At 71.9% G+C, this 56,511-nt stretch carries 53 protein-coding genes (2 of these 53 running past the window's edge); 31 read left to right on the forward strand and 22 right to left on the reverse strand.

All coding sequences use genetic code 11. The annotated features are described in order from the left end of the window. Positions 1-1,181 carry the 3' portion of a phosphoenolpyruvate carboxykinase (GTP) gene (locus M8C13_RS27685; protein WP_252483640.1) on the forward strand. The gene continues 640 nt to the left of window position 1, outside the view, so the window shows 1,181 of its 1,821 coding nt (coding positions 641-1,821); its start codon lies off the left edge, out of view; it ends in the stop codon at positions 1,179-1,181. A gap of 101 nt (positions 1,182-1,282) precedes the next feature. Beyond that, positions 1,283-2,143: a helix-turn-helix transcriptional regulator gene (locus M8C13_RS27690; RefSeq protein ID WP_252483641.1), complete on the forward strand. Its 861-nt coding sequence runs from the start codon at positions 1,283-1,285 to the stop codon at positions 2,141-2,143. Here the strand turns inward: M8C13_RS27690 and M8C13_RS27695 are convergent. Both M8C13_RS27695 and M8C13_RS27700 read right to left on the reverse strand, forming a co-directional pair. Continuing rightward, positions 2,136-3,686, reverse strand: a complete 1,551-nt coding sequence (locus M8C13_RS27695; RefSeq protein ID WP_252483642.1) for an alpha/beta hydrolase — start codon at positions 3,684-3,686, stop codon at positions 2,136-2,138. The genes M8C13_RS27690 and M8C13_RS27695 overlap by 8 nt on opposite strands. Beyond that, positions 3,677-5,158 (reverse strand): alpha/beta hydrolase, encoded by a 1,482-nt coding sequence (locus M8C13_RS27700; RefSeq protein ID WP_252483643.1) that lies wholly within the window; start codon positions 5,156-5,158, stop codon positions 3,677-3,679. The genes M8C13_RS27695 and M8C13_RS27700 overlap by 10 nt, the downstream gene beginning before the upstream one ends. 134 nt (positions 5,159-5,292) lie before the next feature. Here M8C13_RS27700 and M8C13_RS44700 point away from each other — a divergent pair, with 134 nt between their 5' ends. Continuing rightward, a complete protein-coding gene (locus M8C13_RS44700) occupies positions 5,293-5,427 on the forward strand; it encodes a hypothetical protein (protein ID WP_256509777.1) in 135 nt (44 codons plus the stop codon). Here the strand turns inward: M8C13_RS44700 and M8C13_RS27705 are convergent. Further along, positions 5,416-6,282, reverse strand: coding sequence for a septum formation family protein (locus M8C13_RS27705; RefSeq protein WP_252483644.1), 867 nt, complete (start codon positions 6,280-6,282; stop codon positions 5,416-5,418). The two genes, M8C13_RS44700 and M8C13_RS27705, sit on opposite strands and share 12 nt — an antisense overlap. Before the next feature lie 210 nt (positions 6,283-6,492). On the opposite strand from M8C13_RS27705, the gene M8C13_RS27710 reads away from it, so the two are divergent. Together M8C13_RS27710 and mctP are read left to right on the forward strand one after the other, a co-directional pair. Next, entirely contained in the window at positions 6,493-6,783 is a 291-nt protein-coding gene (locus tag M8C13_RS27710) for a DUF3311 domain-containing protein (RefSeq protein WP_252483645.1), read from the forward strand. Beyond that, entirely contained in the window at positions 6,780-8,432 is a 1,653-nt protein-coding gene (gene mctP, locus M8C13_RS27715) for a monocarboxylate uptake permease MctP (protein WP_252483646.1), read from the forward strand. Before M8C13_RS27710 ends, mctP begins: the two co-directional genes overlap by 4 nt. On the opposite strand, the gene M8C13_RS27720 is transcribed toward mctP, so the two are convergent. Further along, complete coding sequence (locus M8C13_RS27720) at positions 8,381-9,409, reverse strand: PhoD-like phosphatase N-terminal domain-containing protein (protein ID WP_252483647.1); 1,029 nt, start codon at positions 9,407-9,409, stop codon at positions 8,381-8,383. The two genes, mctP and M8C13_RS27720, sit on opposite strands and share 52 nt — an antisense overlap. An 82-nt stretch (positions 9,410-9,491) precedes the next feature. Here M8C13_RS27720 and M8C13_RS27725 point away from each other — a divergent pair, with 82 nt between their 5' ends. Continuing rightward, on the forward strand, positions 9,492-10,916 hold the full coding sequence (locus M8C13_RS27725) for a M20/M25/M40 family metallo-hydrolase (protein WP_374213170.1): 1,425 nt from the start codon (positions 9,492-9,494) through the stop codon (positions 10,914-10,916). Between the two features lie 224 nt (positions 10,917-11,140). Here the strand turns inward: M8C13_RS27725 and M8C13_RS27730 are convergent, their stop codons facing one another. Further along, a complete protein-coding gene (locus M8C13_RS27730; RefSeq protein WP_252483648.1) occupies positions 11,141-11,401 on the reverse strand; it encodes a hypothetical protein in 261 nt (86 codons plus the stop codon). Between the two features lie 412 nt (positions 11,402-11,813). Between M8C13_RS27730 and M8C13_RS27735 the strand changes: the two genes are divergently transcribed. The 4 genes from M8C13_RS27735 to M8C13_RS27750 all read left to right on the forward strand — a co-directional run bounded on the left by M8C13_RS27735 (position 11,814) and on the right by M8C13_RS27750 (position 15,285). Then, entirely contained in the window at positions 11,814-12,620 is an 807-nt protein-coding gene (locus tag M8C13_RS27735) for a transporter substrate-binding domain-containing protein (RefSeq protein ID WP_252483649.1), read from the forward strand. Between the two features lie 63 nt (positions 12,621-12,683). Then, entirely contained in the window at positions 12,684-13,493 is an 810-nt protein-coding gene (locus M8C13_RS27740) for an amino acid ABC transporter permease (protein WP_252483650.1), read from the forward strand. Next, positions 13,493-14,260: an amino acid ABC transporter ATP-binding protein gene (locus tag M8C13_RS27745; RefSeq protein WP_305884010.1), complete on the forward strand. Its 768-nt coding sequence runs from the start codon at positions 13,493-13,495 to the stop codon at positions 14,258-14,260. Before M8C13_RS27740 ends, M8C13_RS27745 begins: the two co-directional genes overlap by 1 nt. Before the next feature lie 122 nt (positions 14,261-14,382). After that, on the forward strand, positions 14,383-15,285 hold the full coding sequence (locus M8C13_RS27750; RefSeq protein WP_252483651.1) for an ROK family protein: 903 nt from the start codon (positions 14,383-14,385) through the stop codon (positions 15,283-15,285). On the opposite strand, the gene M8C13_RS27755 is transcribed toward M8C13_RS27750, so the two are convergent. Then, entirely contained in the window at positions 15,275-15,961 is a 687-nt protein-coding gene (locus tag M8C13_RS27755) for a TetR/AcrR family transcriptional regulator (protein ID WP_252483652.1), read from the reverse strand. The two genes, M8C13_RS27750 and M8C13_RS27755, sit on opposite strands and share 11 nt — an antisense overlap. A gap of 93 nt (positions 15,962-16,054) precedes the next feature. On the opposite strand from M8C13_RS27755, the gene M8C13_RS27760 reads away from it, so the two are divergent. Together M8C13_RS27760 and M8C13_RS27765 are read left to right on the forward strand one after the other, a co-directional pair. Further along, positions 16,055-16,603: an SCP2 sterol-binding domain-containing protein gene (locus M8C13_RS27760; RefSeq protein WP_252483653.1), complete on the forward strand. Its 549-nt coding sequence runs from the start codon at positions 16,055-16,057 to the stop codon at positions 16,601-16,603. A gap of 13 nt (positions 16,604-16,616) precedes the next feature. Further along, entirely contained in the window at positions 16,617-17,828 is a 1,212-nt protein-coding gene (locus M8C13_RS27765) for an acyl-CoA dehydrogenase family protein (protein ID WP_252483654.1), read from the forward strand. A gap of 81 nt (positions 17,829-17,909) precedes the next feature. On the opposite strand, the gene M8C13_RS27770 is transcribed toward M8C13_RS27765, so the two are convergent. Then, positions 17,910-18,662, reverse strand: coding sequence for a DUF2470 domain-containing protein (locus M8C13_RS27770; RefSeq protein WP_252483695.1), 753 nt, complete (start codon positions 18,660-18,662; stop codon positions 17,910-17,912). 116 nt (positions 18,663-18,778) lie between these two features. On the opposite strand from M8C13_RS27770, the gene M8C13_RS27775 reads away from it, so the two are divergent. After that, positions 18,779-19,870, forward strand: a complete 1,092-nt coding sequence (locus M8C13_RS27775; protein ID WP_252483655.1) for a hypothetical protein — start codon at positions 18,779-18,781, stop codon at positions 19,868-19,870. On the opposite strand, the gene M8C13_RS27780 is transcribed toward M8C13_RS27775, so the two are convergent. From M8C13_RS27780 to M8C13_RS27805, 6 genes are all read right to left on the reverse strand, one after another. Beyond that, the gene (locus tag M8C13_RS27780) at positions 19,867-21,039 is read right to left on the reverse strand and encodes a VWA domain-containing protein (RefSeq protein ID WP_252483656.1); all 1,173 of its coding nucleotides are present in this window, start codon (positions 21,037-21,039) and stop codon (positions 19,867-19,869) included. The genes M8C13_RS27775 and M8C13_RS27780 overlap by 4 nt on opposite strands. Beyond that, a complete protein-coding gene (locus M8C13_RS27785) occupies positions 21,036-23,264 on the reverse strand; it encodes a DUF5682 family protein (RefSeq protein WP_252483657.1) in 2,229 nt (742 codons plus the stop codon). The genes M8C13_RS27780 and M8C13_RS27785 overlap by 4 nt, the downstream gene beginning before the upstream one ends. Next, the gene (locus M8C13_RS27790) at positions 23,264-24,361 is read right to left on the reverse strand and encodes an AAA family ATPase (protein ID WP_252483658.1); all 1,098 of its coding nucleotides are present in this window, start codon (positions 24,359-24,361) and stop codon (positions 23,264-23,266) included. The genes M8C13_RS27785 and M8C13_RS27790 overlap by 1 nt, the downstream gene beginning before the upstream one ends. Further along, a complete protein-coding gene (locus M8C13_RS27795; RefSeq protein WP_252483659.1) occupies positions 24,358-25,773 on the reverse strand; it encodes a DUF5691 domain-containing protein in 1,416 nt (471 codons plus the stop codon). The genes M8C13_RS27790 and M8C13_RS27795 overlap by 4 nt, the downstream gene beginning before the upstream one ends. Next, positions 25,770-27,068 carry an SWIM zinc finger family protein gene (locus tag M8C13_RS27800; RefSeq protein ID WP_252483660.1) on the reverse strand — a complete coding sequence of 433 codons (1,299 nt, stop codon included), beginning with the start codon at positions 27,066-27,068 and terminating at the stop codon, positions 25,770-25,772. The genes M8C13_RS27795 and M8C13_RS27800 overlap by 4 nt, the downstream gene beginning before the upstream one ends. An 82-nt stretch (positions 27,069-27,150) precedes the next feature. After that, entirely contained in the window at positions 27,151-28,338 is a 1,188-nt protein-coding gene (locus tag M8C13_RS27805) for a homogentisate 1,2-dioxygenase (protein ID WP_252483661.1), read from the reverse strand. Positions 28,339-28,407: 69 nt separating this feature from the next. Between M8C13_RS27805 and M8C13_RS27810 the strand changes: the two genes are divergently transcribed. Genes M8C13_RS27810 through M8C13_RS27820 form a run of 3 tightly spaced genes read left to right on the forward strand, consistent with a single transcriptional unit; the run spans position 28,408 to position 31,144 of the window. Continuing rightward, positions 28,408-29,298 carry a hypothetical protein gene (locus tag M8C13_RS27810; RefSeq protein ID WP_308202869.1) on the forward strand — a complete coding sequence of 297 codons (891 nt, stop codon included), beginning with the start codon at positions 28,408-28,410 and terminating at the stop codon, positions 29,296-29,298. After that, positions 29,295-30,488, forward strand: a complete 1,194-nt coding sequence (gene fahA / locus M8C13_RS27815; RefSeq protein ID WP_252483662.1) for a fumarylacetoacetase — start codon at positions 29,295-29,297, stop codon at positions 30,486-30,488. Before M8C13_RS27810 ends, fahA begins: the two co-directional genes overlap by 4 nt. Positions 30,489-30,496: 8 nt before the next feature. Further along, positions 30,497-31,144 (forward strand): IclR family transcriptional regulator, encoded by a 648-nt coding sequence (locus M8C13_RS27820; protein ID WP_252483663.1) that lies wholly within the window; start codon positions 30,497-30,499, stop codon positions 31,142-31,144. A gap of 106 nt (positions 31,145-31,250) precedes the next feature. Here M8C13_RS27820 and M8C13_RS27825 read toward each other — a convergent pair whose 3' ends face one another. Together M8C13_RS27825 and M8C13_RS27830 are read right to left on the reverse strand one after the other, a co-directional pair. After that, positions 31,251-31,820 carry a hypothetical protein gene (locus M8C13_RS27825; RefSeq protein WP_252483664.1) on the reverse strand — a complete coding sequence of 190 codons (570 nt, stop codon included), beginning with the start codon at positions 31,818-31,820 and terminating at the stop codon, positions 31,251-31,253. Between the two features lie 205 nt (positions 31,821-32,025). Next, positions 32,026-32,499 carry a hypothetical protein gene (locus M8C13_RS27830; protein WP_252483665.1) on the reverse strand — a complete coding sequence of 158 codons (474 nt, stop codon included), beginning with the start codon at positions 32,497-32,499 and terminating at the stop codon, positions 32,026-32,028. 193 nt (positions 32,500-32,692) lie between these two features. On the opposite strand from M8C13_RS27830, the gene M8C13_RS27835 reads away from it, so the two are divergent. The 8 genes from M8C13_RS27835 (at position 32,693) to M8C13_RS27870 (ending at position 42,565) form a co-directional block, all read left to right on the forward strand. Further along, positions 32,693-34,180 carry a cytochrome ubiquinol oxidase subunit I gene (locus M8C13_RS27835; RefSeq protein ID WP_252483666.1) on the forward strand — a complete coding sequence of 496 codons (1,488 nt, stop codon included), beginning with the start codon at positions 32,693-32,695 and terminating at the stop codon, positions 34,178-34,180. A gap of 11 nt (positions 34,181-34,191) precedes the next feature. Beyond that, complete coding sequence (cydB, locus tag M8C13_RS27840) at positions 34,192-35,172, forward strand: cytochrome d ubiquinol oxidase subunit II (RefSeq protein ID WP_252483667.1); 981 nt, start codon at positions 34,192-34,194, stop codon at positions 35,170-35,172. Continuing rightward, complete coding sequence (gene cydD / locus M8C13_RS27845) at positions 35,169-38,357, forward strand: thiol reductant ABC exporter subunit CydD (protein ID WP_252483668.1); 3,189 nt, start codon at positions 35,169-35,171, stop codon at positions 38,355-38,357. The genes cydB and cydD overlap by 4 nt, the downstream gene beginning before the upstream one ends. Before the next feature lie 8 nt (positions 38,358-38,365). Further along, the gene (locus tag M8C13_RS27850; protein WP_252483697.1) at positions 38,366-39,499 is read left to right on the forward strand and encodes a GAF domain-containing sensor histidine kinase; all 1,134 of its coding nucleotides are present in this window, start codon (positions 38,366-38,368) and stop codon (positions 39,497-39,499) included. A 255-nt stretch (positions 39,500-39,754) separates the two neighbouring features. Continuing rightward, on the forward strand, positions 39,755-40,186 hold the full coding sequence (locus M8C13_RS27855) for a helix-turn-helix transcriptional regulator (protein WP_252483669.1): 432 nt from the start codon (positions 39,755-39,757) through the stop codon (positions 40,184-40,186). Continuing rightward, entirely contained in the window at positions 40,183-40,773 is a 591-nt protein-coding gene (locus tag M8C13_RS45555; RefSeq protein WP_252483670.1) for an ImmA/IrrE family metallo-endopeptidase, read from the forward strand. Before M8C13_RS27855 ends, M8C13_RS45555 begins: the two co-directional genes overlap by 4 nt. A gap of 3 nt (positions 40,774-40,776) precedes the next feature. After that, on the forward strand, positions 40,777-41,961 hold the full coding sequence (locus M8C13_RS27865) for an MAB_1171c family putative transporter (RefSeq protein WP_252483671.1): 1,185 nt from the start codon (positions 40,777-40,779) through the stop codon (positions 41,959-41,961). After that, the gene (locus M8C13_RS27870) at positions 41,939-42,565 is read left to right on the forward strand and encodes a phosphatase PAP2 family protein (RefSeq protein WP_252483672.1); all 627 of its coding nucleotides are present in this window, start codon (positions 41,939-41,941) and stop codon (positions 42,563-42,565) included. Before M8C13_RS27865 ends, M8C13_RS27870 begins: the two co-directional genes overlap by 23 nt. On the opposite strand, the gene M8C13_RS27875 is transcribed toward M8C13_RS27870, so the two are convergent. From M8C13_RS27875 to pdhA, 3 genes are read right to left on the reverse strand one after another with little or no spacing between them, the layout of a single operon-like run. After that, positions 42,562-43,905 carry a dihydrolipoamide acetyltransferase family protein gene (locus M8C13_RS27875; protein WP_252483673.1) on the reverse strand — a complete coding sequence of 448 codons (1,344 nt, stop codon included), beginning with the start codon at positions 43,903-43,905 and terminating at the stop codon, positions 42,562-42,564. The two genes, M8C13_RS27870 and M8C13_RS27875, sit on opposite strands and share 4 nt — an antisense overlap. Before the next feature lie 9 nt (positions 43,906-43,914). Next, entirely contained in the window at positions 43,915-44,937 is a 1,023-nt protein-coding gene (locus M8C13_RS27880) for an alpha-ketoacid dehydrogenase subunit beta (RefSeq protein WP_252483674.1), read from the reverse strand. Continuing rightward, on the reverse strand, positions 44,937-46,166 hold the full coding sequence (gene pdhA, locus M8C13_RS27885; protein ID WP_252483675.1) for a pyruvate dehydrogenase (acetyl-transferring) E1 component subunit alpha: 1,230 nt from the start codon (positions 46,164-46,166) through the stop codon (positions 44,937-44,939). The genes M8C13_RS27880 and pdhA overlap by 1 nt, the downstream gene beginning before the upstream one ends. A gap of 350 nt (positions 46,167-46,516) precedes the next feature. Between pdhA and M8C13_RS27890 the strand changes: the two genes are divergently transcribed. Continuing rightward, positions 46,517-47,527 carry an extracellular solute-binding protein gene (locus tag M8C13_RS27890; protein WP_252483676.1) on the forward strand — a complete coding sequence of 337 codons (1,011 nt, stop codon included), beginning with the start codon at positions 46,517-46,519 and terminating at the stop codon, positions 47,525-47,527. Between the two features lies 1 nt (position 47,528). Here M8C13_RS27890 and M8C13_RS27895 read toward each other — a convergent pair whose 3' ends face one another. After that, positions 47,529-48,287, reverse strand: a complete 759-nt coding sequence (locus M8C13_RS27895) for a sugar phosphate isomerase/epimerase (RefSeq protein WP_252483677.1) — start codon at positions 48,285-48,287, stop codon at positions 47,529-47,531. A gap of 63 nt (positions 48,288-48,350) precedes the next feature. On the opposite strand from M8C13_RS27895, the gene M8C13_RS27900 reads away from it, so the two are divergent. Next, positions 48,351-49,487, forward strand: coding sequence for a GTP-binding protein (locus M8C13_RS27900; RefSeq protein WP_252483678.1), 1,137 nt, complete (start codon positions 48,351-48,353; stop codon positions 49,485-49,487). Here M8C13_RS27900 and M8C13_RS27905 read toward each other — a convergent pair. After that, entirely contained in the window at positions 49,481-50,482 is a 1,002-nt protein-coding gene (locus tag M8C13_RS27905; RefSeq protein WP_252483679.1) for a LacI family DNA-binding transcriptional regulator, read from the reverse strand. The genes M8C13_RS27900 and M8C13_RS27905 overlap by 7 nt on opposite strands. Positions 50,483-50,628: 146 nt before the next feature. On the opposite strand from M8C13_RS27905, the gene M8C13_RS27910 reads away from it, so the two are divergent. From M8C13_RS27910 to M8C13_RS27925, 4 genes are read left to right on the forward strand one after another with little or no spacing between them, the layout of a single operon-like run. Then, complete coding sequence (locus M8C13_RS27910; RefSeq protein ID WP_252483698.1) at positions 50,629-51,585, forward strand: substrate-binding domain-containing protein; 957 nt, start codon at positions 50,629-50,631, stop codon at positions 51,583-51,585. Positions 51,586-51,587: 2 nt separating this feature from the next. Further along, entirely contained in the window at positions 51,588-52,538 is a 951-nt protein-coding gene (locus M8C13_RS27915) for an ABC transporter permease (RefSeq protein ID WP_252483680.1), read from the forward strand. After that, positions 52,535-53,359 carry an ATP-binding cassette domain-containing protein gene (locus tag M8C13_RS27920; protein WP_252483681.1) on the forward strand — a complete coding sequence of 275 codons (825 nt, stop codon included), beginning with the start codon at positions 52,535-52,537 and terminating at the stop codon, positions 53,357-53,359. The genes M8C13_RS27915 and M8C13_RS27920 overlap by 4 nt, the downstream gene beginning before the upstream one ends. Further along, the gene (locus M8C13_RS27925; RefSeq protein WP_252483699.1) at positions 53,359-54,006 is read left to right on the forward strand and encodes a nucleoside/nucleotide kinase family protein; all 648 of its coding nucleotides are present in this window, start codon (positions 53,359-53,361) and stop codon (positions 54,004-54,006) included. Before M8C13_RS27920 ends, M8C13_RS27925 begins: the two co-directional genes overlap by 1 nt. On the opposite strand, the gene M8C13_RS27930 is transcribed toward M8C13_RS27925, so the two are convergent. Continuing rightward, positions 53,987-54,670 (reverse strand): DedA family protein, encoded by a 684-nt coding sequence (locus tag M8C13_RS27930; RefSeq protein WP_252483682.1) that lies wholly within the window; start codon positions 54,668-54,670, stop codon positions 53,987-53,989. The two genes, M8C13_RS27925 and M8C13_RS27930, sit on opposite strands and share 20 nt — an antisense overlap. A gap of 86 nt (positions 54,671-54,756) precedes the next feature. On the opposite strand from M8C13_RS27930, the gene M8C13_RS27935 reads away from it, so the two are divergent. After that, on the forward strand, positions 54,757-56,160 hold the full coding sequence (locus M8C13_RS27935; protein ID WP_374213172.1) for an FAD-binding oxidoreductase: 1,404 nt from the start codon (positions 54,757-54,759) through the stop codon (positions 56,158-56,160). Here the strand turns inward: M8C13_RS27935 and M8C13_RS27940 are convergent. Beyond that, on the reverse strand, positions 56,129-56,511 hold the 3' portion of the coding sequence (locus M8C13_RS27940) for a TetR/AcrR family transcriptional regulator (protein ID WP_252483683.1). Its footprint extends 223 nt past the window's final position; 383 of the gene's 606 nt are visible here — the last part of the coding sequence; the start codon falls outside the window, past its right edge; it ends in the stop codon at positions 56,129-56,131. The genes M8C13_RS27935 and M8C13_RS27940 overlap by 32 nt on opposite strands.

Below are 56,511 nucleotides of genomic sequence, written 5' to 3' on the forward strand. Positions count from 1 at the left end.
TCGGCTCCGGCTACGGCGGCAACGCGTTGCTGGGCAAGAAGTGCTACTCGCTGCGCATCGCCTCCACGATCGCGCGCGAAGAGGGCTGGCTGGCCGAGCACATGCTGATCCTCAAGCTGACCTCGCCGGAGCAGAAGGTCCACTACATCGCCGCGGCGTTCCCCTCGGCCTGTGGCAAGACCAACCTGGCCATGCTGGAGCCGACCATCCCCGGCTGGAAGGTCGAGACCCTCGGCGACGACATCGCCTGGATGCGCTTCGGTGAGGACGGCCGCCTGTACGCGGTGAACCCGGAGGCCGGCTTCTTCGGCGTCGCGCCCGGCACCAACTGGAAGACCAACCCGAACGCCATGCGCACCATCGAGCGCGGCAACTCGGTGTTCACCAACGTCGCGCTCACCGACGACGGCGACATCTGGTGGGAGGGCATGGAGAACACGCCCGCGCACGCCACCTCGTGGAAGAAGCAGGACTGGACCCCGGCCGACGGTGAGAACGGGGTGCTCAGCTCGCACGCCAACTCCCGTTACTGCACGCCGATGTCGCAGTGCCCGGTGCTCGCGCCGGAGTGGGACGACCCCAACGGCGTGCCGATCTCGGCGATCTTCTTCGGCGGCCGCCGCGGCACCACCATCCCGCTGGTGAACGAGGCCCGCGACTGGCAGCACGGCGTGTTCATGGGCGCCACCCTCTCCAGCGAGAAGACCGCGGCCGCCGCGGGCAAGGTCGGCGACGTGCGCCGCGACCCGATGGCCATGCTGCCCTTCATCGGCTACCACGCCGGTGACTACTTCGCGCACTGGATCTCCGTCGGCAAGAACGCCGACTCGGTGAAGCTGCCGAAGATCTTCTACGTGAACTGGTTCCGCCGGGGCGACGACAAGCGCTTCCTGTGGCCCGGATTCGGCGAGAACGGCCGCATCCTGAAGTGGGCCATCGAGCGCATCGAGGGCAAGGCCGCGGCCCAGGAGACCCCGATCGGCCACGTGCCGACCGCGGACGACCTGGACCTGTCCGGACTGGACGCGCCGAGGGCCGACATCGAGGCCGCGCTGGCCGTGGATGTGGACGAATGGCGGGCCGAACTGCCGCTCATCGAGGAGTGGTTCACTCAGATCGGTGACAAGCTGCCCAGCTCGCTGCGTGACGAGCTGGAGGCGCTCAAGCAGCGTCTTGCCTGATCAGCCTCACGCACCAGAGCTCGGGGCCCGGTGGCCAGCGTCGTCCGCCGGGCCCCGAGCCTGGTTTGTGTGACCCTGTGGCAAGGGACACAGTGAAGTGCATGCCCGAACGTCCTGGTCCCGCCACTCGCGCCCGCAGGGTGTGTGCCGTGCTGCGCACCCTGCGCAAGGCCAACCGCCTCACCCTGCATCAGGTCGCGATCGCCCTCGGCGTCTCGGTGACCAAGGTGCAACGCATGGAGACCGGGCGGCGCGGCCTGCACGTCGACGACGTGAACGCCCTGCTCACCCTGTACCAGGTGCCCGCGCAGCAGCGGGCCGAGCTGCTCGCCCAGGTGGGCGCGGCGGCCAACCCCGGCTGGTGGCAGGCCCCCGGCTCGCGGCTGCCCGCCGACCTGCGCCAGCTGATCGGCCTTGAGGACGAGGCCGCGGTGGTGCGCGACTACGAGCTGGCCATGGTGCCCAGCCTGCTGCAGACCGCCGAGTACGCCAGGTCCGCGCTGGGCGGCATGGACCACCGGCTGCACGAGCCCGATCTGGGCCGCCAGGTCGCGGCCACCATGACCAGGCAGATGGTGCTGGCCAGGCCCACCCCGCCGAACCTGCACTGCGTGGTGGAGGAGAGCGCGTTGCAGCGGCCGATCGGCGGGCCAGGGGTGCTGGCCCGCCAGTTGCAGGCGCTGTGCGTGCTGGCGGAGCGGCCCAACGTCACCCTGCGGGTGCTGCCCGGCAGCCGGGGCGCGCATCCCGGACTGCGCGGGTCGATGACCATCCTGGAGTTCGCCGACGCGCCCACCCTGGTGTGCGTGCCCACGGCGGGCACGCACACCTTCCTGCAGACCGCGGCCGAGGTGGACCGGGCGCGGGAGGCCTGGGCGGTGCTGGAGCACCTGGCCCTGCCACCGGCGGAGTCGGCACACCTGCTGGGCGGGTACGCCGGTGAGCTGGCCCGCGCTAGCTGATCGCCGGGAACGGCGGCCGTGGCTTGGCCGCCGGGTCCGGCATGGGCTCGCCCGCGCAGGTGCTGCCGTTGGCGGGCAGGGCGCCGGTGGTCAGGTAGGCGCTGACCCTGGCGTCCACGCAGGCGTTGCCGCGCAGGTACATCCAGTGGTCGCCCTCGTCGGCGACCACCAGCATCGGCGAGCCCTTGGGCAGCACCCGCTGGGCCCGCTGGGCGCCCTCGATCGGGGTCTGCGGGTCGCGCACGGAGTTCACCAGCAGCATCGGCGGCAGGCCGCGGCCGGTGACCTCGGGCAGGCGGAACTCGGGGCGCTGCCAGGACATGCACTGCTGCACGATCTTCTGCCAGCCCATCAGCGGATACCTGCGGCCCAGTCGCTCGGACTCGGCGATGGTCCCGGCCCGGCCGCCGCGGTAGGGCGTGTCGTTGCAGACGATGGACAACGCGGTGCCGGTCTGGCTGTCCGGGTCCGGGGTGAGGATGTCCTGTCCTGGCGCGGACTCCGCCGCCGGGCCGCCCTCGCTGAGCCGCTTGAGCAGGGCCAGGTTCGCCGCGGCGCCGGGGAAGTAGTCCTGCTGCCCCTGGGCGCCGACGATCACCATGTCGAGGTCCGCGCCGCCCAGCAGTCTTCCTTGCACCTCAACGGGTTTCGCGGCCAGCCGGGCCCGCACGGTCTCGTACGTCGCGCCCGTCTCGGCCGCGGTGCGGCCCCAGCCGTAGCGGTCGTGGTGCCGGGCCAGCCAGGGCAGGAAGTCGGTGCGGAACCGGCGTTCCATGGCACGGGCCTGGTCGTTGAGCAGCTGCTGCCAGGTCGCGGTGACATCGGGGACCGAGTCCAGCACGAACCGGCCCACCCGGTGCGGGAAGTAGGTGGCGTAGAACGGGCCGAGCCAGGCGCCGCCGGACACCCCGTAATAGTTGATCTTGTGTTCGCCGAGCAGGTGGCGCAGCAGGTCGAGGTCGTGCGCGGTCTGCTCGGTGTTGACGTGCTTGCCCAGTTCGCTGTTCTGGCAGTCGCGGGCGATGGCGTCGTTGACCGCCAGGAACTTCGCCAGGTTGGCCGGGCTGCGGTCCCGCCAGTCCGGCAGCGGCGAGGGCGCGGTGGGCCGGCAGCTGACCTGGCTGCTGCCGCCGGTGCCGCGCACGTCGATGCCGTAGACGTCGTGGCTGGCCAGCACCGCCTGCTGGCCGGCGGCCAGGAAGTTCAGCGGGAAGGACCGGCCCGCCTCGCCCGGTCCGCCGGGGTTGGTGAACAGCACACCCTGGCGGAGGCCGGTGGCGCGCAGCCGGGTGATCGCCACGGTGATGTCCTTGCCCTCGCGCGGGCGGCGCCAGTTCGTCGGCGCGGTGTAGCCGGCGCATTCCAGCGCGGTGCCGCCCGGTGGCAGGCCGGGTGGCGGGTTGGCCTGGTCGAAGCAGGGTTTCCAGTCCAGGCGCTGGGTGAGGTAGCGGCTCGGGGTGGACTCGGTGGCGAAGGCGGCCGCGGGCGCGGCGAGCAGCGCGGCGGCCACCGCCAGCACGGTTGCCTTGCGTCTCAAGGACATCTGGCTTCCCCCTCAGGAAGTCTGCCGTGGGCGAGGAAGGCCTCGACCGTGGTGTTCACGCACGGGTTGCCGAGGTAGAGGCCGTGATCGCCACCGGCGACGACCAGCAGCCGGGAGCCGGGCAGGCGCTGTTGCAGGCGGCGCGCGCCCTCGATCGGCGTCTTCGGGTCCTGTTCGGACTGCACGATCAGCATCGGCGGCAGGCCGTGGCCGGTGACCCGGACGACCGGCAGGTCCGGCCGCTGCCAGCCGAGGCAGTCGTTGACCACCTGGGCCCAGCCGTAGAGCGGGTACCGCTGGCCCAGCCGGGCCGAGTCGGTCACCAGCGAGGCCCTGGTGAACCGGGATGGCGTGTCGTTGCAGCGGATCGCGGTGTAGACCGCGCCGTAGCTGGCCGGGTCCGGGTTGAGGATGTCCGAGCCGGGCGGCGCGGCCAGCGGGGCGGCCTGCCCCTTGTCCAGCGCGGCCAGCTGACCGGCCAGGCCGGGGAAGGCGGCGGCGTGGCCGAGGCCGCCGAGAATGATCGCGTCCAGCACGGCCCCGTTGATCCCGTTGACCGGAGCCGTTGCCAGGCGGGCACGCAATCCCTCGTACCGGGCATGTGCGGCGGCCGGGGTCTGGCCCCAGCCGTAGGTCGCGTGCCGTTGCGCCAGCCAGGGCAGGAAGCCCTCGCGGAACCGGCGCTCGTAGGCCATCGGCAGCGTGGCCTGGGTGCTCTCCCAGCTGCCGGTGGCGTCCATCGCCGAGTCCAGCGCGAACCGGCCGGTCCGGTGCGGGAACAGGGTGGCGTAGTGCGTGGCCAGCCAGGTCCCGGCGGAGATGCCGAGGAAGTTGATCTTCCGCTGGCCGAGCAGGTGGCGCAGCAGGTCCAGGTCGCGGGCGGTCTGCGCGGTGGTGGTGGTCGCCGCCCGCTCGCCGAGGAAGACCTGGCAGTCGCGGATGATCCGCTCGGCCTGGTCCTGCAGGGCGGTCAGGTTGGCCGGGGTGCGGTCCCTCGGGTCCAGCGGCAGTTCTGGTGCCGCCGCGGCCGGTGGCCCGCAGCGGACCGGTGAGCTGGCGCCGGTGCCGCGCGGGTCGATGCCGATGAGGTCGAAGCGCTCGGCGAGCTCGGTGCGGCGGGACAGCGACAGCGGCAGCCTGCGGCCGGGCGCGCCCGGTCCGCCGGGGTTGGTGAACAGCACGCCTGCCGCCGGGCCGGTGGCCCTGATCCGGCTCACCGCGATGCTGATCGTCTGGTGCCCCGGGCGGTGCCAGTCCAGCGGGGCCTGGAACTCCGCGCACTCCAGGCGCTCGAAGTTCGCCGGTGGGTTCGGTGGCGGGTTCGCCGGATCGAAGCAGGGACGCCAGGACAGCTGCTGGCGGGTCAGCGGATCGGCCTTGGCGAGGGCCGGAGTTGTTGCCAGGGAAAGGAAAACCGTGCTGAGCAAGACAAGCCCGATGGTGCGGTTCTTGGTGCGGTGCTGGGTGTACACCCGTGCTCCCCTCAGTGCGCCTGTTGGTCACGCTAAGGAAAAACGGTGGAGCGCGCAGTGAACCTGGACCACACTCAGGGCGTCTTCAGGGGAGTACGTAAGGGGAAAATCAGCGAGAAGTAGGGAGGTGTGCCATGGCCGGGCTGGCGATGCTCGTGCTTGCTGTGGCCGCCGTGGTGATGGTTCTGCTGGCGCAGCAGGGGGAACGTCCGGGGGCGGAGCTGGACGCGCGCACCCATGAGCGCCTGCCCACCGGGTCAGGCCGGTAGCTCGGCCTGACCGCCGATGCCGCGGACGGTCTTGGAGACCGGCTTGTTCGTCTCGGCGAAACAGGTGCCGACGGTGTAGCCCTCCGACCAGTCGCGTTCGGAGGGCACCCGCCAGCTGGTCGCCACGTCCGGGCGGCCCTCCGGCGCCAGCAGGTAGTCGATGACCACCTGCTTGCAGTGCTTGTCCATGGTCGAGTGCAGCTGCTCGGCCGACGGGATCTTGTCGCTGCTCTTGCCCAGGTTCTTCACCGAGGGCAGCGCCTCACCCACGTGCGGCTGGTCGCACGGCACGCCGACCAGCGTCTCCGCCTTCGACGGCGAACCGGCCGTGCACAGCTGGTAGGCCCAGAAGTCCTTCTTCAGCGCGTCCTTGAGCGAACCGGTGCGGCTGACCGGCGCGCCGTCCGGGCCGACCTCGACCACGGTGCAGATCACGTAGTGCTGCCCGGTGGCCCACAGCGCCTTGTCCGGCCAGATCGCGCCCACCCGCAGCCTGCTGGCCGGGGCGGCCTCGCTGCCCATGTACTCGGTGAGCTTCTCCGCGCACCGCGGGATCGAGCTGGCCAGCAGGGTCGAGTCGTCGGGGTAGGCCTTGGGCAGGTGCTGCGGCAGCGTCTCCAGCCAGGTCACCTCGGCCTCGTGCGAGCGCGCGCAGGGCACCCGGCCCAGCACCTTGGCGTCGAAGCACTCGCCGACACCGGGCAGCTTCTCCTCCGGCGGCGCGGTCAGCTTCGTGGTCGGCCGCACCGGCACCACCCCGCTCACCGAGGCCGGCTCGCCGGCCACGGTCGCGCCGGTGGTGCAGCCGGCGGCCAGCAACGCGGACAGCGTGAGCGCCAGTGCTGCCCTCCGCATGCTCGCCTCCCTCGCTGACCGTGATCGTGCGGCTACCGTGCCGTACGGCTGGTGCGCTGTTGGTCACGATTCGGGCACTTCGAACACAGGGTTTTCCTGCTGCCCGATGACGACCATTGCCCCACATGCCTAACATCCGCGACACATCCGCGCCCGGCAAGGTCACCGTAGCGGTGGCAGGCCCGCGGGGGAGGACAACGGAGGAGTTCGATGCCGTCTGGTTCGTCACCACCGGTCTCTGCGCGCCCCAGCGGGCTGCGCTGGAACTGGTGGAACCTGCTGCTCGTGGTGCCGCTGCTGATGCTGGTCACCCCGATGATCAACTTTGATGAGCCGCGGCTGCTCGGCCTGCCGTTCTTCTACTGGTCGCAGTTCGCCTTCGTGCCGCTGGGCGTGGTCTGCGTCGGGCTGGTCTACCTCAAGACCAGGGACGAGCCGGTGGTCACGGACGCGCCGGACCGCCTCGACGTGGACCGGCTGGACGAGGGGGACAAGGCGTGAGCGAGATCCAGTGGCCCCAGCTGATCGTCTTCGCGGTGCTGTTCCTGCTGGTGACGGTGCTCGGGTTCGTGGCATCCAAGTGGAAGGCCGGTGACACCCTCGACCACCTCGACGAGTGGGGCCTTGGCGGCCGCAAGTTCGGCTCCTGGATCACCTGGTTCCTGGTCGGCGGCGACCTCTACACCGCCTACACCTTCGTCGCGGTGCCTGCACTGATCTTCGGCGCGGGCGCGATGGGCTTCTTCGCGCTGCCCTACACGGTGATCCTGTACCCGCTGGTGTTCCTGCCGCTGCTGCGCATGTGGTCGGTGTCCAGGGTGCACGGCTACGTGACCCCGGCCGACTTCGTCCGCGGCCGCTACGGCTCGCGCATCCTGGCCCTGCTGATCGCGGTCACCGGCATCATCGCCACCATGCCCTACATCGCGTTGCAGCTGGTGGGGCTGGAAGCGGTGCTGCGCACCATGGGCTTCAACGGCAGCGGCCTGCTCGGGCACCTGCCGCTGTTCATCGGCTTCCTGATCCTGGCCGTCTACACCTACCAGTCCGGCCTGCGCGCCCCGGCGCTGATCGCCTTCGTCAAGGACACGTTGATCTACATCGTGATCCTGGTCGCGGTCATCTACCTGCCCGCCAAGCTGGGCGGCTGGACCACCATCTTCGAGCGCTCCTCCGAGCTGCTGTCCCAGCCGGGGGCCAACGGCCAGCCCAAGGGCTCGCTGCTGCTGAACCCGAACAACCAGCTCCAGTACGCCACCCTGGCGCTGGGCTCGGCGCTGGCGCTGTTCCTCTACCCGCACTCGCTGACCGGCATCCTGGCCTCCAGGGGCCGCAACGTGATCAAGAAGAACATGGTCGCGCTGCCCGCCTACTCGCTGCTGCTGGGCCTGCTGGCGCTGCTCGGCTACGTGGCGCTGACCGCGGGCACCAAGCCGCTGATGAACAACGCCACCGGGCGGCCGGACTCCAACACCATCGTGCCGGTGCTCTTCGACCAGCAGTTCCCCGGCTGGTTCGCCGGTATCGCCTTCGCCGCGATCGGCATCGGCGCGCTGGTCCCGGCCGCGATCATGTCCATCGCCGCGGCCAACCTATGGACCCGCAACATCTACAAGGAGTACCTGAAGAAGGACGCCTCGCCGAAGCAGGAGGCGCAGCAGGCCAAGCTGGCCTCGCTGGTGGTCAAGTTCGGCGCGGTCGCCTTCATCGTCTTCGTCGACCCGCAGTACTCCATCGACCTGCAGCTGATCGGCGGCGTGATCATCCTGCAGACGCTGCCCGCGGTGGCGATCGCGCTCTACACCCGCTGGTTCCACGTGTATGGCCTGGTCGCGGGCTGGATCGCCGGTATGGGCTACGGCTTCTACCTGCTCTACCAGATCCCGAACCCGGCGGCGGGCCGCGCGCACTTCGGCGGTTCCGCGCTGACCCTGGACAAGCTGTCCCTGCTCGGCTGGGAGCCCTTCGCCGGGTCCAAGGTGCAGATCTACGTCGGGTTCGTCGCGCTGCTGGTGAACCTGGTGGTCGCGGTGGTCGGCACGATCATCGCCAGGCAGCTCAAGGTGCTCAACGGCACCGATGAAACCAAGGGCGAGGACTACCACGCCGACGAGGGCGACCCCTCGCTCAAGGCGGTCGCCGCGCACTGACGCGGGAAGGTGAGGTTCCCCGGTCCGCCAGGGCCGGGGAACCCCGCTCGCCACATCAGCTCGTCGACCTCGCACAGCACCGACCCCGCGGTGCCGGGGGCCAGCTCCGGCGCCCCGGCCACCTGCCGGGTCCCGGCCGGTCCCGGCCCGCCGCGCAGCACCAGCGGCGAGTCGACCCTGGCCCGCCGCCACAGCGCGCCCAGCCGCTCCCCGGTCAGCTCAGCCGCCGACCCGTGCCCGGCCACCACGTCCCACAGCGGCCGCCGCCTGCTCAGCTCCCCGGCCAGCCAGCGCTCCTGCCCCGCCCCCAGCAGCGACCCGGTCTGCCGGTACTGCTGGGTGTCCACCAGCCGCAGCGCCAGCAACCGCCCCCAGCGCAGGCTCCGGTAGATCGGCATCCGCCCGCCGTCCGGCCGCGAGGCCGCCCGCAGCGGCTGGTGCTCGTAGTAGGCCCGGCAGGCCGCCACCCACTCCCCGGCCAGCTCGCCAGGCCCCCACACCGACACCTGCGGCGCACTCGCCCGGGCCAGCTGCGCGGCCGGGGTGAGCAGGCTCATCGCCCGCTCCCGAGGGTCACCGCCGGCCGTCCGGTGCTCGCCGAGCCGGAGCACCAGGTCGGCTGGCTGCGGCAGGGCGTCGCCGCTGGTCACGGCCAGCCGCAGCGGTTCCAGCGCGACCGGGTGCGGCGCGGTCCGGGTGCGCCCGGTCAGCGAGAGGTGCCTGCCGTGCCGGAAGCGGAAGAAGTACTCGGTGCTCGGTTCGAGGCCGTCCACCTCGACGTGCACGCTGTGCCCCCACTCGGGCAGCGCGTCCGTCTCGCCCGCACGCACCACCCTGGTGCCCGCCGGATCGGCGCTGAGCTGCCACCGCACGGTCAGCGGGAGGTCCGGGGCGCCGGTCAGCCGGGTCCAGAGCACCACCGAGTCCGGTTCGGGGTCACCGGAGGCCACGCCGAGGGTGAACGGGTCCTGTCGCACCTTAGGCAGGTAATCAGGCATGGACGTCCACCGCGTGGCGGCAAGGTGCCATTGGAGTGAATCTAGTGTTTGAATCGACGGCGTGGATCGAGCCGTACTGACTGACACCGTCCGCTCGCGGTGGGACAACGATGTCCTGACGAGCCTGTCCGAACTGGTCTCCGTGCCCGCGATCTCGCCGGCCTTCGACCCCGACTGGGCCCGCAACGGCCACCTGGACGCCGCCATCGAGCACGTCCGCCGCTGGCTGGTCGAGCGCGCGCTACCCGGCGCCACCGTGGACGTGGTGCGGCTGGCGGACCGGACCCCCGTGCTGCTGCTCGACCTGCCGGCGCAGCCCGGTTTCGAGGACGCGGGCACCGCGCTGCTCTACGGGCACCTGGACAAGCAGCCGCCGGTGGGTGGCTGGTCCGAGGGGCTCGGCCCGTGGACGCCGGTGCTGCGGGACGGCCGCCTCTACGGCCGGGGCTCGGCCGATGACGGCTACGCCGGCTACGCCGCGGTCACCGCGATCGAGGGCCTGCTGGCCGCCGGTGGCGCGCACGGGCGCTGCGTGGTGCTGCTGGAGACCGGCGAGGAGTCCGGCAGCCCCGACCTGCCCGCCTACCTGGAGCACCTGCGCGACCGGCTGGGCGAGGTGTCGCTGGTGGTCTGCCTGGACTCCGGCGCGGCCGACTACGAGCGGATGTGGCTGACCACCTCGCTGCGCGGCCTGGTGCAGACCCAGGTGACCGTGCGCGTGCTGGAGTCCGGCCAGCACTCCGGCTCGGCCAGCGGGGTGGTGCCCAGCTCCTTCCGCGTGCTGCGCCAGCTGCTGGACCGGCTGGAGGACTCGGCCACCGGCAAGGTGCTGCTGCCCGAGCTGAGCGCGGACATCCCGGCGGAGCGGGTGCGGGAGGCCGAGGAGGCCCTCGCCGTGCTGCCCGGCCTGCTGCTGCGGCTGTTCCCGCTGATGCCGGGCATGCGCACGGTGACAGAGGACGAGCTGGAGCTGGAGCTCAACCGCACCTGGCGGCCGACGCTGTCGGTCATCGGCGCGGACGGCCTGCCGGTGCCGGACGATGCGGGCAACGTGCTGCGCCCGCACACCACGCTGATGCTCGGCTTCCGGTTGCCGCCCACCGCGGACTCGGCCGCCGCGCTGGCCGCGGTGCGCCGCGCGCTGACCACCGACGTGCCCTACGGCGCCCAGGTGGAGCTGGCCAAGGTGGAGGCGGCCGACGGCTGGAACGCGCCGAGCCTGCGGCCCTGGCTGCGCGAGGCCCTGGACACCGCGGGCGAGCAGGTCTTCGGCACCGGCTGGAAGGCCACCGGCGAGGGCGGCTCCATCCCGTTCATGGGCCTGCTGCACGAGGCGTACCCGCAGGCGCAGTTCGTGGTCACCGGCGCACTGGGCGCGGACAGCAACGCGCACGTGCCCGATGAGTCCCTGCACCTGGACTACGCCCGCCGGATCACCGAGGCGATCTCCTACGTGCTGGACGCGCACGCCCGCTCCGGCAAGTGAGTTGTCAGGCCCGGATCGCTCCGGCGGTCCGGGCCTGCCGGCGGCCTGGTTCCACAGCAGGGTGCCGCCCCAGCTGACCAGCACGCCGAGCACCAGGCTGCCCAGCGGCAGCGGCGCGGCCAGCACGTCCCCGGTGCGCAGCGAAGGTGGTCGAGCCCACCACGTCGGCCGGGCGGTCCGCGGGCGACTCGCCCGAACGGCCCAGCACGCTCACCTCGCGGTACTCACCGTAGAACAGCGAACGCGGGATGACGGTGGCGCTGGAGTCCACGCAGACCAGGGCCCGGCTCCGGGATCAGTTTGATGCGACGAGCGCGCTTCCGTGGATAGTCCGTGAACATCCGGCTGATCGCCTCGTCGTATTCGCCGTAGTCGAATTCCTCCATTCCGTCCTCAGTCACCGGGAAACCGCCGCCGAGATCCACGTAGGTCAGTTCGGGGAAGAAGTCGGACAGTTCCAGGGCGCGTGCCCCGCTCTGCGTCATCGGGCGCGAAGCCGCACGCCATGGCGAGCTTGAGGTGTCGCGCCGAGTTCACGAAGATCCCCATGCCGGGACCGCGCAGCAGCTTGAGCAGCTCGGGGTTGTTGTTCACCATCGAGGTGACAAGGGGTGCCGTACTGGCTGACGGCAGCCGAGATCGCTCTCTCGTCCATGGCGGGATGCGGCCCTTTCGAGGGGAGCTGCTCGAGATATCGGCGGAGAATTTTTGTAGCAGCGCGGGGAATAGGAATACCCGCTTGGCGGAGTGCTCAGCCGGTGAGCCGTAACGCCGTTAGCCCAGGTAGCGCAGCCCGCATAGTCATGGACCCGTAACCAGCCACCTGCTGTGCTACCGGCCATCCGGATGGCAGGATGCGCAGAACTTGCCCGGAAACTGACTACGAGGAGTGACACCGTGGCCCGTCGACCAAGACACCAGGTGCTCGCCCTGCTGCCGGTGGCAGCCCTGCTGCTCGCCGCGACCGCGTGTGGCGGCGGTGGCGGCGCCACGGCCAACGGTGTGCCGCTGGTCGAGGCAGGGAAGCTCAAGACCTGCACGCACCTGCCGTACGAGCCCTTCCAGTTCAAGGAGGGCAACGAGGTCGTCGGCTTCGACGTCGACCTGGTGAACCTGGTGGCCAAGGACCTGGGCGTCAAGCAGGAGATCGTGGACGGTCCGTTCGACACGATCGCCTCCGGCCAGGACCTCAACATCAACAAGTGCGATGTGGCCGCCGCGGGCATGACCATCACGGACACCCGCAAGCAGAACTTCGACTTCTCCGACCCGTACTTCCTGGCCACCCAGGCGCTGCTGGTCAAGAAGGGCTCCGGCATCACCAGCCTGGAGTCGCTCAAGGGCAAGAAGATGGGCGTGCAGGCCGACACCACCGGCAAGGTCTACGCGGAGAAGAACGCCGCGCCCGCCGGTGTGGAGCTGGTCACCTTCGAGGACCTCGGCCTGCTGCTGGAGTCGGTGAAGAACGGTTCGGTCGCCGCGGGCATCAACGACGACTTCGTGCTCAAGGACTACGCCCGCAAGAACCCGGACACCGAGATGACCGCGGCGTTCAACACCAACGAGAACTACGGCATCGGCGTCCGCAAGGGCAACGACGTGCTGCTGAAGAAGGTCAACGAGGTGCTGGCCAAGGCCAAGAGCGACGGCACCTACGCGAACCTCTACGAGAAGTGGTTCAAGGAGAAGCCGAAGCAGGGCTGATCCGACCGTCCGGGGCCGGTGCGAGATCCGCACCGGCCCTGTCTGTTTGCCAGGAGCTTGTGTATGTCAGGAAAGACCGGCCTCAGCCGGAGACAGCGCGCCCGGTTGTTCCGGGGCATCCAGTACGGCCTGCTCGTCGTCGTGCTCGTGGTGATGGCCTTCCTCGCCAACTGGGAGAAGATCGTCACCTCGTTCTTCGACTTCGAGGTCGCGGCGCAGCTGTTCCCGAACATCATCGTCATCGCGCTGAAGAACACCATCGTCTACACCGCGCTGGGCTTCGCCTTCGGCATCGTCGTGGGTGTCATCCTCGCGCTGATGCGGCTGTCCTCGGTCGGCCCGTACCGGTGGATCGCCACCCTCTACATCGAGTTCTTCCGCGGCCTGCCCGCGCTGCTGGTCTTCCTCGCGGTCGGCTTCGGCATCCCCACCGCGTTCGGGATGAACGTCGACCGCATGCTGATCATCACCCTGGCGCTGGGCATCGTGGCCTCGGCCTACATGGCCGAGACCATCCGCGCCGGCATCAAGGCGGTGCCCAAGGGGCAGGTGGAGGCGGCCCGTTCGCTGGGCATGTCGCCGACCAGGACGCTGGTCACCGTGGTCATCCCGCAGGCCTTCCGGATCATCCTGCCGCCGCTGACCAACGAGCTGATCATGCTGGTCAAGGACTCCTCGCTGGTGTTCTTCATCGGTTCCACGCTGGAGCAGCAGGAGCTCGCCCAGTTCGGCCGTCAGGCGCTGAGCCAGTACAAGAGCATGACGCCGTTCGTGGTGGCCGGCCTCTGCTACCTGATCATCACCATCCCGCTGTCGATCTTGCAGCAGCGGTTGGAACGCAAGGCGAACGCCACCGCGAAGGGGGGTCAGTGATGGCCGGGCTGGCGATGGTCGAGGTGACCCAGCTGCACAAGAGCTTCGGGCCGCTGGAGGTGCTCAAGGGCATCGACGTGTCGGTCTCCCGCGGCGAGGTGGTGTGCGTGATCGGGCCGTCCGGCTCGGGCAAGTCCACCCTGCTGCGCTGCGTGAACCTGCTGGAGCAGCCCACCTCGGGCAGGGTCGTGGTCAACGGGGTCGAGCTGACCGACGAGGACTGCGACCTGGACGGCGCCCGGGTCAAGATCGGCATGGTCTTCCAGTCGTTCAACCTGTTCTCGCACCTGAGCGTGCTGGACAACCTCACCGTGGCGCAGCGCAAGGTGCTCAAGCGCGGCAAGGCCGAGGCCCAGCGGATCGCGCGGGCGAACCTGGACCGGGTCGGGCTCTCGGACAAGGTCAACGCGATGCCCGCGCAGCTCTCCGGCGGTCAGCAGCAGCGGGTGGCCATCGCCCGCGCGCTGTCGATGAACCCGGACCTGATGCTCTTCGACGAGCCCACCTCCGCGCTGGACCCGGAGCTGGTCGGCGATGTGCTCGGGGTGATGCGGCAGCTGGCCGACGAGGGCATGACCATGCTGGTGGTCACGCACGAGATGCAGTTCGCCCGTGAGGTGGCCGACCGGGTGCTGTTCATGGACGGCGGTTACGTGGTCGAGGAGGGCCCGGCCGAGCAGGTGATCGGCAACCCGCAGCAGGAGCGCACCCAGACCTTCCTGGCGCGCGTGCTCGACCCCACCCACCAGGGGCGCACAGAAGCCTGAACGGACCACGGCGCGGCCGTCATACTGTCTACTGTGGACAGTATGACGGCCGCGCCGCCGTGTGTGGATGAACCTGTGGAATCTGTGGACAAGTGATCTTGCGTCCTGTGGATGGAGAAGGCATGACCGACCTCGCGCTGGCCGTTGACGTGGGCGGGACCAAGATCGCCGCCGGTCTGGTGGACGGTTCCGGCGCGCTGCTGCGCACCGCGCGACGGCCCACGCCGGCGCATGACCGCGAGGCGGCCTGGGAGGCGGTGCGGGCCGTGGTGGACGAGGTGTTGTCCGGGGCGGAAGGTGTTGCGGTGCGCGGGATCGGGGTCGGCTGCGCCGGTCCGGTGGACACCACCAGGGGCACGGTCAGCCCGATCAACATCAACGGCTGGCAGGACTTCCCGCTGCGCGACCGGCTCGGCGACCTGCTGCCCGGCCTGCCGGTGGAGCTGGCCGTGGACGGGGCGTGCACCGCGCTCGGCGAGCACTGGGCCGGGGCCGGGCGGGGCGCGGACTTCATGCTCGGCATGGTGGTCTCCACCGGCGTCGGCGGCGGCCTGGTGCTCGGCGGGCGGCCTTTCGGCGGCCGCACCGGCAACGCCGGCCACATCGGCCACGTGGTGGTCGAGCCGGACGGCCACCCGTGCACCTGCGGCGGCCGCGGCTGCGTGGAGACCGTGGCCGGCGGCCCGCACCTGTCCCGCTGGGCCCGCGAGCAGGGCTGGACCGGGCCGGACACGGTCGCGCTGGCCGCGGACGCGCGCGCCGGGAACGAGCTGGCGCTGGCCGCCTTCGAGCGCGGCGGGCACGCGGTCGGCCTGGCCATCGCGGCCGCGGCGGCCGTGTGCGACCTGGACCTGGTGGTCATCGGCGGCGGCGTGGCCGCGGTCGGACCGCTGCTGTTCGACCCGATCCGGCGCTGCCTGGACACCCACGCGGGCCTGTCGTTCCTGGCCGGGCTGCGGGTGGTGCCTGCTCAGCTGGGTGGGGACGCCGGGCTGGTGGGGGCGGCGGCGCTGCTCAGGCGCTGACGCCGTCGACCTGGGAGGGCCGCCAGCTGTTGCCCTGCACCAGGTTGCCGAAGCCCAGCCAGACCAGGTTCATCAGCCGCGCGGACATCGCCTTGGGGGTCTCCTCCGGGTGGTCCAGCCACCAGTCGGCCAGCGACTCGCCCGCGCCGACCAGTCCGGCGGCCAGCGGCTCGGTCTGACCCTCGGCGAAGGAGCCCACGCCCTGGGCCTGCGCCGCGTGCTCCAGCAGCAGCCCGATCACCGAGATGGCGCGCTTGCGGCCTGCGGTCAGCTCGGCGGCGAACGGCTCGCCCTGGGTGCCTGCCTGCCGGTGCAGCACCCGCCAGGAGTCCCGGTTCGCCTCGACGAAGGCGAAGAAGCCCTGGATGCCGCGCCACAGCTGCTCGCGCGGCGGCAGGCTCTCGTCCACCACGCCCGCGATGGCCTCCACCAGCCTGGTCGCCTCCCGCTGGATGCAGGCGGCGAACAGCTCCTCCTTGGCGCCCAGGTAGGCGTAGATCATCGGCTTGGAGATCCCGGCCACCTCGGAGATCTCGTCCATGGACGCGGCGTGGTACCCGCGCTGGGAGAACACCGCGACCGCGGCGTCCAGGATCTGGCGTTCCCGGACCGCCCTGGGCAGTCTTTTCGCGCGCGCGGGACGGTCGCCGTTGGACTCAGCGCGGTTATCGGTCATTGGCACCCCCGTTGACGTAGCAGGAAGGGTACTCTTGTCAGCGAACCTACTCGAAAGTAGAGTTACTGCTCAGTAGGTAAGCGGGAGGTTTCCATGACGAACAGCGACCCGATCGCTGCCCTGAGCACGGTTGATCCCAAGAAGATCAGCAAGGAGGAGTTCGTCTCGCTCCTCTCCGCCGCCTCGGAAGTGGCCAGCAGTGGCGAGGCCGTCGACCTCAGCTCGATCGACCCGCACTCCTTCGCCCGCCTCATCTCCCGGGCCTCCAAGGACCAGATCGAGGCCGTGATGGCCCGCCCCGAGCTGCGGGTCCGGGTGCTGGATGAGGTCTTCCGCCGGATGGAAGTGCACTTCAAGGCGGAGAAGGCCGGTTCGGCCAGGGCGGTCGTGCACTGGCGGATCGCCAGCGGCGAGGACTACGAGCGCTACGAGACGGTCATCGCCGACGGCGCCTGCTCGGTGAACAAGGAGAACAAGGCCGAGCCGAGGGTGACCGTGACCCTCTCGCCAGCCGAGTTCCTCAAGCTCGCCTCCGGCAACGGCTCCGCCCCGGTGATGTTCATGACCGGAAAGATCAAGGTCAAGGGCGACCTCGGTTTCGCCGCGGGCCTTTCGAACCTGTTCAGCATCCCCAAGGCGTGAGGGAGAACCGCCCGTGACCTTCTCACTGGAACTGAACGAGGAACAGCGCGACCTCCGTGACTGGGTGCACGGGTTCGCCGCCGACTCCGTTCGGCCAGCCGCCGCCGAATGGGACGAGCGGGAGGAGACGCCCTGGCCGCTGATCCAGGAGGCGGCCAAGATCGGGCTGTACAACTTCGAGTCGCTGGCCACCTTCTACGCCGACCCCACCGGGCTCTCCCTGCCGATCGTGCTGGAGGAGCTGTTCTGGGGCGACGCGGGCATCGGCCTGGCGATCTTCGGCACGAACCTGGCGGTCGCCGGGATCTTCGCCGCGGGCACGCCGGAGCAGTTCGTGGAGTGGGTCCCGCAGTGCTTCGGTGACGTGGACGACCCCAAGGTGGCCGCGTTCTGCTCCTCCGAACCGGAAGCGGGCTCGGACGTCTCGGCCATGCGCACCCGCGCGGTCTACGACGAGGCCAAGGACGAGTGGGTGCTCAACGGCCAGAAGGCCTGGGCCACCAACGGCGGCATCGCCAACGTGCACGTGGTGCAGGCCGTGGTGGACAAGGAGCTGGGCTCCAGGGGCCAGGCCGCGTTCATCGTGCCGCCCGGCACCAAGGGCCTGGTGGCCACCAAGAAGATCAAGAAGCACGGCCTGCGCGCCTCGCACACCGCCGATGTCTTCCTGGACGACGTGCGGGTGCCCGGCAGCTGCCTGCTGGGCGGCAAGGACAAGCTGGACGAGAAGCTGGCCAAGGCCCGCGAGGGCAAGAAGGCCGGCGCCCAGGCCGCGATGAAGACCTTCGAGCTGACCCGCCCGCCGGTGGGCGCGATGGCCATCGGCATCGCCAGGGCGGCGTATGAGTACGCGCTGGACTACGCCAAGCAGCGGGTCACCTTCGGCCGCCCGATCATCGAGAACCAGTCCATCGCCTTCACCCTGGCCGACATGAAGATGGAGATCGACGCGGCCCGCCTGCTGGTCTGGCGCGCGGCCTGGATGGGCCGCAACGAGGCCAAGTTCGACGCGGCCGAGGGCTCGATGTCCAAGCTGAAGGCCGGTGAGGTCGCGGTCTGGGCCACCGAGCGCGCGATCCAGATCCTGGGCGGCAACGGCTACACCCGCGAGCACCCGGTGGAGCGCTGGCACCGGGACAGCAAGATCTTCACCATCTTCGAGGGCACCAGCGAGATCCAGCGCCTGGTCATCTCCAGGGCGATCTCCGGCATGCACATCCGCTAGACCCCGGCCGGGAGGACGTGGCCCCCTCCCAGGCCGAAACCACGAAGCCCGGCTTCCCGGCAGGAGCCGGGCTTCGTGTTGTCAGTCGCTGTGCAAGCTCGCCATGAAGGGGCAGCCCACCAGCCGGCGCAGCTCCAGCGACAGCTCGTGCGGCGTGGTCACCGACTTGGAGAAGGCCAGTCGCACGTCGTGGTCGCCGTCGGCCGCCTCCACCCGCAGCCGCAGCCCGAGCCGGTCCAGGCCCAGCGGCCGGACGTGGCCGCCGCGCAGCTGTTCCGGGATGTGCCGGGCGAGCAGGTCCACCACGTCGCGGTGGGAAAGCTCCAGGTGCCGCAGCCAGTCGTCCTCCATCAGGCAGAACGGGTCCGGCGTGGCCGCGGTGAACTCCTGCGGGGTGAGCGAGCAGGTGCCCTCGGCGTCGGCCAGCACCAGCGAGGCGGGCACCAGGCGCAGCATGGTCGCGCCGTGGCCGACGTCCAGCAGCCGGGGGTCCGGCCGGGTGGCGGCCACCGAGAGCGCCTCGGCCCTGGCCCCGCGCTCGTCCAGGGCCTGCAGGAAACCGGTGATCCACAGCAGTCCGCGCACCGGCTCGCGCAGGCGCACCGGGGCCGGGTCGGTCAGCTCGACCATCGCGGTCAGCTCGCCGTGCGGCGCCTGCCAGGCCAGGCCGACCAGCTCGTGGTCCTCGTCCAGCAGCAGCGAGGCCGACCCGTCCGCGTGCACGTGGTGCAGCAGCGGCTCCACCCGGGGCGTGTCGCCCTCGACGGCAGGCATCAGCACCGCCTTGCCGCCTCGGACACCCATGGTCCGGGCCCGCTCGGCAGGCCCGGGCATCGGCGGGCGACGACTCTTGGTCTCCACGGATCACCTCCAACTTAGGCAAGGCTAACTTGAGTTGTCGTTGGAGGAAAGTCAGCCGACCGAGGGACCCCGATCTCTATCCTTGCCGGGTGCAACCCGCCTCGCCCGCCATCGTCGCCCAACCGGTGACCGACCGCCCCGCCATCGAGGACGCCCTGGCCGTGGGCATCCGCGACTACCAGCTGACCCTGGTGCGCGCCCCGCTGGGCGGGGCCGCCCTGTGCGCCGCGCTCGGCGGGCTGGTGTACCTGCTCGGGATCACCCCGGTGGCGTGGGTGGCCGCGCTGGGCGGGGCCGCGCTGCTGCTGGTGCTGCAGGTGGTGCTGGCGATCTGGTTGGTCCCGCAGAACCGCGCGGCCAAGCAGCTGATGACCGCGCAGTCCTGGCGTCAGGTGCACGCCGAGGTGCTCGGCCTGGACGGCAGGCACTTCGTGGTCGAGGCCGAGGGCAGGCGGCTGCGCATCCAGGAGATGGGTGGCCGGGTGGCACATCTGGTCCTCCGGCGCACCGGCCGGTTGTGGCTGGTCGGCCCGGACGACGCCGGACTGGTGCTGGCCCGGATCGAGGGTCCCGGCACGCCCCTGTTCGGCAAGATGACCACCGAGACCGGCACACCAGTGCCGCCGGAGCCTGAGCAGGCGGACGGCACTGCGGCGGCCGACCCGGTCAGCGTGGCCTGGGCCGGGGTGCTGGCGCGGGCGATCAAGTACCGGATCTGGCCGGACGTGGCCGCCTTCGTCCTGGTGGCGCTGGTCATGCTGGGCTTCCTGCTGGTCCAGGGCCTCAGCACGGGCAGCGTCGTGGCCAGCGTGCTCGTGCTGGCCATCGCCGCCCCGATGTCACTGCGCCGCCACCTCAAGGCCCGCCGTCGGTTCCGGCCCTGGACCAGCCTGCCCGAGCTGCTGCACGCCGGACCGTGGCAGCCGGTGGGCATCACCCTGGCCCCGGCCCAGCTTGGACCGCTCGGCGGGAACGCCCAGGGCGTGATCCGGCTGGCCAGTGGCGCGGACCTGCCGATCCAGCTGCCGGAGGCCAGCCTGGACCTGATCGGCAACATCCAGGCCATGGGCGGTCTCTGGGTGGCCGGGGATCCGGTGCCCGGCAAGGTGTTCGCGGTCGGCTACCCCGGCTACCCCATCCTCGGCCTGGCCACCTTCAACCCCGGCATGACCCAGCTCTAAGCCCCGACCTGGATGCCCTCGGCCTCGGCCCAGGCCGCCACGTCCTCCTTGCGCAGCGCGGTGGCCAGCAGGTCCGGGAACAGGTCCGGGGTGCAGGCGAAGGCGGGCGCGCCGAGGGCGGAGAGCTGGGCGGCCAGCTCGTGGTCGTAGGCCGGTTTGCCGCTGTCGGACAAGGCCAGCAGCACCACCACGGTCACCCCGCTGGCCACCAGGTCCCGGACCCGGCGTTGCAGCTCACCGGCCACGCCGCCCTCGTACAGGTCGCTGATCAGCACCAGCACCGTGTCGGCCGGGCGGCGGATGTGCTGCTGGGCGTAGGCCATCGCCCGGTTGATGTCGGTGCCGCCGCCGAGCTGGGTGGAGAACAGCAGGTCCACCGGGTCGTCCAGCTCCTCGGTCAGGTCGGCGACCTCGGTGTCGAAGACCACCAGCCGGGTGTGCACCGAGCGCAGCGAGGCCAGGGTGGCGCCGAAGACCGCGGAGTAGACCACCGACTCGGCCATCGAGCCGGACTGGTCCACCAGCAGCAGCACGTCCTTGAGCGCGGAGCTGCGGCTGCGCCGCTGCGCGCCGATGAGCTGGTCCACCACCACGGTGCGCTGCGCGGGCTGGTAGTGGCGCAGGTTGGCCTTGATGGTCGCGTCCCAGTCCACATCGGACAGTCGTGGCCTGCGGGTGCGCCTGGCCCGGTCCACCGCGCCGGTGACCGCGGCGATGAGCTTCTCGGCCAGCTTCTTCTCGATCTCCTCGACCACCTTGCGCACCACCAGCCGCGCGGTCTCCTTGGTGCGCGCGGGAATCGCCCGGGACAACGACACCAGGGTGCCGACCAGCCGGACGTCCGGCTCCACGGTGGAGAGCAGCTCCGGTTCCAGCAGCAGCTTGGTCAGGCCCAGCCGCTCCACCGCGTCCCGCTGCATCACCTGCACCACCGAGGCCGGGAAGTAGGTGCGCACATCGCCCAGCCAGCGGTGCAGCACCGGCGCGCTGGAGCTGAGCCCGCCGCTGCGCTTGCCCTCGCCCTCCCCGGGCATCGTCTGCCCGCCACCGCCGTAGAGCGCGGTCAGCGCCGCGTCCCGGCGCCGGTCGTCGGCGTCCAGGTCGCCCAGCTCGTTGGCCGCCGGGCCGAGCAGCAGCCGCCAGCGGCGCAGCCGTTCCGCCTCGCTCATCGGGTGCCCGCCCTTCGGTACAGCTCGCGCACGTAGCCGGTGAGCCGGTCGGCCCGCCCGGGGTCCCAGTCGGTGTCCACGGCCGCGCTGCGGCCCGCGCCCGCGGCGATCCGCTCGGCCAGGGTGCGGCGTTCCGGGCCACTGAAGGTGCCCACCGCGCGCCGCAGCAGCGGCAGCGCGTCCTCGAACGCCTCGCCGGAGAGGCCGGAGAGCCAGCCGTCCACCAGGCCGAGCAGCCGGGTGTCCGCGGCCAGCAGCGCCGCCGAGCCGTGCAGGAACCCGGCCACGAACGCCGCGGCCGCCGCCGCCGTCCCGCCCGGTGAGACCGCGCGGTGCAGCCGGGCGGCCACCGCCTCGGTGTCCAGCCGCCCGGACTCCCACAGCAGCCGGCAGGCCCGTCCGGTGGGCAGTCCGTGCCCGGACTTGGCCGCGTCCCGCGCGCCCAGCTCGACCAGCCGCCGCAACGCCTCCCACCAGGTCGCGGCGTGCTCCTCGTCGGCGGCCAGCCGCACCGCCTCGTGTGCTCCGTCCACAGTGGACAGTGCGTGGGCCGCGGTCTCGTCGTCGATGTTCAGGCAGGCCATCGGCAACCCGACCGCGCCGCGGGCGAGCAGCCCGTGCAGCGCGGTGCGCAGCAGCTCCGGGTCGGTGCCGCGGACCGAGCCGTAGCGGACCGTGCGGGCCAGCGCGGGCAGCGCGGTGAGCAGCTCGATCGCGTCGGTGGCCGCGGCCGCGCACCGGTCCAGCGCGGCCCGCCCGGCCAGCACCGCCGCCGGCAGCTCGGCGCCGACCGCGGTGTCCAGCAACTGGGCCGCCTCGGCCACCGTCGGCAGCTCCGCCGAGCCGGTGACCAGCACCTGGCTCGCGGCCGACTCGACCGTGGTGCCGTGCCGGGCCGCCGCGGCCAGCGCCACCGCCAGGCCGGGGTCCCAGCGCAGCGTCCAGCCCTCGGTGAAGGTGCCCAGCCCGCCGGTCTCCTCCGGCTCGCCCCACGGCACCTCCAGCACCCGCAGCCGCCGCAACAGCTTCGAGCGCTCCCGGTCGATGTCCTTGCGCAGGTCCAGCCGCAGGTTCCGCTCGGCGGCCTCCGGGGCCAGCCGCAACCGCCGCTGCAACCGGGCCAGGTCCGCGGCCAGCGGCGAGCGTGGCACCTTCTCGCCGACCGCGCCCAGCTCCTCGCCGACGACCAGCCGCTCCCGCACCAGCTTCAGCCCCACGTCGTCCCCGCCGCAGAGCACCGCCAGGGTCGCCTCGGTGACCTCGGCCAGCCCCGGCGAGGGCCGCCCGCGCAGCGCGGCCAGCGTCTCGGCCAGCCGCACCGCCTCCACCGCACTCGCCGTGGAGGCGGGCAAACCCTGCTCCCGCAACACCTGCGCGGTGCGCGCCAGCCAGCGCGGCACCACATCGCCCGCCTCGGCCCGCTCCCACAGGTGCGCGTACCAGCCCGGCGAGTCCACTCCCGCGCCGTAGCCGGAGGTGGCCGCCAGCCGTCCGTGGCTCCACGGCACCCAGCTGCCGGAGACCTTCAGCCTCGGCTGCCCGCGCAGCAGCGCCGCGTCCGCGGTCGCGGCCGGAAGCTGTTGCAGCGCGGGCACGTGCCACGCCCCGCAGACCACCGCGACCGGCCCCTCGGTGTCCTTAAGCGCCTTCCGCAGGTTCTGCCGCATGGCCGCCTCACGCCGCAGTGTGTGCTCGTCCACGGTGTCGGCGAACTCCTCGCGCAGCGCGCCCATGGCCTCGGCCACCGCGGCGGCCAGGCCCAGCGGGTCGGCGCTGGAGTGCTCGACCACGTCCTCCCACCAGCGCTCCGGGTCGTCGAACCCGGCCGCCTCGGCCAGCACCGCCAGCGGGTCGACCGCGACCTTCCGCTCCGCAGGCGGACTCGCCGCCCTGGCCAGGGACATCGCCGCGGGCAGGTCGAAGAACCGGGTCGACGCGCCGTGGTCGGCGCCCCAGCTCAGCGCCTGCCACTCCGGGGAGAATCGGGCGAACGGCCAGAACGAGGCGCTGGCCGGATCGGACTCCTCGTGCAGCAGCAGCGCCACCGGCGGGGTCAGCTCCGGCACGTGCGCCAGCAGCGCGTCCCCCTCCGGCGGCCCCTCGATGAGGATCACCTTGGGCGACAACGCCGCCAGCGCGGCGCGCACCATCCGCGCCGAGCCGGGGCCGTGGTGCCGGATGCCGAGCAGGGTGACCCGCGCCGGCAGGGGCTGGGTCCGGGCCATCAGACGCCGAGCTCCCGGCAGGCCCGGTAGAGGTCCCGCCACTCGGCGCGCTCCCTGACCACGGCCTCCAGGTACTCCTGCCAGGCCGCCGCGTCCGAGACCCGGTCCTTGACCACCGCGCCGAGCAGCCCGGCGGCCAGCTCGTCCGCGCCGACCGACCCGTCGCCGAAGTGCGCGGCCAGCGCCATCCCGCTGGTCACCACCGAGATCGCCTCGGCGGTGGACAGGCTGCCGCTGGGCTTCTTCAGCTGGGTGCGCCCGTCGGAGGTGCCGCCGTTGCGCAGCTCGCGGAAGATCCGCACCACCCGGCGCACCTCGGCCAGCGAGGGCGGCTCGGCCGGCAGCTGCAACGCCCGGCCCAGCTGCGCCGAGCGCTGCGCGACGATCTCCACCTCGGCGTCCTCGGTGGCAGGCGGCGGCAGCACCACCGTGTTGAACCGCCTGGCCAGCGCGGCCGACATCTGGTTCACGCCGCGGTCCCGGTCGTTCGCGGTGGCGATCACGGTGAACCCGGCGATCGCCTGCACCTGCTGGTTCAGCTCCGGCACCGGCAGTGCCTTCTCGCTGAGCACGGTGATCAGCGAGTCCTGGACCTCCGAGGGCATCCTGGTCAGCTCCTCGATCCTGGCCACCGCCCCGGTGCGCATCGCGCGCAGCACCGGCGAGGGCACCAGCGCGGCCTCGCTCGGCCCCTCGGCGATCAGCCGGGCGTAGTTCCAGCCGTAGCGGATCGAGTCCTCGCTGGTGCCCGCGGTGCCCTGCACGACAAGCGTGGAGTTGCCGCTGACCGCGGCCGCCAGGTGCTCGGACAGCCAGGACTTCGCCGTGCCCGGCACGCCGAGCAGCAGCAGCGCCCGGTCGGTGACCAGGGTGCCCACCGCGACCTCCACCAGCCGCCGGTCGCCGATGTACTTGGGCGTGATCACCGTGCCGTCCGGCAGCTTGCCGCCGAGCACGTAGCGCACCACGGCCTGCGGGGACATCCGCCAGCGCGGCGGGCGCGGGCGATCGTCCGCCGCGGCACAGGCGGCCAGCTCGGCGGCGTACTGCTCTTCGGCGCTGGGGCGGAGTGCGCCGCCGCCGTTCTCGGTCGTCACGCCGGGTCCTTCCGATCGTCGAGCGCACGGAACAGTTCGGTGCGCAGTTCCAGTACTGAGTGTTCGGCGCCGTGCTCGGGCCAGCGCAGGGTGATCCGCCGCCAGTGCCGGGTCAGCACGCCGAGGTCGCCGCGGCGCATCAGCAGCTCGGGCGGCCGCCCGGCCCGCCAGCGGCGGTCGCTCATCTCGGCGTAGCGGGCCAGCACCGCCGTGGTGGTCTCCGCGGGCCACGGGCCGGGCAGCCCGGCGCAGGCGTGGTCGAGCACGTCGTAGTTCCACCGGCCGACCAGCCCGGCCAGCGCCCGCGCGGCCAGCTCGGTCGGCAGTTCGGCGAGGATGTCCAGCAGGTCGGCCTGGGAGAGCACCTTGGCCACCGCGGGCAGCCAGCGCAGCGGGTCGGCCGAGCGCGGCAGCGCGGCGGCGATCCCCTTGAGCAGCATCGGCGCGAACGGCGAGGCCTGCAGCAGCTGCTCGGTGTCCGCGCCGAACAGCTCCAGGAACAGCTCCGGCGGCACCCCGCTGGCCGCGCCGAGCAGCCGCCCGCTCACCCCGCTCTCCAACGTGCCCTCGCGCAACAGGTCCCGCACCTCGGCCGGTTCCGGTTCGCTGCCGTAGGGGCCGTCCTCGCGCACGGTCAGCTCGCCGCGGGAGACGTGCAGCCCGGCCCGCAGCCGGGCCGCGGACCGTTCGGAGAGCGCCGATCCGGGCAGCAGCCGCAACAACCGCACCGCCTCGTTGTGCACCGCGCCCGCCCGGTCGTCCAGCGCGGCCTCCAGCAGCGGCTCGTCCGCGGCGCTGAGTCCGTCGGCCAGCGCGGTGACCAGCAGCCGCCGGTCCCCGGCCCGCCACAGCCCGGACCAGCCCTCGGTGATCAGCCGCCGCACCCCGGCCGGATCGGACAGCCGCGCCCAGCGAAGCCCCGCTTTACGTTGCGGCAGCGGCAGATCCAGCAGCTCGTTGAGGTCGGCGAGGCCCTCCGGCGTCTCCGGGGTGCCCGCCGCCCACGACCAGGACGGCCGCATCCCGGCCAGCCAGCGCCCGCGCGCGCCCAGCACCTCCACGATCTCCGGCCGGCAGCCGGTGCGCGCGGTGCCCGCGGCCAGCAGGTCCGGCAGCGCCCTCGGCGGCGCGATCCGGCCCGCCCGGGCCACCGCCAGGCACCACTCGGTGAGCAGGTGCGGGTCCTCCCAGGCCAGGATCTGGCTCAACAGCCCCGCGGTGCGGTCCGGCGCGACCGGCCTGCTCTCCGCGGGCGCGGGCGCCAGCACCTCGATGCCGCCGGTGCGCGGCTGCTGCGCGCCGTGCCTGGCCAGCCCGAGCGCGGCGCAGTCGGCCAGCAGCTCTTCACCGTCCACAGTGGACCTGGTCGCGCCGACCAGCAGGCGCTGCACGGTTTCCTGCCACCCGGTCACGCCAGCACCACCGGAGCCCGGCCCGGTTCGGCGGCCGCGCCCAGGGTCAATGTCCAGCCGTTCCACAGGCACACCGCGTCGAAGGCGGCCCCGCCGTGCAGCGCCAGCGCCCGGTCCACCGCGCTGTCCTGGCGCACCGGCAGCCACCGGTCCTCGCCGTCCACCAGCCCGTGCTCGTTCCCGGCCAGGCCGAGCCGGACCTGTTGACAGCCCAGCGGATGCCTGCGCTGCCACGGATCGGCCACCAGCGCCGGTTCCAGCCCGGCCAGCGCCGCCGCCCAGGTCTCCGGCAGCTCGATCGCCCTGGCCGCGCGCACCTCGCCCACGTCGCCGACCGCCATCCGCCGGGGCATCCCGGCCGGATACGGGTACAGCGTGCCCTCGAACTCCCCGCCCACCGGCAGCGCCGGTCCGATGCCGGGCCCGCCGAGCACCCCGTGCCGCAGCACGGTCACCCACTCTCGCCGATCCCGCGCCCAGGCCCACTGCTGCACGGTGCGGATCCGCCCGTCGTCGGAGTCCCGCAGCAGCAGCGGCACCCAGCGGTCCGACCAGCCCTCGCCCGCGCGCACCTCGTCCTCGCGCACGGTGAACCCGAGCCGCCGCCGCACCACCGCGGCCAGCTCCGCCGGCGGGTCCGGCGCGACCGTGGCCAGCAGGTGCAGTCCGCCGATCCGGTCCGCGGCCACCTCGGCCCAGCGCCGCCCACCGGCCCGGACCACCGCGGACAGCTCGGTGATCGACTCGGCCAGTCCGGGCGCCTTGGCGTCGACCATCCTGGCCGAGGACATCCGCCACCACTCCGGCTCCCGCGAGGGCAGTCCGGCGATGCCACCGGCGGCCAGGTCGGCCAGCCACTCGCGCAGCCCGCTCACCCCGGCCTGCACCGCGGCCGCCCGCTTGGCCGCGGTCCGCTCGGCCGCCGCCGCCCGCCGCCGCACCGCCTCTTCGGAGGTGTCCAGCTCGGTGGGCGCGGTCCGGGACTCCCGCTTGGCCAGCCACTCGCCCGCCCACTGCAAGGGCACGCCCGGCTCCACCTTGTCCAGCGCGTGCAGCAGTTGGAGGGCCAGCGCGTGCTTGCACGGGAACTTCCGGGACGGGCAGGAGCACTTGGCCGCGCGGTCGGTCAGGTCCACACACACCTGGTACGGCTTGCTGCCGCTGCCCCGGCACCGTCCCCAGAGCAGCCGCTCGTCCCGCCCCAGCCAGTCCCAGCCGGCCAGGGCGGTCAGCTTGGCCGCGCTGGCCGCGACCTGCTGGTCGGGCGCCAGCGCCAGCACCGCGTCGACATCCACGGACCGAACCCTAGGGCCCCGCCCTGACAGTCCGTCCCCTTCCGCACACGCTGCGAAAGGGAACGGACGGTATCCGTTTTCCTCAGGTCCAGTCGGGTCCGCGCTTGGCCCAGGACCAGGCGTAGCGCGGGTCCTCGCAGTCCTGCGCGGCCTCGCCCAGCTCCAGCGGCCGGAAGGTGTCCACCATGACCGCGGTCTCGTCGAAGTAGTCCGCCCCGAGGGAGGCCTCGACGGCGCCCGGCTGCGGCCCGTGCGTGCAGCCGGAGGGGTGCAGCGACATCGACCCGATGCCGATGCCGGAGCCCTTGCGCGCCTCGTAGTTGCCGCCGACGTAGAACATCAGCTCGTCGGAGTCCACGTTCGCGTGGTTGTAGGGCACCGGCACCGCGAGCGGGTGGTAGTCGACCTTGCGCGGGCAGAACGAGCAGACCACGAAGTTCGGGCCCTCGAAGGTCTGGTGCACCGGCGGCGGCTGGTGCACCCGGCCGGTGATCGGCTCGAAGTCGCGGATGTTGAACGCCCACGGGTACAGGCAGCCGTCCCAGCCGACCACGTCGAACGGGTGGTTGGCGTAGGTGAACCTGGTCAGCCCGGTGCGGTGCCGGACCAGCACCTCCACGTCGGTGCCCTCCACCAGCAGCGGCTCGGTCGGCCCGCGCTGGTCCCGCTCGCAGTAGGGCGCGTGCTCCAGGAACTGGCCCTTGTTGGACAGGTAGCGCTTGGGCGGCCCGATGTGCCCGGTGGCCTCCAGCACGAGCAGCCGCAGCTGCTCGCCGCCCTGGGGCACCACCCGGTAGGTGCAGGAGGTCGGGATGACCATGTAGTCGCCGTCGGCCACGGCCAGCGGGCCGTAGATGGTCTCGATCACCGCGGCGCCGGTCTGCACGTAGAGCAGCTCGTCACCGAAGGCGTTGCGGTAGAGCGGGCTGGCCGTGGTCGGCGCGGTGAAGCAGATCGCGACGTCGGCGTTGCCGAACAGCAGCCGCCGTCCGGTGACCGCGTCCACCTCGGCCGGGGCGTCCCACTTCAGCTCCTGGGTGCGGAAGTGCCGGGGCTTGAGCGGCTGGTTGGCCGTGGTCGTGCCCCGCCATTCGGCCACGACCTCGGCGTTCACGATCGCGGTCGGCAGGTGCCGGTGGTAGAGCAGGGCCGAGTCGGAGGAGAAACCCTCCACGCCCATCAGCTCTTCGGCGTACAGCTTGCCGTCCGGATCGCGGAACTGGGTGTGGCGCTTTTGGGGGATCGAACCCACCGCGCGGTAGTAAGGCATTGCTCCCTCCGGGTGTTCGGAGACCGGACATTTTTGTTCGGTTCCGTGGACACCACTAGCGTGTCAGCCGTGTCAAGCGTCGCTGAGCTCCGTGCGCCCGGTCCGCGCGGTACACCGCCCCTGCTCGCAAGGCTGGTCGACGACGCGGCGTTGTTCCCACCGGGCAACGCCCCGATGGCGGACGCGCTGCGCAACCACCTGCAGGCCAGGACCGAGTCCTGGTCCGGTGTGGTGGGCCTTTTCCTGTGCAATGCCTCCAGGCTGCCTGAGCTGATCACTGAGCTGATCAAGATCAAACCGGTGAAGCCGGTGGGTCTGTCACTGGTGATCGACACCGGTCTGAGCGCGGTGCCCAAGGCCATCTCCATCGTCGAGTCCCGCACCGAGCTGCTCGCCCTGCGCATGGTCGAGATGCCCGCGCCGTCGGAAGTCGACGACGTGTGGCTGGAACGCGTCTCGGAGTTCGTGCCCGAGGACGTGATCCGGGTCATCGAGCCCAGGCGCCCAAGTCAGAACACCGAGGCCGGGACCAGCAGCGAGTGGCTGGACAGCGTGCGGCGGGTGGCCGAGCACGGCAGCTGGCCGAAGCTGCGCTGCGGCGGCCAGACGCCGGAGGCCTTCCCCAGCGTGGACGAGGTCGCCGACTTCCTCACCGTGGCCAGCACCACCGGCGTGCCGTTCAAGGCCACCGCGGGTCTGCACAACGCGCTGCGGCACCGGGACGAGGAGACCGGGTTCAACCACCACGGCTTCCTGAACCTGCTGGTCGCCACCGCCCGCACGCTCTCCGGCAAGGACGCTCGGGAGGCGCTGACCAGCGACGACCCCGAGGCGCTCGCCGCGGAGGCCAAGGCGCTGCCGGAGGCCGCCGCGCACGCCGTGCGCGGGGTGTTCGCCTCCTACGGCTCCTGTTCGCTGACCGAACCGGTCGAGGACCTGGAAGGGCTGGGCCTGCTGTGAGCTGGATCGAGGACCCGGCCTTCGCCGCGCACGAGCCGTTCGGGCCGCAGACCCTGCCCTACGGCGTTATCGACGCCGGCTCCGGCCCGGTGGTCGCGGTCAGGGTGGGCGAGCACGCCCTTCCGCTGCGCTCACTGGACCTGGGAGAGCGCCTGGCGCCCCTGGTGGCTGGGGAGACCCTGGACGACCTGCTGGCCGCCGGACGGCCGTTGTGGAGCGAACTGCGGGCCAGGCTGACCGAGCTGGTCGACCTGCCCGCCACGCCCAGCGGCGCGGACCTGCTGCCGCTGGCCTCGGTGACCTCGCTGTTGCCGTTCCGGGTCGGCGACTACGTGGACTTCTACTCCTCGCGGCACCACGCGGAGAACGTCGGCCGGATCTTCCGCCCCGACGGCGACCCGCTGCTGCCGAACTGGACCCACCTGCCGGTCGGCTACCACGGCCGCGCGGGCACCGTGGTGGTCTCCGGCACCGAGGTGGTCCGCCCGCACGGCCAGAGCCGCCCGCCGGGCGCCGACGCGCCGGGCTTCGGGCCGAGCAAGCGCCTGGACATCGAGGCCGAGGTCGGCTTCGTCTGCGGCGGCCCGGTGGCCGCCAGGGTGCCCACCGCCGCGGCGGCCGAGCACCTCTTCGGCGTGGTGCTGCTCAACGACTGGTCCGCCCGGGACATCCAGGCCTGGGAGTACGTGCCGCTGGGCCCGTTCCTGGGCAAGTCCTTCCTCACCTCGATCTCGGCCTGGATCACCCCGCTGGAGGCCTTCAGCAACGCCAGGGTGCCCACCCCGCCCGCGCCGAACCCGCTGCTGGACTACCTGGTCGAGGACCAGCCCTGGGGCCTTGACCTGCGCCTCCAGGTGCACTGGAACGGCACCCTGGTGGCCGAGCCGCCGTTCCGGGACATGTCCTGGTCCGCGGCGCAGCAGCTGGCGCACATGACGGTCAACGGCGCCACCGTGCGACCGGGCGACCTGTTCGGCTCCGGCACGGTCTCCGGGCCGGAGAAGCGCCAGCGCGGTAGCTTCCTGGAACTGTCCTGGGGCGGCAAGGAGCCGATCACCCTGGCCGACGGCACGGAACGGAGCTTCCTGGCAGACGGCGACACGGTGGCGCTCACCGCCACCGCGCCGGGCCCCGGCGGCTCGCTGGTGGGCCTGAGCGAGGTCACCGGCACCGTGGTCAGCGCGGAGTAGGAGCGGGAATGGGAGCGGTGCCCGGAGCGGCCAGGGAGAGCTCACTCACCCTGGAACGCGGGCTCGCCCTGCTCCAGGCGGTGGCCGACGCGGACACCGAGGCCCCCAGCATCAGCGACCTGGCCACCGCCATCGGCGCCAGCCGAGCAGCCATCTACCGCCTACTCGGCCCCCTCCAGGCGCGAGGCCTGGTCCGCCGCGAAGGCTCCCGGGTCCGCCTGGGCCTGGGCGTCCTCCAGCTGGCGGGCCGGGTCCTCCCCCAGCTCCGCTTCGCCGCCCTCCCGGCCCTGCGCGGCCTGGCCGAGAAGATCGGCGCCACCGCCCACCTGACGGTCGTGCACGGCAACGAGGCCCAAGCCGTAGCCGTGGTCGAACCCTCCTGGACCGCCTACCACGTCGCCTACCGGGTAGGCACCCGCCACCCCATCCAGCGCGGCGCGGCCGGCCGCGCCATCGCCCTGCCGCCCGACGGCCCCGAATGGGTGGCCAGCTCCGGCGAACTCCAAGCCGGCGCCCACGGCGTCGCCGCCCCCGTCCGCGCCGTCCCCGGCCTGCAAGCCAGCGTCGGCGTGGTCTCCTTCGAACCCCTCAAGGCCGACGAGGTAGGCCCCCACGTGGTCGCCGCCGCCGCCGCGGTCGCCGTCGCCCTGCGCTGACCCCGCCCGCTGGTGTAGGCTGAGGCCAGAGCTGGTCGGTCCGCGGACGCGGCCAGAAGTGAGCCGGGGAACGAGCCTGAGGGAAGTCAGGACCCCCGGCTTCGCGCTATTTCGGGGCAAGTTCGGTGATCTCGATCGGATGCGCCCCATTGATGATCTCCCACGGCTTCGGCTCACTGTGCCTGGTCGCCGCCACATAGGACGAGGCGACGAAGTCCGCGGTCCACAGCAGAGCGGACTTCTTGCCCGCGTGATCCAGCCGGAGTTCGGCACTGACCTGCCGCGCCATGCGCAGCCGGTTGAGCGTGCGCCGGTCGAACCGGTCACCACCGGCCCGGCTCTCCAGCACGACGTGCCCGACCCGCTCCACGTGCTGCAGCCGAGGTAGCAGATCACAGAGCAACCGCGCCCGCGCCTTCTCCTGCCCACTGTCGGTGGTCGAGGTGGTGGCCATGACCGCGCCATGCAGCGGCAGCGTCGCGAGCACCTCCGCAATGACCACCCGACGATCCTGGGTCTCGTTCCGGAAGTGCAGCGGGTCCTTCTCGCACAACGCGGTGAGCGCGCTGATGATCGCGGCGTGGTCGTCGCTGTGGCTCAGTACTGCGGCGACCACGTAGAGCCGCCTGCCGTCCGGAAGGCGGGCAGCGGCTTCGTCGATGTGGGCGGTGCGCACCCGGATACGTTATCTCCTGGTGATATGAGTGTTATTTTCCGGTTATCGTGGCTAATGGCCATGTTCGGCGAAAACGTCAGCCTCCCCGGTCTGCGCTGACCCCTCTCCCTGGTGTAGGCTGAGGTCAGAGCTGGTCGGTCCGCGGACGCGGCCAGAAGTGAGCCGGGGAACGAGCCTGACGGAGATCAGGACCCCCGGCTTCGCGCTATCTGGGGGCAAGTTCGGTGATCTCGATCGGATGTGCCCCGTTGATGATCTCCCACGGTTTCAGCTCGCCGTGCCGCGTGGCCGCCACGTAGGACGAGGCGACGAAGTCCGCGATCCACAGCATCGCCAGCTGTTTGCCGGCATGGTCCAACCGCAGGTCAGCGGTGAGTCGATGTGTCTTGCGCAGCCGCTCGTCCGTGCGCCGGTCGAACCGGTCGCCGCCCGCCCTGCTCTCCAGCACGACATGCCTCACCCGTTCCACGTGCTGAAGCCGGGGCAGCAGTTCGCACAACAGCCGAGCGCGCGCCTTCTCCTGTTCCGAGTCGGTGGTGGCGGTGGTCACCATGATCGCTCCGAGCGCCGGGGCGCCCGCAGTGGCCTGCGCGATCATCACCCGTCGATCCTGGCTCTCCCCGCGGAAATGCAGCGGCAGTCGTTCGCTGGCCTGCAACGCGGTGAGCGTGGTGCCCATCCGGACACGTTATCGTCCAGTGATAAGAGCGTTATTTCCTGGTTGCCGTGGCCAATGGCCAACTCCGGTGGAAACCTGGCCCGGGCGAACCCGGTCACCGGGACCTTGGTCCCGCCACCGCGGGACCCTCGACGGGACGAGAGGGGACCCCTGTACCTGCTGTTCAGCGCGGGTACGCGGAAAGCTGGCAGTCGTGGAGGTCCTCGACATCGCACGCTGGCAGTTCGGTATCACCACCGTCTACCACTTCCTGATGGTGCCACTCACCATCGGTCTGTCGCTGCTGGTGGCAGGCATGCAGACGGCCTGGCACCGCACCGGGAACCCCAAGTACCTGGCGATGACCAAGTTCTGGGGCAAGCTGATGCTGATCAACTTCGCCATGGGCGTGGTGACCGGCATCGTGCAGGAGTTCCAGTTCGGCATGTCCTGGAGCGAGTACTCGCGGTTCGTCGGCGATGTGTTCGGCTCGTTGCTGGCGATCGAGGGGCTGGTGGCCTTCTTCGTCGAGTCGACCTTCCTCGGGCTGTGGATCTTCGGCTGGTCCCGGCTGCCCAAGCGGGTGCACCTGGCCTGCATCTGGGCCGCCTCGCTGGCCACGGTCGCCTCGGCCTACTTCATCCTCTCCGCCAACTCCTGGATGCAGCACCCGGTCGGTGCCATCCTCGGCCCCAACGGCCGCCCGCAGCTGCGCTCGATCGGCGACCTGCTGACCAACTCGACCGTGCTGGCGGCCTTCCCGCACACCATGTTCGGCGCGCTCGCCGTGGCCGCCGCGCTGCTGGTCGGCGTCTCGGTGTGGCACCTGGCCCGGCGGGTGGGCACCGACACGCCGGTGTGGCGGGCCTCGGTCAAGCTCGGTGGCTGGGTCGGCGTGGTCGCCTTCGCCGGGGTCGCGCTCACCGGGGACCTCCAGTCGAAGCTGATGTTCGAGCAGCAGCCGATGAAGATGGCCGCGGCCGAAGCCCTGTGCCACACCGAGAAACCCGCCGGGTTCTCCATCTTCGCGATCGGCGACGTGACCCGTCCGGACTGCGAGAACGTCAAGAGCATCACCGTGCCCGCGCTGCTGTCCTTCCTGGCCAACAGTGATCTCGACTCCGAGGTCAAGGGCGTCGAGGACCTGGTCAAGATCTACAAAGCCAAGTACGGCGAGAACTACCCGGACGACCCGAGGATGGGTTCCTTCGCGGGCAAGCCGATCGAGTACGTGCCCAACCTGCCGGTCACCTACTGGGGCTTCCGGCTGATGATCGGCTTCGGCGCGCTGGCCGCGCTCGCCTCGGCCGCGGCGCTGTGGCTGACCCGCAAGGGCCGCATGCCCAAGGGACGCTGGTTCGTCTGGGCGGCGCTCGGCGGGATCGCGACCCCGTTCCTGGCCAACAGCTTCGGCTGGATCTTCACCGAGATGGGCCGCCAGCCGTTCGTGGTGGTGCCCAACCCCAGCGGCGTGGACGGGGTGTGGATGTACACCGCGCAGGCGGTCTCCGCGATCAGCTCGACCGAGGCGCTGATCTCGCTGATCTCGCTGACCACGCTCTACGGCGTGCTCGCCGCGGTCGAGTTCTTCCTGCTCCGCCGCTACGCGATGGCCGGTGTCGCCGGGGTGATGCCACCCAAACCCGAGGAGCCGGACGAGGACGAGAAGAAGTCCGAAGACGTCCTGGCCTTCGCCTACTAGGAGTGTCCACAGTGGAACTCTCGACCGTCTGGTTCGTCCTCATCGCCCTGCTGTGGTTCGGCTACCTGTTCCTGGAGGGCTTCGACTTCGGCGTGGGCATGCTGCTCGGCGTGCTCGGCCGCACCGAGACCGAGCGCCGGGTCATGGTCAACACCATCGGCCCGGTCTGGGACGGCAACGAGGTGTGGATGATCGTCGCGGTCGGCGCGACCTTCGCCGCCTTCCCGTCCTGGTACGCCTCGCTGCTCTCCGGCGCGTTCCTGCCGATCCTGGTGATCCTGCTGGCGCTGATCGGGCGCGGGGTGGCCTTCGAGTACCGCGGCAAGGTGGACAGCGCGCGCTGGCGGCGCAACTGGGACCGGGTGATCTTCTTCGGCTCCTGGCTGCCGCCGCTGGGCTGGGGGCTGGTGCTCACCGCGACCGTGGTGGGCCTGCCGATCAACGCCCGCGGTGATCTGGTCGGCGGCCCGATCGCGTTGCTGCGCTGGGAAACCCTGCTCGGCGCGCTGGCGGTGGCCGGGTTCAGCCTGGTGCACGGCGCGGTGTTCACCGCGTTGAAGACCGAGGGCGCGATCCGGGCCAGGGCAAGGAGACTGGCGCTGGGCATCGGCCCGATCGCGCTGCTGCCGCTGGTCGGGCTGCTCGGTTTCTCGGTGCTGGGCGGGGCGGTTGTGCTGGTGCTGGCCGGACTCGCGCTGTGGCGGCTCTGGCTGGAACGTGAGGGCCAGGCCTTCCTGCTGCTCGGCGCGCTGGCCGCGGCCGCGGTGGCCACCCTGTTCGGCTCGCTCTACCCGGACGTTCTTCCGTCCACATTGGACACCGCGTTCTCGCTCACCGTGGCCAACGCCTCGGCCAGCCCGTACACGCTGACCGTGATGACCTGGGTGGCCGCCTTCGGCACCCCCGCGGTGCTGGCCTACCAGGCCTGGACCTACTGGGTGTTCCGGCAGCGCATCGGCACCAGGCACATCCCGGCGGTGCACGCGCCATGAGGACTCGTGGCCCGCTGGGCGCCCTGCCCGCGCTGTCCCGCTCGGCCCGCCGCGCGCTGGCGGTGACCGCGCTGCTCGCCGCGCTCACCGCGGTCGCGCTGGTCGCCCAGGCCTGGGGGCTGGCCACCGCGCTGGCCGCGATCGTGGCCGGCCGGTTCGAGGTGGCCATCCCGCTCACCGTGCTGGCCATCGCGGTGGCCGCCCGCGCGGTCCTGGCCTGGGCCACCGAAACCGTGGCCGCCCGCGCCGCCGCGGGCGCCAAGGAGGAGCTGCGCACCGCGCTGCTCGGCCAGGCGCTGCGGCTGGGCCCGGAGTGGATCGCCGACCCGGCGCGCTCCGGCGGCCCAGCCGCGCTGACCGCCCTGGCCACCAAGGGCCTGGACGCCCTGGACGACTACTTCACCCGCTATCTGCCCGCGCTGGTCACCGTCGCGGTCGCGCCGCCGCTGGTCGGCGCGGCGATCCTGTGGGCGGACTGGCCGTCCGCGCTGGTGGTCGCGGTGACCGTGCCGCTGCTGCCGCTGTTCGCGATCCTCATCGGCGGCTACACCGCGGAGGTGGCGGCCAAGGCCGCGGACGCCACGCTGCGGTTGTCCAGCCACGCCGCCGAGCTCATCCGCGCGCTGCCGGTGCTGACCGCGTTCCGTCGCGCCGAGGCCCAGGCCGAGTCGATCCGCCGGGTCGGCGAGGCGCACCGCAAGGCGGTCGGCAGCACGCTGCGGGTGGCCTTCACCTCCGCGCTGGCGCTGGAACTGCTGGCCACGCTGTCGGTGGCGCTGGTCGCGGTGCTCATCGGCACCCGGCTGGCCGCGGGCGGGCTGACCCTGGAGATCGGGCTGCTGGTGCTGATCCTGGCCCCCGAGTGCTACCAGGCCATCCGCGCGGTCGGCGCCGCGCACCACGCCAGTGAGGACGGCATGGAGGTGGTGCGCAGGGTGGCCAAGGTGCTGGCCGAACCCGCGCCCGCCACCGGCGAGCGTCCGGCAGGCCGCGGCCGGCTGTTCGTGGCCGACCTGCACGTGCGCCGCCGCGACCGGGACGCCCCCGACGGCCTGTCCTTCTCGGTCGCCCCCGGCGAGCTGGTGCGCCTGGACAGCCCGAGCGGCACCGGCAAGTCCACCACGCTGGCCGTGCTGCTCGGCTTCCGCGCACCCGACCGCGGCCGGATCACCGTCGACGGCGTCGATCTGTCCGAAGTGGACGGACAGGACTGGCGGCGGCAGCTCGCCTGGGTGCCGCAGCGCCCGCAGTTCGCCGCCGACTCGGCCACCGCCGAGCTGACCGAGGCCACCAGGGACCTCGGCGAGCCACCCCGGATCGCGGAGATCCTCGACCTCACCCGCAGGCTCGGCATCGACCACCTGCTCAACCACCGGCCTGCCGAACTCTCCGCGGGCGAGCGCCAGCGCCTCGCGGTGGCCCGCGCCCTGCTCCGGCTGCGCCGCGGCGCCTGGCTGCTGCTGCTGGACGAGCCCACCGCGCACCTCGACCCGGCCGCGGCCACCGCGGTGCTGGCCGAGGTCGAGCGGGCCAGGGCCGCCGGCGCGGCGGTCCTGCTGATCTCGCACACCACCCCCGAACCCGTCGCCGGGACACCCCTCGGCGGCCCCGCGGTGGCGCGGGCGGACCCACACCCTCACCGCCCGCGTCACCGTCCTTTGTGGACGCTGCTGAGCCGTCGCTCGCTGCTGGGCGCGTTGCTCGGCGCGACCGCGCTGGCCAGCGGCATCGCGCTCACCGCCACCTCGGCCTGGCTGATCGCCAAGGCCTCCACCCAGCCGCCGATGCTGACCCTGCTGGTCGCGGTGGTCGGCGTGCGCACCTTCGGCCTCGGCCGCGCGCTGCTGCGCTACCTGGAACGCCTGGTCACCCACGACGCCGCCTTCCGCACCGCCAACCAGCTGCGCACCGGCCTGTGGCGGGACCTGGTGGCCAGGGGACCGCTCGCGCGCACCGACGGCCTGCACCGCCTGGTCACCGACACCGACACCGTCCGCGACCTGATCCCCAGGGTGCTCATCCCGCCGATCGTGGCCGCGGTGGTCGCCGCGGTGGCCATCACCATCCAGGCCCTGGTGCTGCCCGCCGCCGGACTCACCCTGGCCCTGGCCGTGCTGGCCGCGGGCACCCTGGCCCCGCTGACCGCCGTGCTGGCCGACCGCCGGGCCACCCGCAGGCTGGCCGACGGCCGCCGCGTCCTGTCCCAGTCCATCCTCACCCTGCTCACCGCCGCCCCCGACCTGCTCGCGCACAACGCCGCCCAGCCCCGTCAGCACGCGCTCAGCACGGCCGACCGCGCGCTGGCCGCCCAGTCCCGCCGCCAGGCCCTGGCCAACGGCCTCGCCCAGGCCATCCTCACCCTGTGCACCGGCGCGGCCGCCGTGCTGGCCGTGCCGCAGGCCGCCGAGGCGGTGGCCGCCGGCGCGCTGAACCCGCTGCTGGCCCCGGTGCTGGTGCTGCTGCCACTGGCGCTGACCGAGGCCCTCGCGCTGCTACCGCCCGCGGCCCAGCGGCTGCGCCCACTGCGCACCGCCTACACCAACCTGTCCGCCCCGGTGCCGGCCGCGGCGGCGGAACCGGCCGTGACCGGGGACATCCGGCTCGACCACATCGACGTGCGCTGGCCCGGTTCCGCCGCCCCGGCGCTGCGCGAGTTCTCGCTGCACGTGCCGCCCGGCAGCCACACCGCCATCGTCGGCCCCTCCGGCGCGGGCAAGTCCACCCTGCTCGCCGTGCTGCTCGGCTTCCTCCGCCCGGACCACGGCCAGGCCACCATCCCGGCCGCCGCGGCCTGGTCGCCGCAGGACCCGCAGCTGGTCTCCACCACCGTCCGGGAGAACCTCCGCCTCGGCGACCCGGCGGCCACCGACGAGGACCTGCGCTCGGCGCTGCGCGCGGTGGCGCTGGAGGGCTGGCAGGACCGGCTGGACACCCAGGTCGGCGTGGGCGGGGCCACCGTCTCCGGCGGCGAGGCGCAGCGGCTCGGCCTGGCCAGGGCGCTGCTGTACGCGCGGCGCACCGGGGTGCTGCTGATGGACGAGCCGACCGCGCACCTGGACGAGCCGACCGCGCGCCGGGTGCTGGCCGGGGTCCGCGCCGAACTGCCCGAGGGCACCCTGGTGCACGTCACGCACCGGGCCGCCGAGGCCGCCGGGGCCGACCAGGTGGTCAGGGTCGGGGCATGATGCTGGTCATGGACCCCTCGCTGGCCACCCGCGCGCTGGCCGCCTCCACCGAGATCACCACGGCCGCGCTCTCCGGCGACGACCCGGACGCGGTGCTGCCGCTGGTGGTCCGCCGGGTGGCCGAGCTGGCCGAGGCGGACCTGGGGCTGGTCATGGTGCGCAACGACGACGGCGGGCTCACCGTGGAGGCCGCGCATGGGCGCAGCGAGGAGGACCCGGTCGGCGCCGTGCTCTCCCCGCGCTCGACTGCGGCCAGGGTGGCCCGCAGCGGGGTGCCGGTGGTGGTGGACGACCTCACCGCGGACCCGAGGACCGCGCCGTTCGTGCCCCGGGCGCTGCGCGGGTACGGGCCGTTCGCGGTGGCCCCGTTCGGCACCAGGGAGCAGCGGCTCGGCGCGCTCACGGTGTACCGGCGCAAGGGGGCCAAGCCGTTCGCCCAGTCCACAGTGGACGTGGTCAACTCCTTCGCGGTGCAGGCCGGGCTGGCCCTAGTGCTGGCCGAGGGCTCCACCGCGCGCCAGCGGATCGCGGTCTACCAGGAGCGCGAGCGGATCGCCCGCGACCTGCACGACGTGATCGTGCAGCGCCTCTACGCCGCCGGGGTGCAGCTGGAGCTGCTGGGCCGCAGGCTGGCCGGGCGGCTGGACGAGGCTGACGCGCACCGGATCGCGGACACCGTGGACGAGCTGGACAAGACCATCGCCGAGGTCAGGGCCACCGTGCGCACCCTGCGCTCGGCCGACCCGGACGGCGCGGACCGGGCGCCGGACCTGCTCGACTCCATCCAGGCCGAGATCGCCATCGCCGGCGAGCTGCTCGGCGTGCAGCCGAAGCTCCAGATCAACGGCGACCTCACCGACATCCCCACCGCGGTCGCCGACCACGCGCGGGCCGCGCTGCGCGAGGCGCTGTCCAACGTGGTCCGGCACTCCGGCGCGCGCTCGGTGTGGGTGCGGGCCAACCGGGACGCCGATGGACTGCGCCTGCAGGTCGCCGACGACGGCTGCGGCATCCCGCGCGGGGTCACCCGGCGCGGCCTGCGGCACATCGAGGAGCGCGCGGCCGCCGCCGGGGGCCGGTGCCGGGTGGCCTCCTCACCGCGCAGCGGGACCACGGTCAGCTGGGAAGTGCCGCTGCCCTGAGCGGAGGACGGCCGTGGCTCCGTTCGACTGGGGACCCAACGGAGCCACGGCCGGTTCTTGCAACGGGTTCGAGGGCCCCCCAAGGTTCCCCCGTGGTGAAGCCGGTCAACGACATTCACAGTCGTTGAGTTATTTCCCCCCTGTCTTCACCACCGTTGAAGCACCGCTAGGTAATCACATCGTGTCGAGCGATGTCAACAGCTGTGAAGATCCCGGCCGTTGTTTCTCTACCCGGGTGGAAAGTAGGCTGGCCAGGTGGGTACTGGGGACAAGGCCGGTGAGGCGCTGCCGCCCTTCGCCGAGGCGTTGAACCTGCTGTTCGACAAGCGCAGGCGGGACGACGGCCGGATGTTCAGCAACGAGGACATCGCGGCCGCGGTCCGGGCGAACGGCGGTTCCATCACGCAGAGCTACATCTGGATGCTGCGCAACGGTCAGCGGGACGACCCCAAGGGCAGCCACATCCGCGCGCTCGCCGAGGCCTTCGGCGTGCCGGCCGGCTACTTCATGGACGCGCAGGTCCATGCCAGGGTCCGGGCCGAGCTCACCGGCGGGGCGCCGGCCAGCGAGGTGTCCCAGGTGCTGCTGCGGCGGGTGGACGAGCTGTCCCCACAGCACCAGCACCTGATCATGGCCATGATCGACCACGTCAGGGACCTGGAAACACCGGAACCGGACTCGCGGTGACCGGACAGGGGGGACGGCCGTGGTGGCGGCGGGGCGGCAGGCCGGCCACGGTGGACACGGGGGAACCGGTGCTGCACGAGGCCGCGGTGGCCAGGGAGGTGACCGGCCTGGAGCTGCCGGATCCCTTCGACGTGCGGGAACTGGTCCGGCTGGTCGCGGCGCGCAGGCAGCGCTCGATCGCCGTGCTGCCCTACCCGCCGCACGTGGTGGCACAGGCCCGCGCCCAGCACGAGCCGCTCCCGTACGGCATGTGGCTCGCGGGTAGCCAGCAGGACTTCCTCTTCTACCGCGAGGACACCACCGCGATGCACCAGCAGCACGTCATCCTGCACGAGTTGGGCCACATCTGCCTGCGGCACCGCACCGAGTCCATCGACGACCTGGCCGCGGCGGAGGTCACCGGCGATCCGGCCACCGTGCTGCGCGCGGCCAAGCGCACCGTCTACACCGACCGGCAGGAGCGGGCGGCCGAGCTGTTCGCCTACCTCGTCGAGGAACGAGCGGGCTCGCTGCACGGCGGCGCGGGCGCGCTCGACCGGGACCAGGACCGCGTCATCCGCCGCTACCGCTCGCTGCTGGAGGACTGACCGGTGATCGTCGCGCGCATCTCGCACGCCCTGGCTCTCCTCGTGGTGACCGCGGCGCTGATCTACTGGGTGCGGTCCTGGCGGCGGAACCCGCGCTCCGGCGTGGCCGCCATGTGCCAGGCGCTGTTCTGGCTCGACCTGGCGCTGCTCATCGGCTTCTTCCAGTACCAGCTGGTCGAGCTGATCGGGGTGCCCGCGCTGCAACAGCTCGTCCAGCACCTGGCCACCCTGGTCGCGGCCTACCAGCTCGGCGCGTTCACCCTGCACCTGCACCACGACGACGACACCGTGCCGCGCAAGGCAAGGCCGCGCCTGGTGCTGCTGGTCATGGCCGAGGTCTTCCTGGTCGTCTGCTACCTGCTGGGCCCGCTGCCCGAGGGCATCCCGGTGATCAACGCCCAGTACGGCGACCGCCCGTGGGTGGTGGAGTACCTGGTCGTGTTCGACCTCTACCTGGCCTGGGCGCTGCTGGACGTGGTGCTGTCCTCCTGGCGCAACGCCCGGCACATCCCCGGCCGCCACCTGCGGCGCGGGGTGAAGCTACTCGGCATCGGCAGCGCGTTCGGCCTGTTGTTCGTGGCGCACAAGCTCTTCTACAGCGTGGCGACGATCTTCGTGACGCTGCCCTGGGAGGAGCACGGCGCAGGCGGCATCGGCACGTTCACCGTGCTGGTCGCGGTGGTCACCATCATCGCCGGGGTGCTCGTGCCGCCGATCGGCCCCAGGCTGGCCGCCCGGCAGACCCTGCGCCGGATCCAGCCGCTGTGGGCCGCGCTCACCGCGGCCGCCCCGCAGCTGGTGTTCGCCCGTCCGCACCGGTACAGCACCGGCCTGCTGCACAACCGGGTGGTGGAGATCAGGGACGTGCTGATCGGCCCGCTCCAGCCCTACCTGCTGCCGGAGGTCGCCGACCGCGCGCGGCAGCTCGGCCGGGAACAGGGGCTGGCCGGCGAGGAGCTGCGGGCGGTCGCCGAGGCCGCGGTGATCGCGGTCGGCCTGCGCGCCTTCGAGCAGGGCCTGCCGGTGCGCACCGAGGCCCCCGTCGTGTTCACCAACCCCGACACCAGCGAGGATGAGGACGAACCGCTGTGGCTGAGCAAGGTCGCCGCCGCGTTCACCGGCTCCCCGATCGTGCGTACCGTCCTGAACGAGGTCAGCGAACAACATGAGCGCTCCGCCGAGCACTGACACCGCCCGCCCACTGGCCGCCCGGATCGCCACCGAGGCGCTCGCGCCCTGGGTCTGGGTGCTCGCGCTGCCGCTGCTGGTCGCCTGGCCCGCTACCGGCCACCAGCTCGGCCCGACCCTGCTGTGGGGCCTGGTCGTGGGCGTCACCGGCTCGGTCATCCCGATGCTGGTGATCCTGCGCGGCGCCAAGGCGGGCCGCTACGACACCCACCACGTGCACAACCGCGAGGGCCGCACCGTCCCGCTGCTGCTGTGCCTGGGCTCGCTCTCGGTCGGCTGGCTGATCCTGTTCCTCGGGCAGGCCCCGCACCAGCTGATCTCGCTGGCCGCGGCCATGTTCGTCTCGCTGGTGGTCTGCGTGGCCATCACCCTGGGCGCGCGCTGGAAGATCTCGCTGCACGCCGCGGTGGCCGCGGGCGCGGTGGTGATGCTGGTGCTCACCTACGGCCCCTGGCTGTGGCTGACCGCCCTGCTCGCCGCCTGGGTGATGTGGTCCAGGGTGGCCCTGCGCGACCACACCACCGGCCAGGTCCTCGTCGGCGCCGCCGTCGGGATCCTGGCCGGTGGTGGTGGTTACTGGGGACTGGAGCTGGTGCTGGGCTAGAAGGTGATCGCCATCGCCGGGTCGGCCAGCAGTGCGCCGACGTCGGCCAGGAACTGGGATCCCTGCTGCCCGTCCACCACCCGGTGGTCGAAGCTCAGCGCGAGCTGGCAGACCTTGCGCGGCACCACCTGGCCGTCCACCACCCACGGCATGTCCCTGATCGCGCCGAGGGCGAGGATCGCGGACTCACCGGGGTTGATGATCGGCGTGCCGGTGTCGATGCCGAACACGCCGATGTTGGTGATGGTGAACGTGCCGCCGACCATGTCCGAGGGCGCGGTCTTGCCGTCCCTGGCCGTGGCGGTGAGCTGTTCCAGCGCGAGACCCAGCTCCCGCAACGACATCGCGTCCGCGTCCCGCACCTTCGGCACCACCAGGCCGCGCGGGGTCGCCGCGGCGATGCCCAGGTGCACGTAGGACTTGTAGACGATCTCGTTGGCCGCGGCGTCCCAGCTGGCGTTCACATCCGGGGTCCGCTTCACCGCCAGGCACACCGCGCGGGCCGCGAAGGCCAGCGGAGTGATCTTGACGTCGCGGAACTCCGGGTGGTTCTTCAGCTTCGCCCGCAGCTCCATCATCGGCGTGACGTCGACGGTGAGGAACTCGGTCACGTGCGGGGCGGTGAACGCGCTGTCCACCATGGCCTGCGCGGTCGCCTTGCGCACCCCGCGCACCGGCACCCTGCGCTCCCGGGTCGCCGGGTCGTAGCCCGGAGTGTCCACAGTGGACACCTCGGAACCGTTGCGGGCGGCGGCTTCCACGTCCTCGCGGGTGATCACGCCGTCCCGGCCGGAGCCGTTGAGCGCGCGCAGGTCCACGCCGAGCTCCTTGGCCAGCTTGCGCACCGGCGGCTTGGCCAGCGGCACGTAACCACCGGCGACCGGCTCCGGCGCGACCACCGGCTCCGGCGCGACCGGCGCGACCACCGCGGCCGGGGCGGCGGGTGCGGCGGTGGGCGTGGATCCCTTGCGCTGGCGGCGTTTCGCCGTCCCGGTGCGCGGCCCGTAGCCGACCAGGGTGGCGATCCGCCCGCCCGGCATCTCCTCGCCGATCTTGCCGTCGGAGCCGCCCGCCTCGGGCGCGGCCGCGCCACCGGGGTCGACGTCCACGGTGATGATCGGCACCCCGACCTCCACCGTGTCACCCGGCTGCGCGTGCAGCTCGGAGACCACCCCGGCGAACGGGCAGGGCAGCTCGACCGCGGCCTTGGCGGTCTCGATCTCCACGATGATCTGGTTCACCGTGACGGTGTCCCCCGGCTTGACGTGCCAGGTCAGGATCTCCGCCTCGGTCAGCCCCTCACCGGTGTCGGGCAGGGGGAACTGCTTGAACTGCGGCATTGTGTCCCCTCACCAGCCCAGCGAGCGTTCGACGGCGTGCAGCACCCGGTCCAGGTCGGGCAGGAAGTCGTCCTCCAGCTTGCTCGCCGGGTACGGGGTGTCGAAGCCGGTGACCCGCAGGATCGGCGCCTCCAGCGAGTAGAAGCACTCCTCCTGCACCCTGGTGGTGATCTCCGAGGTGATCGATGCCTCCGGTGGCGCCTCGCTGACCAGCACCAGCCGGCCGGTGCGGCGCACCGACTCGAACACCGGGCCCAGGTCCAGCGGGGACAGCGAGCGCAGGTCGATGACCTCCAGCTCCAGGCCCTCCTCGGCGGCCGCGGTCGCGGCCGCCAGGCAGGTCTTCACGGTCGGGCCGTAGCAGGCCACGGTCACCGTGGACCCGGTGCGCAGCACCCGGGAGGCGAACAGCGGGCCGGGCGTCACCGTGGTGTCCAGCTCGGCCTTCTCGTGGTAGCGCTGCTTGGGCTCGAAGAACAGCACCGGGTCATCGCTGCGGATGGCCTGCTGGATCATCCAGTAGGCGTCCACCGGGTTGGAGCAGGCCACCACCTTCAGGCCCGCGGTGTGCGCGAAGTAGGACTCCGGCGACTCCGAGTGGTGCTCCACCGCGCCGATCCCGCCGCCGAAGGGCACCCGCACCACCACCGGCATCCTGATCTGCCCGCGCGAGCGGTAGTGCAGCTTGGCCAGCTGGGAGACGATCTGGTCGAAGCCGGGGAAGATGAACCCGTCGAACTGGATCTCGGCCACCGGCCGGTAGCCGCGCAGCGCCAGGCCGATCGCGGTGCCGATGATGCCGGACTCGGCCAGCGGGGTGTCGATCACCCGCTGCTCGCCGAAGTCCTTCTGCAGGCCGTCGGTGACCCGGAAGACGCCGCCGAGCTTGCCGACGTCCTCACCCAGCACCACCACCTTGGGGTCGGCGTCCATCGCCGCCCGCAGCCCCAGGTTGAGCGCCTTGCCGATGGTGACCTTCTGCGTCTTGGGCACGCTGGTCTCGGTGTTCCGGTCCATGGTCGGTGCTGCCATCAGTGCTCACCTCCGGGTGCACTCGTCGCGAAACCGTCCAGGTAGGACAGGTAGTCGGCGCGCTGCTGCTCCAGCTGCGCGGTCTGCTCGCTGTAGACGTGCTCGAACATCTGCGCGGGCGCGGGATCGGGCATGTTCACGCACTTGTCCCGCAGCTGCGCGGCCAGCTCGTCCGCCTCGGCCTGCACCGAGGCGAAGAACTCGCTGTCCGCCCACTGCTGGTGCACCAGGTAGACCTTGACCCGCTCGATCGGGTCCTTGAGCTTCCACATCTCCAGCTCGTCGGCCAGCCGGTAGCGGGTCGGGTCGTCGGAGGTGGTGTGCGCGTCCATCCGGTAGGTGAAGGCCTCGATCAGCACAGGACCGTTGCCGTTGCGGCACTCCGAGAGCGCCCACCTGGTCACCGCGAGGGAGGCCAGCACGTCGTTGCCGTCCACCCGGATGCCCTTGAACCCGTAGCCGCGGGCCCGCTGGTAGAGCGGCACCCTGGTCTGGCGTTCCACCGGCTCGGAGATGGCCCACTGGTTGTTCTGGCAGAAGAACACCACCGGCGCGTCGTAGGCCGCCGACCAGACCATGCCCTCGTGCACATCGCCCTGGCTGGTCGCGCCGTCGCCGAAGAAGACGATGGTGGCCTCGCCGTCGGGGTCGCCGACCACGCCGTCGAACTTCTGCCCCATCGCGTAGCCGGTGGCGTTGAGGCACTGGTTGCCGATCACGATGGTGTACAGGTGGAACCGCTTCTCCAGCGGGTTCCACGAGCCGTGGTCGGTGCCCCGGAAGATGCTCAGGATCTGCGCCGGGTCGATGCCCCGGCACCAGGCCACCCCGTGCTCCCGGTAGCTCGGGAACACCATGTCGGCCGGGTGCAGCGCGCGGCCCGCGCCGATCTGCGCGGCCTCCTGGCCCAGCAGCGGCACCCAGATGCCCAGCTGGCCCTGCCGCTGCAGCGCGTTGGCCTCCCGGTCGGCCCTGCGCACCAGCACCATGTCCCGGTACAGGCCGCGCAGCTCCTCGGCGGTGATGTCGATGTCGAAATCAGGGTGGTGCACCCGCTCGCCCTCCGGCGTCAGCAGCTGCACCAGGTCGGCGCCACCCGCATCGGTCTCCCGCAGGCCCGCGATGACCTGCTCCGCGGTCGGTCGGGCTGCGGTGGCGGCGGGGACTCCGGGATGGGGCGCGTCCGGTTCACCCGCGCGGGGTTGCGTCCAGTACTCCGGCGACGACATGGCGTCATTCTCCTCGTCTACAAGGCCGCCCGACCGCTTGTGACGGTCGGGTGCGACGGCGCCGTCGATCGTCGCCACCACCTGGTTGAGATGGCGCGCTCGGCCGTCGGCGCTGACGGGTCGCTGGCTCCATCCTGACACGCGCTCACCCATCCCAGTGAGCCTCGGCACACCGGAAGGGGTCCGGTGACAGGTTGATCAAGAACTCAGCGCGACTGGACACCCACCCTGGGCAACATCCGACGATCCCCCTACCTTGCTCAGGGGTGTCGGCTGACTCGGCGGGAGACCACATGACCCAGCTCCGTCCACGGACACGGGGCAGAACCACCTGGTCCTGCCTGGCGATAGTGGGCATCCTCATGCCGCTGTGCGCCTGCGCGGCCGAGCAACCCGCCCCGCGGTCCACCTCCCCGGCCGCCGCCCCGGTGCGCACGCTGGTGGTCTACGCCGGACGCACCGAGCAGCAGATCGGGCCGATCCTCAGCCAGCTGGAGCAGGCCGTCCGGGTGAAGCTGGACGTCCGCTACGGCGAGACCGGCAAGCTCGCCGAGCAGCTGATCGCCGAAGGCCAGGACAGCCCGGCCGACCTGTTCCTCTCCCAGGACGCGGGCACCCTCGGCCTGCTGGAGAGCAAGGGCCTGCTCGCCGAGCTGCCCGACGAGCTCCGCCAGGCCGTGCCGGGGGCCTACCGCTCGGTCAGCGGGCACTGGGTGGGCACCTCGGCCAGGGCCAGGGTGATCGCCTACGACCCGAAGCAGGTGGCCGAGCCGGACATCCCGCGCGGCACCGACGACCTGGTCCAGCGGCGCTGGCGGGGCAAGATCGGCTACGTGCCGGGCAACCCGTCCTGGCTGGCCTTCGTCACCGCGCTGCGGGTGCTGCGCGGCGAGGAGGACGCGCGGCGCTGGCTGCTGGGCTTCAAGGCCAACAACCCGCGCCGGTACCAGGCCCAGCGGCCGCTGCTGGACGCGGTGGACCGCGGCGAGGTGCCACTGGGCCTGATCAACCACTACGCCTGGTACGAGAAGTCCGCCGAGGTCGGCGTGGCCAAGATGCGCGCCCGCCTGCACCACGTCACCGGCGCCGACCCGGCCGCGCTGGTCAACATCGCCGGCGCGGGAGTGCTGCGTGGCGGCGAGGTGACCGCGGCCCGCCAGGCGGTGGAGTTCCTGCTCTCCACCCCGGCCCAGCAGTTCTTCGCCGACCACCTGGCCGAGTACCCGGTGCGCCAGGGGATCAGCTCGACCAAGCACCAGCTGCCGCCGCTGAAGGAGCTGAAGGGCCCGGGCCTCAACCTGAACCGCCTGGTCAGCGTGCAGGACTCGACGAAGCTGCTGACCGAGCTCGGCCTGAGCTGACTCAGCCCAGCCAGCTCAGCAGGGTCGCCGCGTCCCGCCGGAACACCGCCGGATCGTCGTCCACCACGAACTCCAGCAGCGCGTGCCGGGTGACCCCGTCCGCGGCCAGCTCGGCCAGCACCGGCTGCCACAGGTCGGGCCGCGCGTCCAGCGGCAGGCGCTCGTCGAAGCCGTCCGCGCCCCAGGAGAACACGTGCGCCGCGGTCACCGAGGGCAGCAGCGCGCGCACCTCGGTCAGGCACTCCGCGACCTCCGGCAGCTCCCTCGGCTGCCAGTAGGGCACCAGGTTCTCGTGGCCCGCCTCGGCGAACAGCTTCACCGCCGAGTCCAGCGTCTTGGTCAGCGTGTGCACGTGGAACTCCACCGCCACCCGGACCCCCTCGCTCGCGGCCAGCTCGGCGCACCGCACCAGCTCGCTGACCACCCGCGCCCGGTGCGCGGCATCGGAGTCCTCCGGCGTGCGCTTGCCCGCCCAGACCCGGATCGTCGGCGCGCCCAGCGCGACCGCGGTGCGCAGCACATCGTCGAACACGGCCGGCTCGCTGTCCCCAGCGTCGAAGTAGGAGGCGTAGCCCTCGATCGACAGCCCGGACGCGGTGGTGGCCGCGCCCACCGCCCGTGCGGTGCCGAGCTCGCCGAGCGGCACGTGCACGTCCCCGGCCCAGCTGATCGCCGACAACCCGGCCGCCGCGGTCAGCTCCACGACCTCGGTCGCGGCCAGCTGCCGGAAGGTCACCGACACCACACCAGGAACGATCACAAGCCCTCCCTCGACTCAACCACCGGGCACCGACGCTAACGATAACCGTTATCATTCACAACCATGGCTGTCAGGATTCCCGTCACCGTGCTCTCCGGCTTCCTCGGCAGCGGCAAGACCACGCTGCTCAACCACGTGCTGGCCAACCGAGAGGGCCTGCGGGTCGCGGTGGTGGTCAACGACATGAGTGAGATCAACATCGACGCGAGCCTGGTTGCCGCCAAGGCCAGGCTGGACCGCACCGAGGAACGCCTGGTCGAGCTGACCAACGGCTGCATCTGCTGCACGCTGCGCGCCGACCTGCTGGACACCGTCGGCGAGCTGGCCAAGGACGGCCGCTTCGAGCACATTCTGATCGAGTCCACCGGCATCTCCGAGCCCATGCCGGTGGCCGCGACCTTCGAGTGGACCTTCGAGGACAACACCAGCCTGGCCGACGTGGCCCGGCTGGACACCATGGTCACCGTGGTGGACGCCTCGACCTTCCTGGCCGAACTGCGCGACGGCCAGGCCCTCGCCGAACGCGACATCGCCGCCACCGAGGACGACGAACGCGGCATCGCCGACCTGCTGATCGACCAGGTCGAGTTCGCCGACACCCTGATCATCAACAAGACCGACCTGGTCACCCCGGCCGAGCTCGGCGCACTGGAAGACCTGCTGACCAAACTCAACCCCGGCGCCCGCCGCCTGCGCACCCAGCACGGCGTGATCGCGCCGAGCGAGATCCTCAACACCGGCCGCTACGACCCGGACACCGCGGCCCAGTACCCCGGCTGGGCCCAGGAGCTCTCCGGCACCCACCTGCCGGAGACCGAGGAGTACGGCATCAGCAGCGTCACCTACCGCGCCACCCGCCCCTTCCACCCCGCCCGCCTCGCCGAAGCCCTCGCCGACTGGACAAACCTGTTGCGCAGCAAGGGTTTCTGCTGGATCGCCAGTCGCCCCGAGATCATGGCCCTGTGGTCCCAGGCAGGTCCCAACCTGACCATCGACCCCGCCGCCCTGTGGTCGAGTGTGGACAGTGCGCGCGGCCAGGAAGTCGTCTTCATCGGCCAGCACATGCGCCCCGACGAGCCCTACCTGCGCCTGGACCCCGCCCTGCTCACCGACGAGGAACTCGCCGCCGGCCCCGAAGCCTGGCGCGAACTGCCGGACCCGTTGCCGCAGTGGAACATCGAGGACCTGCACACTCACTGACAGCCGCAGGACCGCCGGTGCACGAACCGGGCGGGCAGCCGCACCGTGCGCGGCGCCCGCTCCGGCTCGGCGATCCGGGCCAGCAGCATCCGCACCGCGGTCCGCCCGATCTCCTCCACCGGCTGCGCCATCGTGGTCAGCGGCGGATCCACCAGATCCGCCCACTCCACCTCGTCGTAACCCACCAGCGCCAGGTCCCGCCCGACCCGCAAGCCCAGTTCGCGCAGCGTGCGCAACACCCCGACCAGCATCGCGTTGTTCCCGGTGACCACCGCCGTCGGCGGTTCCGGCAGCGCCAGCAACCGTCGCAACGCGGTCCCCGCCGGCCCGATCGCCGACTCACCGGAGACCACCAGCGACTCGTCCACCGGCAACCCCGCCCGGCCCAGCCCGAGCCGGTACCCGTGCACCCGCTCGCTGGTCGTGGTCAGCCCGGCCGCCCCGCTGACCAGCCCGATCCGCCGGTGGCCCAGCTCGGCCAGGTGCCCGACCAGCGCCGCGGCCGCGCCCGCGTTCTCCGGCCCCACCTGGTCCAGCAGCCCGTGGCTGGGCAGCCGGTCGATCAGCACCACCGGCGTGCCCAGCTGCCGCAGCTCCGGCAGCAGCGCCCCGGAGGCCCCGGCCGAAGGCGTCAGCAGCAGCCCGTCCACCCGGCGGGAGCGCAGCGCGCGCACCGCGGCCTGCTCGGCGGAGGGCTCGTCGTGGGTGTCGATCAGCAGCAGGGTGAACCCGGCCGCGCTGGCCTCGCTCTCCACCGCCTGGATCAGCTCGGCGAAGTACGGGTTGGCCACCAGCGAGATGGCCACCCCCAGCGAGCGGGTGCCGCCGGTGACCAGTGAGCGGGCGATCGCGTTGCCGGTGTAGCCGGTTCTGGCCACCGCGTCCAGCACCCTGGCCCTGGTCTCCTCGGCCACCGTCCTGGTGCCGTTGACCACGTGCGACACCGTCGTGATCGACACGCCGGCCAGCTCGGCGACGTCCCGCATGGTCACCATCGGTTCCACCTTCCGCAAGCGCTTGCGCAAACGCTTGCCGCTAGTGAACCCGCTCACTACCGTTGCGCGCCACACGCTTGTTGGAGGCAGCCATGGGACGACGAGGTCCACAGTTGGTCGCACTGCTCGCCACCGGCGCCATCGCCATGGCCGGCACTGCCTGTTCCAGCCAGAAGGCCACCGATGGCCGGGGCAACGACGACGGCAAGGTCAAGATCGGGCTGGTCACCAAGACCGACAGCAACCCGTTCTTCGTCGCCCTGCGCGAGGCGGCCAAGGCCCAGGCGGGCAAGGACGGCGCCGAGCTGATCGCGCTGGCCGGCAAGTTCGACGGCGACAACGAAGGCCAGGTCGCCGCGCTGGAGAACCTGGTGCAGCAGGGCGTGGACACCATCCTGGTCACGCCCAGCAACTCCACCGGCATCCTCGGCGCGATCAAGAAGGCCAGGGAGAAGGGCATCCTGGTGATCGCCCTGGACACCGAGACCGACCCCAAGGACGCGGTCGACGCCACCTTCGCCACCGACAACACCCAGGCCGGCCGGTTGCAGGGCCAGTACGTCAAGGCCGCGCTCGGTGAGCGCGCCCCGCAGCTGCTGATGCTCGACGGCAGCCCCGGCGGCACCGTGGACGAGCAGCGGCACAAGGGTTTCCTGGAGGGCCTCGGCCTGACCGAGACCGACCCGAAGGTGCTCGGCAAGGAAGCCACCAACGGCGACCAGAACAAGGCCCAGCAGGCCATGGAGAACCTGCTCCAGCGCGCCACCTCGGTCAACGCCGTCTACACCATCAACGAGCCCGCGGCCCGCGGCGGTTTCGCCGCGCTGCAAGCGAAGGGCCTCGCGGACAAGGTCGTGGTCGGCTCCATCGACGGCGGCTGCCAGGGCGTGCGCGATGTCAAGGACGGCAAGTACGCGCTCACCGTGATGCAGTTCCCGAAGAAGATGGCCGAGGACGGCGTCAAGGCCGGGGTCGAGTTCACCAAGAGCGGCAAGAAGCCCAGCGGCTTCACCGACACCGGCACCACCGTGATCGCGGACAAGCCCATGCCCGGCATCGACAGCAAGGACACCGCCTGGGGCCTGCAGAACTGCTGGGGCTGAGCATGAAGACCCTCGTCCTGCGCACCCCGGCGGTCGGCCCGGCCCTCGCGCTGCTGGCCGCGGTGCTGCTGTTCTCCTTCACCACCGACACCTTCGCCACCACGGACAACCTGTCCCTGGTCGTGCAGCAGTCGCTGGTCATCGGCACCCTCGCACTCGGCCAGACCCTGGTCATCCTCACCAGCGGCATCGACCTGGCCAACGCGGCCATCGCGGTGCTCGGCACCCTGCTGATGGCCCAGCTCGTGCTCGGCGGCACCTCCGCCCCGCTCGCGCTGCTGGTCGGCATCGGGGTGGCGGTGGGCATCGCCGCGATCACCGGCGGGGTGGTCACCGGCATCAGCCTGCCCCCGTTCATCGTCACCCTGGGCATGCTCACCATCGTCACCGCCGCGGCTCGCATCTACGCCGAGGGCCAGAGCTACCCGGTCACCGACGAGCTGCTCACCTTCCTCGGCACCCGGCAGTACCTCTTCGGCCAGATCGAGGTCACCGTCGGCATGGGCCTGGCGCTGGTGATGTACCTGGTGGCCTGGTACGCGCTGACCCGCACCGCCTGGGGACGGCACGTCTACGCGGTCGGCAACGACGCCGAGGCCGCGCGGCTGTCCGGCATCAAGGTCCGGCGCACCGTGCTCAGCGTCTACCTGGTCGCCGGGCTGGTCTACGGCATCGCCGCCTGGCAGGCGCTGGGCCGGGTGCCCAACGCCGACCCCAACGCCTTCCAGACCGGCAACCTGGACTCGATCACCGCGGTGGTGCTCGGCGGCACCAGCCTGTTCGGCGGCCGGGGCAGCGTGCTCGGCACCCTGGTCGGCGCGCTCATCGTCGCGGTGCTGCGCTCCGGCCTCACCCAGGCCGGCATCGACAGCCTCTACCAGGACGTCGCCACCGGCGTGCTGGTGATCGTCGCGGTCGCGGTGGACCGCTTCTCCCGAGGGAGGAACCAGTGACCCCGGTGCTCCAGGCCCGCGGCCTGGTCAAACGCTACGGCAAGGTGACCGCGATCAACGGGGCCGACTTCGACCTGGCGCCCGGCGAGGTGCTGGCCGTGGTCGGCGACAACGGCGCGGGCAAGTCCAGCCTGATCAAGGCGCTCTCCGGCGCGCTGGTCCCGGACGAGGGCGAGATCCGCCTGGACGGCGAGCTCGTCCGCTTCACCGGCCCGCTGGACGCGCGCAGGCACGGCATCGAGACCGTCTACCAGAACCTGGCGCTGGCCCCGGCCCAGGACATCGCCAGCAACCTGTTCCTCGGCCGGGAACGCCGCCGCGCCGGAGTGCTCGGCTCGGTGTTCCGGCTGCTGGACACCAAGGGCATGCGGGCCGAGGCGGCCAGGGTGCTCGGCGAGCTCGGCATCGGCGTCAACTCCATGTCGCAGACCGTGGAGACCCTCTCCGGCGGCCAGCGCCAAGGCGTCGCGGTGGCCCGCGCGGCCGCCTTCGGCAACCGCGTGGTGATCATGGACGAGCCGACCGCCGCGCTCGGCGTGGCCGAGTCCGGCAAGGTGCTGGAACTGATCAACCGGATCCGCGAGCGCGGCCTGCCGGTGGTGCTGATCAGCCACAACATGCCGCACGTGTTCGACATCGCGGACCGCATCCACGTGCACCGCCTCGGCAAGCGGGTCGCGCTGGTCTCGCCGGCGGAACGCACCATGAACGAGGTGGTCGGCCTGATCACCGGCGCACTGCGGGTCGACGAGAGTGGGCAGCTCACCGAGGTCACGCACGCGGTGACCACCGGGCTGCGGACGGGGGAGACCGGCACGTGATCGCGGAGTTCACCGAGCTGGTGGCCAGGGCGGCCCAGCTGGCCGCGGACGGGCGGCGCCGGGTGCTGGGCATCGCGGGCGCCCCCGGCGCGGGCAAGTCCACCCTGGCCCAGCGGCTGGCCGAAGCCCTGGGCGAGCGGGCCGTGCTGGTCGGCATGGACGGCTTCCACCTGGCCCAGCGCGAGCTGGCGCGGCTGGGCCGGGCCGACCGCAAGGGCGCCCCGGACACCTTCGACGCGCACGGCTACCTCGACCTGCTCCAGCGGCTGCGCGCCAACGGCCCGGACACCCCCGGCGCGGTCACCGTCTACGCGCCGGAGTTCCGCAGGGAGATCGAGGAGCCGGTGGCCTGCGCCGTCCCGGTCAGCCCGGACATCCCGCTGGTGATCACCGAGGGCAACTACCTGCTGCTGGCGGAAAAGCCCTGGTCAGGGGTGCGGGCCGCGCTGGACGAGGCCTGGTTCCTGGCCCCGGCCGAGGACCTGCGGCTGAGCAGGCTGATCGCCCGGCACCGCGCCTTCGGCCGCACCGAGTCCCAGGCCCGGCTGCGCGCGCTCGGCTCGGACCAGGACAACGCCATCCGGGTGAACTCCACCCACGAGCGCGCCGACCTGGTGCTCACCGGGATCAGTTCGACTCTTTCCTGACCTCGGCCCCATCGGACTCCTCGTGCATCGGCCGCCGCATCTCCTGCCGGTACCGGTACACGCCGTAGCTGGTGCCCACGATGAAGAAGGCGACGAACCCGATCACCGCCACCGTCTGCAACCACGGGTACCGGTTGAGCAGGCCAGCCGCGTAGTAGCCGAGCAGGATCAGCACCGGCGACCAGGTCACCGCGCCGGTGATGGTCGCCCAGGTGAACCGCTTGCGGTCCATCCCGGCCGCGCCCGCGATCGCCGGGGCCAGCGTGCGCACCCAGGGCAGCCAGCGCGCGGCCACGATCGCCCAGAACCCGTACTTGTCCAAGAAGTCCTTGGCCCGGTCCAGGTTCTGCTGGTTGAGCACCTTGCCGCCCTCGCGGGCCAGCATCTTCGTGCCGGTCTTCGCACCGACGAAGTAGCCGAACTCGTTGCCCAGGATGGCCACCAGCGTGCTCACCCCGGCCAGCGCCCACGCGTCGATCGGCCGGTCGTGGTTGGCCAGCACCACACCCGCGGCGAACAACAGCGAGTCGCCGGGCAGGAACAGGCCGATGATCAGCCCGCACTCGGCGAAGATGAACGTGGTCACGATGATCCACACCAGCGCCGGGCCCGCCGAGTCCAGCGGCGACCAGGCCAGTGTGACGGACACACCTTCCGGGCTCATCACTTCGAGACTACGGGGATCTCGGCGAACTCATCATCGACTTTTTCCGTCTCGTGCGCGTGTTTCTGTGGAACTACCGTGGACGGGTGAACGATCGGGTGAAAAGCGTCGAACTGCTTGACCAGCTCCACCGGGCCCTCGGTGCGGACGGGGTCATCACCGACCCGGACGTCACCGACAGCTACCGCCGGGACATGATGCCGCTCGCGCCGGACGGCGCGCCGCTGGCCGTCGTGCTGCCCGGCGACACCGCGCAGGTCCAGGCCGTGGTCAGGGCCTGCGCGGCGGCCGGCGTCCCGATCGTGCCGCGCGGCGCGGGCAGCGGCCTCTCCGGCGCGGCCAACGCGGTCGACGGCTGCGTGGTGCTGGCCACCACCAGGATGAACCGCATCCTGGAGATCGACCCGGACAACCGGCTCGCCGTGGTCGAACCCGGCGTGGTCAACCTGGACCTGCGGCACGCCGTGGAGAAGGAAGGCCTGTTCTACCCGCCGGACCCGTCCAGCTACGACTGGTGCACCATCGGTGGCAACGTGGCCACCAACGCGGGCGGCCTGTGCTGCGTGAAGTACGGCGTGACCACCGACTCGGTGCTCGGCCTCGAGGTCGTGCTGGCCAGCGGCGAGCTGCTGCGCACCGGCCGCCGCACAGTCAAGGGCGTGGCGGGCTACGACCTGACCAAGCTGTTCGTCGGCAGCGAGGGCACCCTCGGCGTGGTCACCCAGGCCACCCTGGCGCTGCGCCCGCTGCCGCAGGCCCCGGCCACCATGGTCGCCGCCTTCCCGTCCACCGAGGCCGCGGGCGCCGCGGTCACCGGCGTGGTGCGCGAGGGCCTGGTCCCGTCCCTGATGGAGATCATGGACGCGGCTTCCATCCGCGCGGTCGAGGCGCACCTGAACACCGAGCTGGGCGCGGGCAGCGGCAGCGCGGCCCTGCTGATCTGCCAGTCCGACGCCGGCGGCGAGGTGGCCAGGCGGGAGCTGGAGAAGATCGAGCAGCTGTGCCTGGCCGCGGGCGCCGAGCTCGCCTACGTCACCACCGACCTGGCCGAGGGCCAGCTGCTGCTGACCGCCCGCCGCGCGGTGCTCGGCGCGCTGGAGGTCTACGGCGCCTGGCTCACCGACGACGTGTGCGTGCCGCGCACCAGGATCGCCGAGCTGATCAGCGGCTGCGCCGAGATCAGCGCTCGCAGGGACCTGCTGATCGCGGTGGTCGGGCACGCGGGCGACGGCAACATGCACCCCACCATCGCCTACGACCCGGCGGATGCGGACCAGTTCGCCCGCGCCAAGCTCGCCTTCGACGAGATCCTGGAGGTCGGCATGGCCCTGGGCGGCACGGTCACCGGCGAACACGGCATCGGCAAGATCAAACGGGAGTGGCTGGCCAGGGAGATCGGCGAGGTCGGCCTGGCCACGCACCGGGCGATCAAACGCGCGCTGGACCCGGAGAACCTGTTCAACCCGGGTTCGATGTTCGCGCTGGACTGACCACCATGTCCAGGAACCGGTTCAGGTAGGCGCGGGCCTGCTCGGGCTCGTGCCGCGCCGGTTCCATCAGCATCAGGTAGGTGACCACCCCGGCCAGGCTTTCCAGCAGCATCTCCAGGTCCAGCTCCGCCGGCAGCTCACCGTGCTCCCGCAACAGCCGGAGCAGCCGCATCGCGATGTCCTTGCGCGGCCGCACGTAGTTCTCCGCGTAGGCCCGCATCAGCTCGGGGTGGTCGGTCGCGGCCCCGGCCAGCCGCCCGATCAGCCGCCGGAACCGGTCGTCGCTGACCGCCAGCACCATGATCTCCACCAGCTTGGCCCTGGTGACCTCGCCCTCGGCGAACATGGCCA

Origin of the sequence: Crossiella sp. SN42 (genome assembly GCF_023897065.1) — a bacterium.
Taxonomy (GTDB): Bacteria; Actinomycetota; Actinomycetes; order Mycobacteriales; family Pseudonocardiaceae; genus Crossiella.

Bases quoted from the DNA above. Each gene is read 5' to 3' on its own strand.
- M8C13_RS27690 (WP_252483641.1), top strand. From the start codon at position 1,283: ATGCCCGAACGTCCTGGTCCCGCCACTCGCGCCCGCAGGGTGTGTGCC.
- M8C13_RS27695 (WP_252483642.1), bottom strand. From the start codon at position 3,686: ATGTCCTTGAGACGCAAGGCAACCGTGCTGGCGGTGGCCGCCGCGCTG.
- M8C13_RS44700 (WP_256509777.1), top strand. From the start codon at position 5,293: ATGGCCGGGCTGGCGATGCTCGTGCTTGCTGTGGCCGCCGTGGTGATG.
- M8C13_RS27705 (WP_252483644.1), bottom strand. From the start codon at position 6,282: ATGCGGAGGGCAGCACTGGCGCTCACGCTGTCCGCGTTGCTGGCCGCC.
- M8C13_RS27710 (WP_252483645.1), top strand. From the start codon at position 6,493: ATGCCGTCTGGTTCGTCACCACCGGTCTCTGCGCGCCCCAGCGGGCTG.
- M8C13_RS27730 (WP_252483648.1), bottom strand. From the start codon at position 11,401: ATGACGCAGAGCGGGGCACGCGCCCTGGAACTGTCCGACTTCTTCCCC.
- M8C13_RS27740 (WP_252483650.1), top strand. From the start codon at position 12,684: ATGTCAGGAAAGACCGGCCTCAGCCGGAGACAGCGCGCCCGGTTGTTC.
- M8C13_RS27745 (WP_305884010.1), top strand. From the start codon at position 13,493: ATGGCCGGGCTGGCGATGGTCGAGGTGACCCAGCTGCACAAGAGCTTC.
- M8C13_RS27750 (WP_252483651.1), top strand. From the start codon at position 14,383: ATGACCGACCTCGCGCTGGCCGTTGACGTGGGCGGGACCAAGATCGCC.
- M8C13_RS27755 (WP_252483652.1), bottom strand. From the start codon at position 15,961: ATGACCGATAACCGCGCTGAGTCCAACGGCGACCGTCCCGCGCGCGCG.
- M8C13_RS27760 (WP_252483653.1), top strand. From the start codon at position 16,055: ATGACGAACAGCGACCCGATCGCTGCCCTGAGCACGGTTGATCCCAAG.
- M8C13_RS27770 (WP_252483695.1), bottom strand. From the start codon at position 18,662: ATGCCCGGGCCTGCCGAGCGGGCCCGGACCATGGGTGTCCGAGGCGGC.
- M8C13_RS27780 (WP_252483656.1), bottom strand. From the start codon at position 21,039: ATGAGCGAGGCGGAACGGCTGCGCCGCTGGCGGCTGCTGCTCGGCCCG.
- M8C13_RS27785 (WP_252483657.1), bottom strand. From the start codon at position 23,264: ATGGCCCGGACCCAGCCCCTGCCGGCGCGGGTCACCCTGCTCGGCATC.
- M8C13_RS27805 (WP_252483661.1), bottom strand. From the start codon at position 28,338: ATGCCTTACTACCGCGCGGTGGGTTCGATCCCCCAAAAGCGCCACACC.
- M8C13_RS27820 (WP_252483663.1), top strand. From the start codon at position 30,497: ATGGGAGCGGTGCCCGGAGCGGCCAGGGAGAGCTCACTCACCCTGGAA.
- M8C13_RS27830 (WP_252483665.1), bottom strand. From the start codon at position 32,499: ATGGGCACCACGCTCACCGCGTTGCAGGCCAGCGAACGACTGCCGCTG.
- cydD (WP_252483668.1), top strand. From the start codon at position 35,169: ATGAGGACTCGTGGCCCGCTGGGCGCCCTGCCCGCGCTGTCCCGCTCG.
- M8C13_RS27850 (WP_252483697.1), top strand. From the start codon at position 38,366: ATGGACCCCTCGCTGGCCACCCGCGCGCTGGCCGCCTCCACCGAGATC.
- M8C13_RS27870 (WP_252483672.1), top strand. From the start codon at position 41,939: ATGAGCGCTCCGCCGAGCACTGACACCGCCCGCCCACTGGCCGCCCGG.
- M8C13_RS27875 (WP_252483673.1), bottom strand. From the start codon at position 43,905: ATGCCGCAGTTCAAGCAGTTCCCCCTGCCCGACACCGGTGAGGGGCTG.
- M8C13_RS27880 (WP_252483674.1), bottom strand. From the start codon at position 44,937: ATGGCAGCACCGACCATGGACCGGAACACCGAGACCAGCGTGCCCAAG.
- pdhA (WP_252483675.1), bottom strand. From the start codon at position 46,166: ATGTCGTCGCCGGAGTACTGGACGCAACCCCGCGCGGGTGAACCGGAC.
- M8C13_RS27900 (WP_252483678.1), top strand. From the start codon at position 48,351: ATGGCTGTCAGGATTCCCGTCACCGTGCTCTCCGGCTTCCTCGGCAGC.
- M8C13_RS27905 (WP_252483679.1), bottom strand. From the start codon at position 50,482: ATGGTGACCATGCGGGACGTCGCCGAGCTGGCCGGCGTGTCGATCACG.
- M8C13_RS27910 (WP_252483698.1), top strand. From the start codon at position 50,629: ATGGCCGGCACTGCCTGTTCCAGCCAGAAGGCCACCGATGGCCGGGGC.
- M8C13_RS27915 (WP_252483680.1), top strand. From the start codon at position 51,588: ATGAAGACCCTCGTCCTGCGCACCCCGGCGGTCGGCCCGGCCCTCGCG.
- M8C13_RS27930 (WP_252483682.1), bottom strand. From the start codon at position 54,670: ATGAGCCCGGAAGGTGTGTCCGTCACACTGGCCTGGTCGCCGCTGGAC.